This is a genomic window from Pseudomonas sp. NFACC16-2, assembly GCF_900119205.1.
Taxonomy (GTDB): Bacteria; Pseudomonadota; Gammaproteobacteria; order Pseudomonadales; family Pseudomonadaceae; genus Aquipseudomonas; species Aquipseudomonas fluorescens_Q.
This window is the reverse complement of sequence record NZ_FPIX01000049.1, coordinates 1-40,525: the sequence shown is the minus strand read 5'-3', so window position 1 is coordinate 40,525 and position 40,525 is coordinate 1. Positions and strand designations below refer to the sequence as shown.

General features: G+C 61.1%; 37 protein-coding genes and 1 pseudogene. 27 read left to right on the top strand and 11 right to left on the bottom strand.

Annotated elements, in window-relative coordinates; translation table 11 throughout:
- Both BT116_RS26485 and BT116_RS26480 read right to left on the bottom strand, forming a co-directional pair.
- Positions 1-266: transposase domain-containing protein (locus tag BT116_RS26485; RefSeq protein ID WP_175497170.1), on the bottom strand; the 266-nt coding region annotated here is incomplete at its 3' end.
- A gap of 121 nt (positions 267-387) precedes the next feature.
- Positions 388-990: a peroxiredoxin gene (locus BT116_RS26480; RefSeq protein ID WP_025215179.1), complete on the bottom strand. Its 603-nt coding sequence runs from the start codon at positions 988-990 to the stop codon at positions 388-390.
- A gap of 314 nt (positions 991-1,304) precedes the next feature.
- Between BT116_RS26480 and BT116_RS26475 the strand changes: the two genes are divergently transcribed.
- Complete coding sequence (locus tag BT116_RS26475) at positions 1,305-1,523, top strand: bacterioferritin-associated ferredoxin (protein WP_003178704.1); 219 nt, start codon at positions 1,305-1,307, stop codon at positions 1,521-1,523.
- Positions 1,524-1,721: 198 nt separating this feature from the next.
- Entirely contained in the window at positions 1,722-2,195 is a 474-nt protein-coding gene (gene bfr, locus BT116_RS26470; protein WP_003178701.1) for a bacterioferritin, read from the top strand.
- A 158-nt stretch (positions 2,196-2,353) separates the two neighbouring features.
- Here the strand turns inward: bfr and grxD are convergent, their stop codons facing one another.
- From grxD to BT116_RS26455, 3 genes are all read right to left on the bottom strand, one after another.
- A complete protein-coding gene (grxD, locus tag BT116_RS26465) occupies positions 2,354-2,695 on the bottom strand; it encodes a Grx4 family monothiol glutaredoxin (RefSeq protein WP_072348421.1) in 342 nt (113 codons plus the stop codon).
- A gap of 89 nt (positions 2,696-2,784) precedes the next feature.
- Complete coding sequence (locus BT116_RS26460; RefSeq protein WP_072348415.1) at positions 2,785-4,893, bottom strand: molybdopterin oxidoreductase family protein; 2,109 nt, start codon at positions 4,891-4,893, stop codon at positions 2,785-2,787.
- Between the two features lie 131 nt (positions 4,894-5,024).
- Positions 5,025-5,312: a hypothetical protein gene (locus tag BT116_RS26455; RefSeq protein ID WP_072348410.1), complete on the bottom strand. Its 288-nt coding sequence runs from the start codon at positions 5,310-5,312 to the stop codon at positions 5,025-5,027.
- 402 nt (positions 5,313-5,714) lie between these two features.
- Here BT116_RS26455 and argF point away from each other — a divergent pair, with 402 nt between their 5' ends.
- A complete protein-coding gene (gene argF, locus BT116_RS26450) occupies positions 5,715-6,635 on the top strand; it encodes an ornithine carbamoyltransferase (RefSeq protein ID WP_072348408.1) in 921 nt (306 codons plus the stop codon).
- Entirely contained in the window at positions 6,632-7,741 is a 1,110-nt protein-coding gene (locus tag BT116_RS26445; RefSeq protein ID WP_072348406.1) for an ABC transporter ATP-binding protein, read from the top strand. The genes argF and BT116_RS26445 overlap by 4 nt, the downstream gene beginning before the upstream one ends.
- A 180-nt stretch (positions 7,742-7,921) precedes the next feature.
- Here the strand turns inward: BT116_RS26445 and BT116_RS26440 are convergent, their stop codons facing one another.
- Together BT116_RS26440 and ybaK are read right to left on the bottom strand one after the other, a co-directional pair.
- A complete protein-coding gene (locus BT116_RS26440) occupies positions 7,922-8,704 on the bottom strand; it encodes a PhzF family phenazine biosynthesis protein (RefSeq protein WP_072348404.1) in 783 nt (260 codons plus the stop codon).
- 174 nt (positions 8,705-8,878) lie between these two features.
- On the bottom strand, positions 8,879-9,349 hold the full coding sequence (gene ybaK, locus BT116_RS26435; RefSeq protein WP_072348402.1) for a Cys-tRNA(Pro) deacylase: 471 nt from the start codon (positions 9,347-9,349) through the stop codon (positions 8,879-8,881).
- Between the two features lie 323 nt (positions 9,350-9,672).
- On the opposite strand from ybaK, the gene BT116_RS26430 reads away from it, so the two are divergent.
- The 11 genes from BT116_RS26430 to BT116_RS26380 all read left to right on the top strand — a co-directional run bounded on the left by BT116_RS26430 (position 9,673) and on the right by BT116_RS26380 (position 22,226).
- Positions 9,673-10,524: an MIP/aquaporin family protein gene (locus BT116_RS26430; protein ID WP_072348400.1), complete on the top strand. Its 852-nt coding sequence runs from the start codon at positions 9,673-9,675 to the stop codon at positions 10,522-10,524.
- A 93-nt stretch (positions 10,525-10,617) separates the two neighbouring features.
- Positions 10,618-12,123 (top strand): glycerol kinase GlpK, encoded by a 1,506-nt coding sequence (gene glpK / locus BT116_RS26425; RefSeq protein ID WP_072348398.1) that lies wholly within the window; start codon positions 10,618-10,620, stop codon positions 12,121-12,123.
- A gap of 85 nt (positions 12,124-12,208) precedes the next feature.
- On the top strand, positions 12,209-12,964 hold the full coding sequence (locus tag BT116_RS26420) for a DeoR/GlpR family transcriptional regulator (RefSeq protein ID WP_003204973.1): 756 nt from the start codon (positions 12,209-12,211) through the stop codon (positions 12,962-12,964).
- Positions 12,965-13,191: 227 nt separating this feature from the next.
- Complete coding sequence (gene glpD, locus BT116_RS26415; protein ID WP_072348396.1) at positions 13,192-14,730, top strand: glycerol-3-phosphate dehydrogenase; 1,539 nt, start codon at positions 13,192-13,194, stop codon at positions 14,728-14,730.
- Positions 14,731-15,176: 446 nt separating this feature from the next.
- Entirely contained in the window at positions 15,177-16,091 is a 915-nt protein-coding gene (locus BT116_RS26410) for a glutamate/aspartate ABC transporter substrate-binding protein (RefSeq protein ID WP_072348395.1), read from the top strand.
- Positions 16,092-16,281: 190 nt separating this feature from the next.
- Entirely contained in the window at positions 16,282-17,028 is a 747-nt protein-coding gene (locus tag BT116_RS26405) for an amino acid ABC transporter permease (protein ID WP_072348393.1), read from the top strand.
- Entirely contained in the window at positions 17,028-17,699 is a 672-nt protein-coding gene (locus BT116_RS26400; RefSeq protein WP_072348390.1) for an amino acid ABC transporter permease, read from the top strand. The genes BT116_RS26405 and BT116_RS26400 overlap by 1 nt, the downstream gene beginning before the upstream one ends.
- A complete protein-coding gene (locus tag BT116_RS26395) occupies positions 17,696-18,430 on the top strand; it encodes an amino acid ABC transporter ATP-binding protein (protein WP_003204983.1) in 735 nt (244 codons plus the stop codon). The genes BT116_RS26400 and BT116_RS26395 overlap by 4 nt, the downstream gene beginning before the upstream one ends.
- Before the next feature lie 212 nt (positions 18,431-18,642).
- Positions 18,643-20,547: a two-component sensor histidine kinase AauS gene (locus tag BT116_RS26390; protein ID WP_072348388.1), complete on the top strand. Its 1,905-nt coding sequence runs from the start codon at positions 18,643-18,645 to the stop codon at positions 20,545-20,547.
- Complete coding sequence (locus tag BT116_RS26385; RefSeq protein ID WP_072348386.1) at positions 20,544-21,872, top strand: two-component response regulator AauR; 1,329 nt, start codon at positions 20,544-20,546, stop codon at positions 21,870-21,872. Before BT116_RS26390 ends, BT116_RS26385 begins: the two co-directional genes overlap by 4 nt.
- A gap of 24 nt (positions 21,873-21,896) precedes the next feature.
- Positions 21,897-22,226, top strand: coding sequence for a GlpM family protein (locus BT116_RS26380; RefSeq protein ID WP_170845998.1), 330 nt, complete (start codon positions 21,897-21,899; stop codon positions 22,224-22,226).
- Between the two features lie 19 nt (positions 22,227-22,245).
- Here BT116_RS26380 and BT116_RS26375 read toward each other — a convergent pair whose 3' ends face one another.
- The gene (locus BT116_RS26375; protein WP_072348382.1) at positions 22,246-22,860 is read right to left on the bottom strand and encodes an NAD(P)-dependent oxidoreductase; all 615 of its coding nucleotides are present in this window, start codon (positions 22,858-22,860) and stop codon (positions 22,246-22,248) included.
- Between the two features lie 201 nt (positions 22,861-23,061).
- The gene (locus BT116_RS26370; RefSeq protein ID WP_072348381.1) at positions 23,062-23,940 is read right to left on the bottom strand and encodes an MBL fold metallo-hydrolase; all 879 of its coding nucleotides are present in this window, start codon (positions 23,938-23,940) and stop codon (positions 23,062-23,064) included.
- A 111-nt stretch (positions 23,941-24,051) separates the two neighbouring features.
- Between BT116_RS26370 and BT116_RS26365 the strand changes: the two genes are divergently transcribed.
- The 8 genes from BT116_RS26365 to BT116_RS26330 all read left to right on the top strand — a co-directional run bounded on the left by BT116_RS26365 (position 24,052) and on the right by BT116_RS26330 (position 34,154).
- Positions 24,052-24,957, top strand: coding sequence for a LysR family transcriptional regulator (locus BT116_RS26365; protein ID WP_072348380.1), 906 nt, complete (start codon positions 24,052-24,054; stop codon positions 24,955-24,957).
- Between the two features lie 137 nt (positions 24,958-25,094).
- Complete coding sequence (locus tag BT116_RS26360; RefSeq protein WP_063324630.1) at positions 25,095-26,603, top strand: sigma-54-dependent transcriptional regulator; 1,509 nt, start codon at positions 25,095-25,097, stop codon at positions 26,601-26,603.
- A gap of 423 nt (positions 26,604-27,026) precedes the next feature.
- Entirely contained in the window at positions 27,027-27,410 is a 384-nt protein-coding gene (gene gcvH, locus BT116_RS26355; protein WP_072348378.1) for a glycine cleavage system protein GcvH, read from the top strand.
- Positions 27,411-27,420: 10 nt separating this feature from the next.
- Positions 27,421-30,282, top strand: coding sequence for an aminomethyl-transferring glycine dehydrogenase (gene gcvP / locus BT116_RS26350; RefSeq protein ID WP_072348376.1), 2,862 nt, complete (start codon positions 27,421-27,423; stop codon positions 30,280-30,282).
- A 139-nt stretch (positions 30,283-30,421) separates the two neighbouring features.
- Positions 30,422-31,798, top strand: coding sequence for an L-serine ammonia-lyase (locus BT116_RS26345; RefSeq protein ID WP_072348375.1), 1,377 nt, complete (start codon positions 30,422-30,424; stop codon positions 31,796-31,798).
- Between the two features lie 39 nt (positions 31,799-31,837).
- On the top strand, positions 31,838-32,962 hold the full coding sequence (gene gcvT / locus BT116_RS26340) for a glycine cleavage system aminomethyltransferase GcvT (protein WP_072348374.1): 1,125 nt from the start codon (positions 31,838-31,840) through the stop codon (positions 32,960-32,962).
- A gap of 394 nt (positions 32,963-33,356) precedes the next feature.
- Complete coding sequence (locus BT116_RS26335) at positions 33,357-33,572, top strand: cold-shock protein (RefSeq protein ID WP_072348373.1); 216 nt, start codon at positions 33,357-33,359, stop codon at positions 33,570-33,572.
- Positions 33,573-33,665: 93 nt separating this feature from the next.
- Entirely contained in the window at positions 33,666-34,154 is a 489-nt protein-coding gene (locus BT116_RS26330) for an RDD family protein (protein WP_072348372.1), read from the top strand.
- Between the two features lie 237 nt (positions 34,155-34,391).
- Here BT116_RS26330 and nadA read toward each other — a convergent pair whose 3' ends face one another.
- Complete coding sequence (gene nadA, locus BT116_RS26325) at positions 34,392-35,450, bottom strand: quinolinate synthase NadA (RefSeq protein ID WP_072348371.1); 1,059 nt, start codon at positions 35,448-35,450, stop codon at positions 34,392-34,394.
- 487 nt (positions 35,451-35,937) lie between these two features.
- Here nadA and BT116_RS26320 point away from each other — a divergent pair, with 487 nt between their 5' ends.
- The 4 genes from BT116_RS26320 to copD are packed head-to-tail and all read left to right on the top strand — an operon-like array spanning position 35,938 to position 40,075.
- Positions 35,938-37,788 (top strand): copper resistance system multicopper oxidase, encoded by a 1,851-nt coding sequence (locus BT116_RS26320; protein ID WP_072348370.1) that lies wholly within the window; start codon positions 35,938-35,940, stop codon positions 37,786-37,788.
- A 10-nt stretch (positions 37,789-37,798) separates the two neighbouring features.
- The gene (locus BT116_RS26315) at positions 37,799-38,719 is read left to right on the top strand and encodes a copper resistance protein B (RefSeq protein ID WP_072348369.1); all 921 of its coding nucleotides are present in this window, start codon (positions 37,799-37,801) and stop codon (positions 38,717-38,719) included.
- 53 nt (positions 38,720-38,772) lie between these two features.
- A complete protein-coding gene (gene copC / locus BT116_RS26310) occupies positions 38,773-39,159 on the top strand; it encodes a copper homeostasis periplasmic binding protein CopC (RefSeq protein WP_063324621.1) in 387 nt (128 codons plus the stop codon).
- Between the two features lie 4 nt (positions 39,160-39,163).
- On the top strand, positions 39,164-40,075 hold the full coding sequence (gene copD / locus BT116_RS26305; RefSeq protein WP_072348367.1) for a copper homeostasis membrane protein CopD: 912 nt from the start codon (positions 39,164-39,166) through the stop codon (positions 40,073-40,075).
- Between the two features lie 155 nt (positions 40,076-40,230).
- Here copD and BT116_RS26300 read toward each other — a convergent pair.
- Positions 40,231-40,525 (bottom strand): annotated as a pseudogene (locus BT116_RS26300) (IS110 family transposase); the annotation flags it as partial.

Sequence of the window (40,525 nt, the reverse complement as noted above, 5' to 3'; positions counted from 1 at the left end):
GGGGCCACCAACGGGCGCTGGCCCGGCAACATGATGTTCATGCGACTGACCACATCCCAAGCAGACATGCGCCGGAAGAACGCCATGGAAATCACGCACCAGAGCATCATTTCCAGCGGCAAACGACGCTTGCGCAGCGTCGCCACACCGGCTTGTTCAAGCGCCTGTTCGACCAAAGAAGGATCGAGCAAGGCATCTAATCCCTCGATGGCGTTGGGGGTAGAGGCGATGTTGTGGGTCAGTTCCAGTGCCCGAGCGAGACGCATAAAAAAATCCGATGCCAGTACAGGCATCGGATTTTGATTTCTTGCGGCCAAAGGTCAAGCGAGAAGGCTTAACTGACTGGCATTAGCCTGTCGAGGGCCGGTTTTTTTACGCCTTGCGCGCTTACAGCTTGCCGCCGTGCTCGGTCAGGTAAGCGGCCACGCCTTCAGGCGATGCGTCCATGCCCTTGTCGCCTTTTTTCCAGTTGGCCGGGCAGACTTCGCCGTGCTCTTCGTGGAATTGCAGCGCGTCGACCAGACGGATCAGTTCTTCCATGTTACGGCCCAGTGGCAGGTCGTTGATGATCTGCGAACGGACAACGCCTTTGTCGTCGATCAGGAACGCGCCACGGAAAGCCACGCCGCCTTCGGACTCAACGTCATAGGCCTTGGCGATTTCGTGCTTCATGTCGGCAGCCATGGTGTATTTCACCTGACCGATACCGCCATTGTTGATCGGGGTGTTGCGCCAGGCGTTGTGGGTGAAGTGCGAGTCGATCGAAACAGCGACCACTTCGACGTTGCGCGCCTTGAAATCATCCATGCGGTGATCCAGTGCGATCAGCTCGGACGGGCAGACGAAGGTGAAGTCCAGTGGATAGAAGAACACCAGGCCGTATTTGCCTTTGATGGCCGAGGACAGGGTGAAGCTGTCGACGATTTCGCCGTTGCCGAGGACGGCTGGAACGGTGAAGTCTGGGGCTTGTTTGCCTACGAGTACGCTCATTGGATATCTCCTGATGTAATAGCGTGAAAACAAGGTCCGGGCCAGCCTGCCACCCTCAGGCGACAGCCCTGTGACACGAACCCGCTTGCAAGGGCCGACCATCATACACCGCGCATTTGGACTGTCTTCAACGGTTTTTCGGCGACATCGAAAAAATCGCCGTCCGGTTCCATGCCGCATCAGCCGTCCTGGATAAACCGTTCGTCAGCCTGGCAGCGCTCTGGCGCAAGACCTTGAGAAACCACTTTGACAATCATTCTCGTTAACATTAAGATCCGTCCCAATTGAGTCACAACCAGCGACGGTTCTCACTTATGTATGTATGCCTCTGCACTGGCGTCACCGACGGGCAAATCCGCGAAGCGATCTACGAAGGTTGCTGCAGCTATCGCGAAGTCCGCCAGGCCACCGGCGTAGCCAGCCAATGCGGCAAATGTGCCTGCCTGGCCAAAGAAGTGGTTCGTGAAACCCTCGCCAAAGTGCAAACGGCCCAAGCCTCGATTCCCTATCCGGTAGAATTTACTGCCGCTTGAAACCAGCTTTTTGAAGAACCGGACTCAATGTCCGGTTTTTTTATGCCTGTAAATCAAGCGCTTAGCCTCCAGACGCGGAACACAAACATTCTTATTCCGATTAATTTTCATTTATTATTCAATAACTTAGGTTTGACACTCGTAAATACGCGGCTCAAACTCTGCCTTATACACAGCTATTACAGGGCAGGCCTCATCATGAAAGGCGACATTACAGTCATCCAGCATCTCAACAAGATCCTTGCCAATGAGCTGGTCGCGATCAACCAATACTTCCTGCATGCGCGCATGTACGAAGATTGGGGCCTGAACAAGCTGGGCAAGCACGAGTACCACGAATCCATCGACGAGATGAAGCACGCGGACAAGCTGATCAAGCGCATCCTGTTCCTCGAAGGCCTGCCGAACGTCCAGGACCTGGGCAAGCTGCACATCGGCGAACATACCCGCGAGATGCTCGAGTGCGACCTGCGGATCGAGCGCACCGGCCACGCCGACCTGAAAGCCGCTATCGCCCATTGCGAAAGCGTTGGCGACTTCGGTAGCCGCGAACTGCTGGAAGACATTCTCGAATCCGAGGAAGAGCACATCGACTGGCTGGAAACCCAATTGGGCCTGATCGACAAAGTCGGTCTTGAGAACTATCTGCAATCGCAGATGGGTGAAGAGTAAGCTTTCCCGAAAGCCAGCCACTAAAAAGCCCCGCCTTCTTTCGAGAGGCGGGGCTTTTTATTGCCCGAATTCCAGGCCATACCGAAAACCACTGTGGGAGCTCGCTCCCACATGGTTTAGCGTTCACCACAACTGTGTGGTGAACACACGTCCACGAATCAGGCTTCGGTCTTGTTCGCCGCCGCTTTTTCTACCGCTGCCTTGATCGTGGCCTGCAGAGAGCCGTCGGCGGCCATCTCGGTCATGATGTCGCTACCGCCGATCAGTTCACCACCCACCCACAGCTGCGGGAAGGTTGGCCAGTTGGCGTACTTGGGCAGGTTGGCGCGGATTTCCGGGTTCTGCAGGATGTCCACGTAGGCAAACTTCTCGCCACACGCCATCACAGTCTGAGCAGCCTTGGCCGAGAAACCGCACTGTGGCGCGTTCGGCGAGCCTTTCATGTAAAGCAGGATGGTGTTGTTGGCAATCTGGTCTTTAATCGTTTCGATGATATCCATGGAGCACCTCGGCTTAAAACTTTTGCGACTTAAGTTGTCGACACGGTGACGCATTGTAACGGAAAGCCGAACCTGCTCCAGAGACAATTTTACGCAGCTGCCACCTTCACCGGTACGCCGTTAAGTGCCGCGTTGCCGGACAACTCATCGAGCTGACAATCATCGGTCAGGTCGTTGGCGCTGGAGCCCGGTTGTCCGCTGGCAATGGTCATCTGTACGCCCGGCCGGGCATGCCCCCAGCCGTGGGGCAGGCTGACCACGCCTTTCATCATGTCCAGGCTGCTCAGCACCTCGACTTCGATGACGCCCACCCGCGAACTGACGGTCACCCGTTGCCCGTCGACAAGGCCGCGACTGGCGAGGTCATCCGGGTGCATCAACAATTGATGGCGCGGCTTGCCCTTCACCAGTCGATGAAAATTATGCATCCAGGAGTTATTGCTGCGCACATGGCGGCGACCAATCATCAGCAATTCGTCTGGTTTTGGCGCCTGCAACCCAGCGAAGCGCTCGAGATCGACAAGTATCACGGCTGGCGCAGCCTGCACACGTTGGTTTTCGGTTTTCAGGCGCGCAGCCAGGTTGGGCTTGAGCGCACCGAGGTCGATGCCATGGGGATGATCGAACAGGGTCGCCAGGGACAGCTTATGCGGCGAGGCATCGCCATACGCTCCGCTGCGCAGGCCGAAATCGATCATCTGCGCCGGCGGCATGGTCGGCTTGAGTTCCTTGCCGGTTCGGGCGGCAAAAGCCTTGGCCAGGCCGACGAAGATTTCCCAATCGTGCAGCGCACCCTCGGGCTTGGGCAGGATCGCCCGGTTGAAACGGGTCACATTGCGCACCGCGAACAGGTTGAACGTGGTGTCGTAATGATCGTTTTCCAGGGCCGAGGTCGAGGGCAGGATCAGGTCGGCGTAACGCGTGGTTTCGTTGATGTACAGGTCGACACTGACCATGAACTCCAGCCCGTCCAGGGCCTGCTCCAACTGTCGCCCGTTGGGTGTGGACAGCACCGGGTTGCCGGCCACGGTGACCAGCGCCCGAATCTGGCCTTCGCCCTCGGTGAGCATCTCCTCGGCCAGGGCCGACACCGGCAGCTCCCCTGCGTACTCGGGACGCCCGGACACCCGGCTCTGCCAACGGTTGAAATGCCCGCCCGAGGTGGTAGCGACCAGGTCCACCGCCGGCTCGGTGCACAGCGCCCCGCCCACTCGATCAAGATTGCCGGTGACCAGATTTATCACCTGGATCAGCCAATGGCACAGCGTGCCAAACGCCTGGGTCGAGACCCCCATCCGTCCGTAGCACACCGCTGACGGCGCGGCGGCGAAGTCCCGGGCTAATTGCCGGATCTGCGCTGCCGGCACCGCACAGAGCGGGCTCATGGCTTCAGCCGTGAACGTGGCAACGGCCTCGCGCACCTCGTCCAGGCCGTCCACCGGCAGGTGGCTGTCACGGGTCAGGCCTTCGCTGAACAATGTATTGAGCAAACCGAACAGCAGCGCAGCATCACTGCCGGGACGTACAAAGACATGCTGGTTGGCAATGGCCGCTGTTTCGCTGCGACGCGGATCGACCACCACCACCTTGCCGCCACGGGCCTGGATCGCCTTGAGGCGCTTCTCCACGTCCGGCACGGTCATGATGCTGCCGTTGGAAGCCAGCGGGTTGCCGCCCAGGATCAGCATGAAGTCGGTGTGGTCGATGTCCGGAATCGGCAGCAGCAGGCCGTGGCCATACATCAAGTAGCTGGTCAGGTGATGGGGCAGTTGGTCCACCGAAGTCGCCGAGAAACGGCTGCGGGTTTTCAACAGGCCCAGGAAATAGTTGCTGTGGGTCATCAGCCCATAGTTATGCACGCTGGGGTTGCCCTGGTAGACCGCCACCGCGTTCTGGCCGTGGCGCGCCTGGATATCCGCCAGACGCTCGGCCACCAACGCGAAGGCGTCGTCCCAGGCAATGGGTTGCCATTCATTGCCAACGCGCTGCATGGGCTGGCGCAGCCGGTCCGGGTCGTTCTGGATATCTTGCAGGGCCACCGCCTTGGGGCAGATGTGACCGCGGCTGAAGGTGTCCAGCGCATCGCCCTTGATCGAGGTGATTGCCAGGCCCTGGCCGTCGGTTTCGGTGGTTTCGAGGGTCAAGCCGCAGATGGCTTCACACAGGTGGCACGCACGGTGGTGGAGAGTCTTGGTCATGGCCAGTCTCTGTTTTATTCGTGGCGGGCGCTTTCGGCCGCGGGAACAAAACTATGGCGCGTGATTCCCGGCAGCGCCAGCGACGTTCGTCCTGTGAATTGCCGGGCATCAGGCCCACCGATGAGCGCGCGTCAAGGCTGATCGGAAGGCGGTGCCAGCATCTGGATTTCTTCGACGGTTTCCACCTGCTCCTGGGCAATGGGCACCCCCGTGAGCTCGCCAATCAGCCGCCAATGCTCGTCGAGGCCGCTGCTGATAGTGGCCATGCGGTCGATCATCCGACGGCCCGCTGCCTTGGTCACCTCGTCATCGCTGCGCAGCAATTCGAATGACATGGAAGTCACCGAAGCCGTCAGGTGCGTCAGCGAGCGTGCAGTCAGCCCCAGCAATTCCATCAATTGTTGCTCTTTCGAATCCATTTCGGGCTCCTGTGTCGCTGAGGTTCATTTATAACCCAGGCCTTTGCATTAGGAAATGTTTCACAGCCACCCGCAGACAGGCGAAAGACTGGGATGCCACGCGCAAAACGACGTTCATCCAGGGCACGCCCGCCGCGCTCGATTGCCAATCCAAGCAACGCCAGTGTACAAATGGGTCGCTGCTGTCAGGAAACCGGCCACAAATACGCCATCGCCTTCGCACGATGGCCTCGCTGAAATCCCCAAAAACCGTAGCCCTATTGGTAAGACGCGACATTTAATTATAAGATCGCGCCTTCCCCTATTTCGTCGCCCCGTGCGGCTTTTGCCGCAGGTCTCGCCCGTTTTTTGAATAAACAAGGCTTTGAGCATCTGCGGTCAGTTACAAAAAGGTAGTCAATCATGAGCGCAAGGCACTTTCTCTCCCTGATGGATTTCACGCCCGATGAGTTGCTCGGCGTAATCCGTCGAGGCGTGGAGCTCAAGGACCTGCGTAACCGCGGCGTACTGTTCGAGCCCTTGAAAAACCGCGTGCTGGGGATGATCTTCGAGAAGTCATCGACCCGCACCCGCATCTCTTTCGAAGCCGGCATGATCCAGCTGGGCGGCCAGGCGATCTTCCTGTCGCCCCGCGACACCCAACTGGGCCGTGGCGAACCGGTCAGCGATTGCGCCATCGTCATGTCGAGCATGCTGGACGCGGTGATGATCCGTACCTTTGCCCACAGCACCCTGACCGAGTTCGCAGCCCATTCCCGCGTCCCCGTCATCAACGGCCTGTCCGATGACCTGCACCCCTGCCAGTTGCTGGCCGACATGCAGACCTTCCTCGAGCATCGCGGCTCGATCCAGGGCAAGACCGTGGCGTGGATCGGCGACGGCAACAACATGTGCAACAGCTATATAGAAGCGGCGCTGCAATTCGACTTCCAGCTGCGTATTGCCTGCCCTGAAGGTTATGACCCCAATGCCGAACTGCTCGCCAAGGCCGGGGACCGGGTGACCATCGTGCGTGATCCGAAACAGGCCGTGGCCGGCGCGCACCTGGTGAGCACCGACGTCTGGACCTCCATGGGCCAGGAAGAAGAAACCGCCAAGCGCCTCGAGCTGTTCGCGCCGCTGCAGGTCAACCGGGCCTTGCTCGACCTGGCGGATGCCGACGTGCTGTTCATGCACTGCCTGCCGGCCCACCGTGGCGAGGAGATCAGCTTCGATTTGCTGGACGATCCGCGCTCGGTGGCCTGGGACCAGGCAGAAAATCGACTTCACGCGCAAAAGGCACTGCTCGAGTTCCTTGTCGAGCCGGCGTATCACCACGCATGAGCCATTCGCTGCTGCTGAATTTGCATGACCTGGCCTGCGGTTACCAAAACCAGCGGGTCGTGCAGAACCTCAACCTGCACCTCAATGCCGGCGATATCGGTTGCCTGCTCGGTTCGTCCGGGTGCGGCAAGACCACCACATTGCGTGCCATAGCCGGCTTCGAACCTGTGCACGAGGGTGAAATCCAACTGGCCGGGGAAACCATTTCCCGCGCCGGTTTCACCCTCGCCCCGGAAAAACGCCGTATCGGCATGGTGTTCCAAGACTATGCCCTGTTCCCCCACCTGAGCGTGGCCGAGAACATCGCCTTTGGCATTCGCAAGCATCCGGACAAGGATCGCGTCGTCGAAGAGCTGCTGGAACTGGTCAACCTGAAGAACCTGGGCAAACGCTTTCCCCATGAACTCTCCGGCGGCCAGCAACAACGCGTGGCCCTGGCCCGCGCACTGGCACCAGAACCGCAATTGCTGTTGCTCGATGAGCCGTTCTCCAACCTCGATGGCGAATTGCGACGCAAGCTCAGCCATGAAGTGCGGGATATCCTCAAGGCCCGCGGCACCAGCGCGATCCTGGTCACACACGATCAGGAAGAAGCCTTCGCCGTGAGTGACCATGTTGGGGTATTCAAGGAAGGTCGATTGGAACAGTGGGACACGCCCTACAACCTGTATCACGAACCGCTGACGCCATTCGTCGCCAGTTTCATTGGCCAGGGCTACTTCATTCGCGGCCGGCTGGACAGCCCGGAATCGGTGCAAACCGAGTTGGGCACCCTGCGCGGTAACCGAGCCTACACCTGGCCCATCGGTGGTGCGGTGGATGTGTTGCTGCGCCCGGACGATATCGTCTACGCACCGGACAGCTCGCTCACCGCCAGCATAGTCGGCAAGACGTTCCTGGGCGCCTCGACCTTGTATCGCCTGCAACTGCCGACGGGCGCGCAACTGGAGTCGATCTTCCCAAGCCACGCCGACCATCAGGTCGGTGACCGGGTCGGCATCCGGGTAGCGGCAGAACACCTGGTGCTGTTCCAGGCCTCGGGCAGCACGGCGGCGCATATACCGCCGGTGGAAAGCGGCGTGCGGCGTTACAGCACCGCCAGCTAGCGCCGGATACCCGCTTCTGTGGCGAGGGGATTTATCCCCGCTGGGCTGCGAAGCGGCCCTAAAAGCTGGCACCTCAGTGGGTCAGACAGATTGAGGTGACTGTTTTGGGGGCCGCTTCGCAGCCCAACGGGGATAAATCCCCTCGCCACAGAAGGTGTAAACAGCGCACAGGGACTGGTGTCAACCCAGCATCAACGTCCCACTGGCCACCAACGTCGCATTCCCGCCGATCTTCACCCGCTCACCCTCCAACCGGCAGAACAACGCCCCGCCCCGGGCCGAGCATTGATAAGCCGTCAGCCCGTGTTTACCCAGGCGTTTGGACCAGTAGGGAATCAGGCTGCAGTGGGTCGAGCCGGTGACCGGGTCTTCGTTGATGCCGATCGCCGGGGCAAAATAGCGCGAAACAAAATCATGCTTGCTCCCCGGCGCGGTCACGATAGCGCCTGGCCAAGGCAGTTTCGCCAGGGCCGCCATGTCCGGCTTGCAATCGAGCACCGCCTGCTCCGACTCCAGCACCACGAACAGTTCGTTGGAGCTCAGCACGTCCACCGCTTCGACACCCAAGGCACTCTGGACTGCCAGGGATGCCCCCAGCTCGGCGGGCACAATGGCCGGAAAATCCAGCCACAGCCGATCACCTTCGCGCGTGACGCTCAACGCACCGGACTTGCAGATGAAATCCAGTCGTTCGACCGTTTCGTGGTAGACCTCGAACAGTACATAAGCGCTGGCCAACGTGGCGTGCCCGCACAGCGGGACTTCGGTGGTGGGCGTGAACCAGCGGATATGCCAATGCTGGCCTTCACGCACCAGAAACGCGGTTTCAGCCAGGTTATGTTCAGCGGCGATCTTCTGCATCAAGTCATCGGCAAGCCAGCCGTCGAGGCGATAGACCATCGCCGGGTTACCGCCGAACGGCCGGTCACTGAACGCATCGACCTGATGAAACGCAAGCTGCATGGCACTTCTCCTTTTTTTGATGCGCCAGCATGCGGCGCAGCGGCACAGCTTATCCAGTGACAGATCAGTAGAATTTTCACCCTACAGCGTGGGATGAAAGCCCTGACTCCAAGCTTAGCCTTTCATACCCTTGTGGCGAGGGCGCTGGCTCCCGCTCGGCTGCGCAGCCGTTATTCAAGCGCGCCCAATGTCAGCAAACGTCGCCCCGGTGTGCTCCTTCAATACCGAAGGCGCCAACTCGACTTCCAAGCCGCGCCTTCCCGCACTGACAAACATGCTGGCGAGCAGCTGTGCGGAACTGTCGATAAAGGTGCGCAGGCGCTTCTTCTGTCCCAGCGGGCTGATCCCACCCAGTAAATAACCGGTCGAACGCTGCGCAGCGGCGGGATCGGCCATCTCGACCTTTTTCACCCCGGCGGCATGGGCCAGACCTTTCAAATCCAGGCTTCCGGCCACGGGCACCACCGCCACCAACAGTTCACCCTTTTCGCTGGCCGCCAACAACGTCTTGAACACCTGCGCCGGATCCAGGCCGAGCTTTTCCACCGCTTCCAAACCGTAGGACGCGGCCTTGGGATCGTGTTCGTAACTGTGGATGCGATGTTCGGCGCGCACTTTCTTAAGCAGATCCAACGCGGGTGTCATGACTGCTCCTGACAAGGAAATGAAAAAAAGAGTGGCCGGATTCTAAGCCATCGCCAGCGAAAAGGCTTGGGAGGGTGTCGTGAGTTCCGGTGATCCGCCGCCAGCGCAAGAGTCATTCACGTCACGAATAGTTGAAATGTGACCGACGGTTCACTTTCGACCTTTGACACCAGCGTTTCTTGTCTATATTTTTTCGAAACTGAAAGTCATATCGCAGGTCTCAAGCAGCAACTCGAGATCAGGATGGGGATCCTGCCTCGTTGGAGATCGCGCAATCGAGCTTTATCGAAGGCGCAGCAAAACAACAAAAAACCGAGGTTTGAATGACAACTGCTTTACAACAGCCGTCCCTGCCCAGCCAATGCCTGGCTGAATTCCTGGGCACTGCGCTACTGATTTTTTTTGGCACCGGTTGCGTCGCGGCCCTCAAGGTTGCGGGTGCCAGCTTCGGATTGTGGGAAATCAGCCTCATCTGGGGTGTCGGCGTCAGCATGGCGATCTATCTGAGCGCGGGCATTTCCGGCGCCCACCTCAACCCCGCCGTCAGCATTGCCCTGTGCATTTTCACCGGCTTCGAAAAGCGCAAACTGCCTTTCTATATGCTGTCCCAAGTGACCGGTGCTTTCTGCGGCGCATTTCTGGTCTACACGCTGTACAGCAACCTATTCTTCGATTTCGAACAGTCTCGGCACATGATGAGAGGCACCGAAGCCAGCCTCGAACTGGCCTCGGTGTTTTCCACCTACCCCCACGCCGCGCTGTCCACCGGCCAAGCCTTCCTCGTGGAGATGATCATCACGGCCATCCTGATGGGGGTGATCATGTCCCTGACCGATGACAACAATGGTTTGCCTCGCGGTCCGCTGGCGCCACTGCTGATCGGCCTGCTGATTGCGGTGATCGGCAGCTCCATGGGGCCGCTGACAGGCTTTGCGATGAACCCGGCGCGGGACTTCGGTCCTAAACTGATGACTTTCTTCGCCGGCTGGGGTGAAATTTCCCTCACGGGCGGGCGCGATATCCCGTACTTCCTGGTTCCGATTTTTGCCCCGATTGTGGGTGCATGCCTGGGTGCTGCGGCTTATCGCGGCTTGATTGCCCGCCACCTGCCCAGCGCCATAACTGCTACAAAGGATGCAGAACCGGCCATTGACGGCAAGCCCAGAACATCCTGAAACAGTCGGCGCAGGCTCCTGCCATTCCAGCCTGCGCCGTGGCTTCATCCCTTATCTAGTCTCCCTTTTATAGAAAGACCCGAGGCAATCGACATGACCGATATACAGAACAAGAACTACATCATTGCCCTCGACCAGGGTACGACCAGCTCGCGCGCAATCATCTTCGACCGTGACGCCAACGTGGTCTGCACCGCCCAGCGCGAATTCGCCCAGCATTACCCACAGGCCGGCTGGGTCGAACACGACCCGATGGAAATCTTCGCCACCCAGAGCGCGGTCATGGTCGAAGCCCTCGCCCAGGCCGGCCTGCACCATGACCAGGTGGCTGCCATCGGCATCACCAACCAGCGTGAAACCACCGTGGTCTGGGACAAGACCACCGGCCGGCCGATCTACAACGCCATCGTCTGGCAATGCCGCCGCAGTACCGAAATCTGCCAGCAGCTCAAGCGCGATGGCCACGAGCAATACATCAGCCAAACCACCGGTCTGGTCACCGACCCGTACTTTTCCGGCACCAAGCTCAAGTGGATCCTGGACAACGTCGAAGGCAGCCGCGAGCGTGCGCGCAACGGTGAACTGCTGTTCGGCACCGTCGACAGCTGGCTGATCTGGAAATTCACCGGCGGCAAGGTCCACGTCACCGACTACACCAACGCCTCGCGTACCATGCTCTTCAACATTCACTCGCTGGAATGGGACGCGAAGATGCTCGACATCCTCGACATCCCCCGCGAAATGCTCCCGGAAGTGAAATCGTCCTCGCAGATCTATGGCCGCACCAAGAGCGGCATCGCCATCGGCGGCATCGCCGGCGACCAGCAGGCGGCGCTTTTCGGCCAGATGTGCGTGGAGCCGGGCCAGGCGAAAAACACCTACGGCACCGGCTGTTTCCTGCTGATGAACACCGGCAGCAAGGCCGTCAAATCCAATCACGGCATGCTCACCACCATCGCCTGCGGCCCACGCGGCGAAGTCGCCTACGCCCTGGAAGGTGCGGTCTTCAATGGCGGCTCCACGGTCCAGTGGCTGCGCGACGAGCTGAAAATCATCAACGATGCGCTGGATACCGAATACTTTGCCAACAAGGTCAAGGACAGCAACGGCGTGTACCTGGTGCCCGCCTTCACCGGCCTGGGCGCACCGTATTGGGACCCCTATGCCCGTGGCGCGCTGTTTGGCCTGACCCGCGGCGTACGCGTCGACCACATCATTCGTGCAGCACTGGAGTCGATTGCCTACCAGACCCGCGACGTACTCGACGCCATGCAGCAGGATTCGGGTGAACGCCTCAAAGCCCTGCGCGTAGACGGTGGCGCGGTGGCGAACAACTTCCTGATGCAGTTCCAGGCCGACATCCTGGGTACCCAGGTCGAGCGCCCGAAAATGCGTGAAACCACCGCCCTGGGGGCTGCGTATTTGGCCGGCCTGGCATGCGGCTTCTGGGGCAGCCTGGAAGAACTGCGCGGCAAAGCGGTGATCGAGCGCGAATTCGAACCGCAACTGGACGAACAGGCGAAGGAAAAACTGTACGCTGGCTGGCAGAAGGCGGTCAGTCGCACCCGTGACTGGGAACCCCATGAAGACGCTGAATAAAGCCTGATAAGGTTCTGAAACTGGTCGGGAGTGGATTCCTGCGGCATCATGGGCAAATTTTGTACGGCAGCCCAAAGGAAGCCCCATGAATCTGCCTCCCCGCCAGCAGCAAATCCTCGAACTGGTCCGCGAACGCGGCTATGTCAGCATCGAGGAAATGGCGCAGCTATTCGTCGTCACCCCACAAACCATTCGCCGCGATATCAACCAACTGGCGGAAGTGAACCTGCTGCGTCGCTACCACGGCGGCGCCGCCTACGATTCAAGCGTGGAAAACACCGCCTACGCCATGCGCGCCGATCAGATGCGCGACGAGAAGCAACGCATCGCCGAAGCCATCGCCGCCCAGATCCCCGATCACGCCTCGCTGTTCATCAACATCGGCACCACCACCGAATCCATTGCCCGGGCGCTGCTCAATCACAACCATCTGAAGGTCATCACCAATAACCTGCACGTGGCTTCGATCCTCAGCGCCAAGGACGACTTCGAAGTCCTGATCGCTGGTGGCAACGTACGGCGTGACGGCGGCGTGGTGGGTCAGGCCAGCGTCGACTTCATCAACCAGTTCAAGGTCGACTTCGCCCTGGTGGGCATCAGCGGGATCGATGAAGACGGCAGCCTGCTGGACTTCGACTACCAGGAAGTGCGGGTTTCCCAAGCCATCATCGCCAACGCCCGGCAAGTGCTGCTGGCGGCGGACTCCAGCAAATTCGGGCGCAACGCCATGGTCCGCCTGGGCCCCATCAGCCTGATCGACTGCCTGGTGACTGACCAGCAACCCGTGCCGGCCCTAGCGCAGTTGCTGAGCCAGCACAAGATTCGCCTGGAAGTGGTCTGACGCCCTTCCGGTCCTCCTCTGTGGCGAGGGGATTTATCCCCTCGCCACAGATGCCTTCCTATCTGCCTCAAGCTGTCTTCGTGTTCGAAAATTTTCCTTTCAGCTTCCTTTGATCAGTATTTTCAATCGAAGTTAGCTGGCTGTTGCTGTCTTTATGGGCTAGTATTTTCGCAAATGAACATTTATGTTCGAATTCAAATATTACGAAAAGCGCCCGAGGCCAGCCGATGCCCACTTCTACCTTGCCTACGCCCCCTCTCGCCGAGATTTACGACATCGCCGTCATTGGTGGCGGGATCAACGGCGTGGGGATTGCCGCGGACGCTGCCGGTCGCGGTCTTTCGGTGTTCCTTTGCGAAAAGGACGACCTGGCCAGCCACACATCGTCGGCCAGCAGCAAGCTGATCCACGGCGGCCTGCGTTACCTCGAACATTACGAATTCCGCCTGGTGCGCGAAGCGCTGGCCGAGCGCGAAGTGCTACTGACCAAGGCCCCGCACATCGTCAAGCAAATGCGCTTCGTATTGCCTCACCGCCCGCATCTGCGCCCGGCCTGGATGATTCGCGCCGGCCTGTTCCTCTACGATCACCTGGGCAAGCGTGAACAGCTCGCCGGCTCCAAAAGCCTGAAGTTCGGTGCCGACAGCGCATTGAAAAGCGAGATCACCAAAGGTTTCGAATATTCCGACTGCTGGGTCGACGATGCGCGGCTGGTGGTACTCAACGCCATGGCCGCCCGGGAAAAAGGCGCGCACATCCACACCCACACGCGCTGCGTGAATGCTCGCCGCAGCAAAGGCCTGTGGCACCTGCACCTGGAACGTGCCGACGGCAGCCTGTTTTCGATCCGCGCCAAGGCCCTGGTCAACGCCGCCGGCCCGTGGGTCGCCAAGTTCATTCGCGATGACCTGAAGCTGGAATCGCCCTATGGCATCCGCCTGATCCAGGGCAGCCACCTGATCGTGCCGAAACTCTACGAAGGCGAACATGCGCACATTCTGCAAAACGAAGACCAGCGCATCGTGTTCACCATTCCGTACCTTAACCAGTTCACCCTGATCGGCACGACTGACCGCGAATACACCGGTGACCCGGCCAAAGTGGCGATCACCGAAGGTGAAACCGATTACCTGTTGAAGGTGGTCAACGCCCACTTCAAGAAGCAGATCAGCCGCGACGATATCCTGCACAGCTATTCCGGTGTGCGTCCGCTGTGCAACGACGAATCCGACAACCCATCGGCCGTGACCCGCGACTACACCCTGGCGCTGTCGGGTGGCGGTGAAGAAGCCCCCTTGCTGTCGGTGTTCGGCGGCAAGCTGACCACCTACCGCAAATTGGCTGAATCGGCGATGGCGCAACTGGCCCCGTATTTCACGCAAATGCGTCCGGGCTGGACCGCCGTAGAAGCCCTCCCCGGCGGCGAAAACATGACCACCCCGCAGGCGCTGTGCTCGGCGATCCGCGACAAGTTCGACTGGCTGCCAACCGACATCGCACGCCGCTGGGCCACCACCTACGGCAGCCGCACCTGGCGCATGCTCGAAGGCGTGCACAACCTGGGCGACTTGGGTGAGCACATCGGCGCCGGTCTCTATACGCGCGAAGTCGACTACCTGTGCAGCGACGAGTGGGCCGTCGATGCCCAGGACATCCTGTGGCGCCGCAGCAAGCTGGGCTTGTTCACCACCCCGGTCGAGCAGGAGAAACTGCAGCAGTACCTGGACAAGGTCGAGCACAACCGGCGCAAGATCGAAGCGGCCTGACGGATATCCCGCGAAACCCAAAGCCCCTGGATCCAGCGATTCAGGGGCTTTTTGCTATCTGGCGTGCACCTCCCGCCCCCCTGTGGGAGCGAGCTTGCTCGCGATGAGGCCAGCACATTCAACCCTGTATGGGACTGACACACCGCTATCGCCAAACTCGCTCCCACAATGGATCGAGACGAGCTCAAGCCATTCGGTTTTCCGAACACGACCCGCCAGTCAGTTCGGCTAACCGGATAAAGCAGCCAGCACAAACCTGAAACAAAACATTAATTACCATGTAAAACAACAAGTTAAACAGACCACCCTGGCCTGGCACGAGTCATGCTCTACACTTCTGGAGACGAATGCCTGTACGCCAACACAACAGGAGCTGCCAGGCACTTCGAAGTACTCAGGGCCGACAAACCGGCCGAAATAAAAAAAACAATGTCGAGGAAACATCGATGCGTATCGTTCCCCATCTCCTGGGCGCAGCCATGGCTGCCGCTCTGATCAGCACTCCGGTTTTCGCAGCCGAACTGACCGGCACACTGAAAAAGATCAAAGAGTCCGGCGTTATCACGCTTGGCCATCGCGACGCTTCCATTCCGTTTTCCTACATCGCGGATGCTTCCGGCAAACCCGTTGGCTACTCCCACGATATCCAGATGAAAGTCGTCGAAGCGCTGAAAAAAGACCTGGACCTGCCCAATCTGCAGGTCAAATACAACCTGGTCACCTCGCAAACCCGTATCCCGCTGGTGCAGAACGGCACCGTGGACCTGGAATGCGGTTCCACCACCAACAACGTCGAGCGTCAGCAGCAGGTTGACTTCTCCGTTGGCATTTTCGAGATCGGCACCAAGCTGCTCTCCAAGAAAGATTCCAAGTACAAGGATTTCGACGACCTCAAGGGCAAGAACGTCGTGACCACCGCCGGCACCACGTCCGAGCGCATTCTCAAAGCGATGAACGCCGACAAGCAGATGGGCATGAACGTCATCTCCGCCAAGGACCATGGCGAATCCTTCCAGATGCTGGAATCGGGTCGTGCCGTCGCGTTCATGATGGACGACGCCCTGCTGGCTGGCGAAGCCGCCAAGGCCAAGAAAGCCGATGACTGGGCCGTGACCGGCACCCCACAGTCCTACGAAATCTATGGCTGCATGATGCGCAAGGGCGACGAGCCGTTCAAAAAGGCCGTCGATGACGCCATCAAGGCCACCTACGCTTCGGGCGAGATCAACAAGATCTACGAAAAATGGTTCATGCAACCTATCCCGCCAAAAGGCCTGAACCTGAACTTCCCGATGAGCGACGAACTCAAGGCACTGATCGCCAAGCCGACCGATAAAGCGGCTGACGACAAGAAATCCTGATTTCTGACTAACCTTATCCCCTGAAAGGGCCCGGCCCTTTCAGGGGATGGTCACTCCCTGCTGGCAAATCTGGAAACACTCGAACCGGTGGCTGTCGAGCCGATCGCGTGTGCCTGGCCTTCAAGTCGGGCGGGAACGGAATTTCCCCAGGCGGGCATTTGTACATCGAACGATCTGAGGGGAGACCCTAATGAATTACAACTGGGACTGGGGCGTGTTCTTCAAGTCCACCGGCGTGGGCAGCGAGACCTATCTCGACTGGTACGTGTCCGGCTTGGGCTGGACCATCGCCATCGCCGTCGTAGCCTGGATCATCGCCCTGCTGCTGGGCTCGATTCTGGGTGTGATGCGCACCGTGCCGAACCGGCTGGTGTCGGGCATCGCCACCTGCTACGTGGAACTCTTTCGTAACGTGCCACTGCTGGTTCAGCTGTTCATCTGGTACTTCCTGGTGCCCGATCTACTGCCGCCCGACCTGCAGGAATGGTACAAACAGGACCTGAACCCGACCACCTCGGCCTACCTGAGCGTCGTCGTGTGCCTGGGCCTGTTCACCGCCGCCCGTGTTTGCGAACAGGTGCGTACCGGTATCCAGGCGCTGCCGCGCGGCCAGGAATCCGCCGCCCGTGCCATGGGCTTCAAGCTGCCGCAGATCTACTGGAACGTGCTGCTGCCCCAGGCCTACCGGATCATCATTCCGCCGCTTACCTCGGAATTCCTCAACGTCTTCAAGAACTCCTCCGTGGCCTCGCTGATCGGCCTGATGGAGTTGCTCGCGCAGACCAAGCAGACCGCCGAGTTCTCCGCCAACCTGTTCGAAGCCTTTACCCTGGCCACGTTGATCTATTTCACCCTGAACATGAGCCTGATGCTGCTCATGCGCATGGTCGAGAAGAAAGTCGCGGTGCCCGGCCTGATCTCCGTGGGGGGTAAATAATGGAATTCGACTTCACTGGCATCATCCCGGCCATTCCCGGTTTGTGGAACGGCATGGTGATGACCCTCAAGCTGATGGCCTTGGGCGTGATCGGCGGGATCATCCTCGGCACGATCCTGGCGCTGATGCGCCTGTCCCATAACAAGCTGATCTCCAATATCGCTGGCGCCTACGTCAACTATTTCCGCTCGATCCCGCTGCTGCTGGTGATCACCTGGTTCTACCTGGCGGTGCCGTTCGTGCTGCGCTGGATCACCGGCGAAGATACGCCGATCGGGGCATTCGGTTCCTGCATCGTGGCGTTCATGATGTTCGAAGCGGCGTACTTCTGCGAAATCGTCCGGGCTGGCGTGCAGTCGATTCCCAAGGGCCAGATGGGGGCCGCCCAGGCACTGGGGATGAATTACGGCCAGACCATGCGCCTGATCATCCTGCCCCAGGCGTTTCGCAAGATGACCCCGCTGCTGTTGCAACAAAGCATCATCCTGTTTCAGGACACCTCGTTGGTCTACACGGTCGGCCTGGTGGACTTCCTCAATGCTTCGCGGGCCAGTGGCGACATCATCGGCCGCTCCAATGAGTTCCTGATCATCGCAGGTCTCGTGTACTTCACCGTCAGCTTTGCCGCCTCGCAGCTGGTCAAGCGTCTGCAAAAAAGGTTCGCCGTATGATCTCTATCAAGAACATCAACAAGTGGTATGGGGACTTCCAGGTACTGACCAATTGCAGCACCGAGGTCAGCAAGGGTGAGGTGGTGGTGGTGTGCGGGCCGTCCGGTTCCGGCAAATCCACGCTGATCAAATGCGTGAACGCCCTGGAACCGTTCCAGAAAGGCGACATCGTGGTCGATGGCACGTCCATCGCCGACCCGAAGACCAACCTGCCGAAACTGCGCTCGCGGGTGGGCATGGTGTTCCAGCATTTCGAACTGTTCCCGCACCTGACCATCACCGAAAACCTGACCATCGCGCAGATCAAGGTGCTGGGCCGCAGCAAGGAAGAGGCCACCAAGAAAGGCCTGCAACTGCTTGAGCGGGTCGGTCTCTCGGCCCACGCCCACAAGCACCCGGGCCAGCTCTCCGGCGGCCAGCAGCAGCGCGTGGCGATTGCCCGTGCCCTGGCGATGGACCCGGTGGTGATGCTGTTCGACGAGCCGACCTCGGCTCTCGACCCGGAAATGGTCAACGAAGTGCTCGACGTGATGGTGCAACTGGCCCACGAAGGCATGACCATGATGTGCGTGACCCACGAAATGGGCTTCGCCCGCAAAGTGGCGAACCGGGTGATCTTCATGGACCAGGGCCAGATCATCGAAGACTGCAAGAAAGAAGAGTTCTTCGGCGACATCAGCGCCCGCTCCGAACGCGCGCAGCATTTCCTCGAGAAAATCCTGCAGCACTAAGCGCCACGTCCTTTGGAGCGGCTCCTGTGGCGAGGAAGCTTGCTCCCGCTGGGTCGCGCAGCGACCCCAAAACCGGCGAATGCGGTGTACCTGGCATACTGCATGAGCCGATTATGCGACTGCTTCGCAGCCGAGCGGGAGCAAGCTCCCTCGCCACCGGACCGGGTTCGAAGGGCGGCCGCCGCCACACTGGTTGACCCAAGGCTTCTGTGATGAAATGCGACCCCACCCTCTATCGCGCCGCGCCGCCATCACTCGCCGTGAAACCCCGCCTGATCCGCCATCTGTTCCTGCCGCCACTGGTCATTGCCCTGATGATCGGCCTGGGTTACCTCGGCTTCTGGATCAGCGAGCACTATGGCGTACGTGGCCTCGCCGAAAATGGCGAGCGCCAGTTGGAACTGCACGCCCGTGCGGTCGAGAGCGAGATCAGCAAGTACACCTACCTGCCCAGCCTGCTGGAGCTTGAGTCAAGTGTCTCGCAACTGCTCGACGACCCGACACCCGAGCACCGCAAGGTCGTCAATGAATACCTCGAAGGCCTGAACCGTCGCAGCCGCAGCCGGGCCATCTACGTGATGGATACTACCGGCCGGGTGATGGCCACCAGCAACTGGCGCGATGTCGACAGTTACCTGGGCGAAGACCTGTCCTTCCGTGCCTACTTCCAGAATGCCGTGCGCGGCCAGCCGGGGCGCTTCTACGGCATCGGCAGCACCAACGGCGAACCCGGCTACTACCTGGCCCACGGCTTGGAACAACAAGGCAAGATCATCGGGGTCGCCGTGGTCAAGGTACGCCTCGAAGCCCTTGAGGAACGCTGGCAACGTGCGCGGCTGGAGGCGTTCGTCAGTGATGAGAACGGCATCATTATCCTGTCCAGCGACCCGGCGCGACGGCTCAAGTCGGTTCGCCCCCTGAGCGACGACACCAAGGAACGCCTGGCCCGCAGCCTGCAATATTATTGGTTCCCGCTCAATGAACTGGTGCCCCTGGCCCGGGAACGCCTGGCCGAAGGCATGGAGAAGCTGACCTTCCCGGCCAACACCGAACTGGTGTCCGATGAGCGCGCCATCAGCTACTTGTCGCAGACCCGGCCCTTGAGCGATACACCGTGGAATTTCACCCTGCTGACCCCACTTGAAGACCTGCGTCGCCAGGCGATCAACCAAGGCATCCTGGTGGCGGTGGCCTTCGCCCTGGTGGCATTCCTGTTGATCGCCTGGAACGAACGGCGCAAGGTCATCGCCACCCGTCTCGCGGCCCGGGAAGCCTTGCAGCAAGCCAACAACCAGCTCGAGCGTCGGATTACCGAACGCACCACCGACCTGCGCGCCAGCAACGAACGACTCAAGGGCCAGATCCGCGAGCGGCGACAGGCCGAAGAGACCTTGCGCCGGGCCCAGGACGAATTGGTCCAGGCCGGAAAACTGGCGGCCATCGGCCAGATGTCCACCAGCATCGCCCACGAACTCAACCAGCCGCTGGCGGCACTGCGCACCTTGTCCGGCAACACCGTGCGCTTCCTGGAACGCGGCCAGCTGGATATCGCCAGCGCCAACCTCAAGACCATCAACGATTTGATCGACCGCATGGGCCGGATCACCGCCAGCCTGCGCTCCTTTGCCCGGCGTGGGGACGACCAGGGCCAGGCCAGCCTCGGCAACGGAGTCGAGGCCGCGCTGCAACTGCTGGGCGCTCGTCTTGAAAGCTTGAACATCCAGATTCATTCCCGCTTCGACGACGTCCAGGTGCAAATTGACCAGACGCGCCTGGAGCAGATCCTGGTGAACCTGATCGGCAACGCCCTGGACGCCATGCAGACCCAACCCGAGCCGCGGTTGTGGCTCGAAGGCCAGGCCGAAGATGGCAAATATCGTCTGCGCGTGCGGGATAACGGCCACGGCATCGATCCAGAAACCCGCAAGCATCTGTTCGAACCCTTCTTCACCACCAAACCCGGCGAACAAGGCCTGGGCCTGGGCCTGACGCTTTCCGCCAGCCTGGCCGCTGCCACGGGTGGATACCTGGGCGTCGAACACCCGGTCGAGGGCAGTGGAACCACGTTTGTCCTCAGTTTACCGTTGGTAAGCCTTTTACCTGCCGAGCCGCTATGAACAACGACCTGAGCGTACTGATCGTCGAAGACGACCCCCATGTCCTGCTGGGCTGCCAGCAGGCGCTGACCCTGGAAGACATTCCCTGCATCGGCGTGGGCAGCGCCGAAGAGGCCCTGGAGCGCGTCGACGATAACTTTGCCGGCATCGTCATCAGCGACATTCGCCTGCCGGGCATCGATGGCCTGGAACTGCTGACCCGCCTCAAGGCGCGGGACCGCAGCTTGCCGGTGGTGCTGATCACTGGCCACGGCGACATTTCCATGGCCGTCGGCGCCATGCAAAAAGGTGCCTATGACTTCATGGAGAAACCCTTCTCCCCTGAACGCCTGGTGGATGTCGCCCGCCGTGCCCTGGAGCAGCGCAGCCTCGCCCGGGAAGTGTCATCGCTGCGTCGGCAATTGGCCGAACGCGATTCCCTGGAAGGCCGGATCATCGGCCGCTCGCCCGCCATGCAGCACCTGCGCGCGCTGATCGCCAACGTCGCCGACACCTCGGCCAACGTGCTGATCGAAGGTGAAACCGGTACTGGCAAGGAATTGGTCGCCCGTTGCCTGCATGACTTCAGCCGACGCCACGACAAGCAGTTCGTCGCACTGAACTGCGGCGGCCTGCCAGAGAACCTGTTCGAAAGCGAGATTTTCGGCCACGAGGCCAATGCCTTTACCGGTGCTGGCAAACGCCGGATCGGCAAGATCGAGCACGCCGATGGCGGCACGTTGTTTCTCGACGAAGTGGAAAGCATGCCCCTGCCCTTGCAGATCAAGTTGCTGCGTGTGTTGCAGGAACGCACCCTAGAGCGCCTGGGTTCGAACCAGAGCGTGGCCGTGGATTGCCGGGTGATCGCCGCCACCAAGTCCGACCTGGACGAAATGGGCCGGACCGGGCAGTTCCGCAGCGACTTGTATTACCGCCTCAACGTGGTGACCCTGGAACTGCCGCCGCTACGCGAGCGGCGCGAGGACATCCTGCAACTGTTCAAGCACTTTCTCCAGCAGTCGTCCCTGCGCTTCGACCGCACGGTGCCGGAGCTGGACAACCAGACCCTGTCGAACCTGATGAGCCACGACTGGCCAGGCAACGTACGCGAACTGCGCAACGTCGCCGAGCGTTACGCCCTGGGCCTGCCGGCGTTCAAGCGCTCCGGTGCCAGCGGCGGCAACCAGGGCCTGGCTTTCGCCGAAGCAGTCGAAGCCTTCGAGCGCAACCTGCTGGTGGACGCCCTGCAACGCAGCGGTGGCAACCTGACCCAGGCCAGCCAGGAGCTGGGCATGGCCAAGACCACGCTGTTCGACAAAGTCAAAAAATATGGCCTGAGCCATTAACCGAAGGGTGAACGTGTGGACCTGATTTTCAAGGCGGCGCTGGGTGCAGCCGTGGTGGTCATCCTGGCGATGCTGGCCAAGACCAGGAATTACTACATCGCCGGGCTGGTGCCGCTGTTCCCCACCTTCGCCCTGATCGCCCACTACATCGTTGGCAAAGGCCGCTCGGTGGACGATCTGAAGACCACCATCGTGTTTGGCATGTGGTCGATCATTCCGTACTTCGTCTATCTCGCAACGCTGTACGTCATGGTCGACCGCCTGCGCCTCGAAGCCTCATTGGCCGTGGCAGCCGTCGCCTGGCTGATGGCAGCGACGGTGCTGGTCACCGTCTGGGTGCGGGTTAACGGCTGATCCCTGTAAAACCTACGGCTCAATAACCGACGGTAAACCGCATCCGCGAAAACTGCGGCGCTTCCACTTCATCGATCATCGCAATGGCGTAGTCGGCGAAGCTGATCCAGCTACGCCCGTCGGCGTCGAACAGCAGGTGATCTTTGCCGACACGGAACTGGCCCGTGCGCTCGGTTTCCACGAACTCCGCCGAAGGCGAGAGGAACGTCCAGTCCAGGTCCTGTTCCTTGCGCAGCACATCCAGGAACAATGCACCGGCGCTGGCTTCGGCCAGGTATTCCTCCGGGAAGCCATCACTGTCGATCACACGGCTGTTATCCGGCAGCAGCAACGAACCGGCCCCGCCGACCACCAGCAAACGCTTGACCCCAGTGGCTTTCACCGGCGCGATGACCTTGTCGGCCGGCACGGTGGCAAAGTGCGCGGCACTGATCACCACGTCATGCCCGTCGATGGCGGCGATCAGCGCCTCGCTGTCCAATACGTCCACCTGCTTGCTGACCACCCCGGCCCTTTCGCCGATTTTCGCGGTGTTGCGGGCAATGGCCGTCACGCTGTGACCGCGGCGCAGGGCCTCTTCCAACAGTTGGCTACCCGCGCGCCCGGTGGCGCCGATGATTGCGATCTTGCTCATGGTGTTCTCCAGTGATTAGCGATGTTGAAATACATACTCTTGTGGCGAGGGGATTTATCCCCGCTGGACTGCGAAGCAGTCCCCTAAATGCATCACATGCCACAGGCCTGATGTAACTTGGTCAGCCTTCTTAGGACCGCTTCGCGGCCCAGCGGGGATAAATCCCCTCGCCACAACGGTGCTCCGATCACAGATCGGGATTCACCACTTCATCTCGCCCTTCGCCACCTTGGCACTGAGCTCCAGGGAGCTGTCTTCACCCAGGTCCGGATAGCGTAGTTTCATGGCGCGGATCAGCGCGGCGGAATCCTTGGCCTTGGCGGTTTCTTCGTCGAAAGCCTTGATGTAGCCGGCGGTGAAGCGCACCGAGGCCAGGGAACGGGCGCTGTCCCCCAGGTAGTGACCTGGAATCACCGTACCCGGTTGCAGTTTTTCAATGTTGGCGAGGGTCGCCAGCCAATCCTTGTGAGACTGCGGCGTCTGGGTGTCAGCCATCCACACATGAATGTTCCCGGCCACCACCACACCGCCTACCACGGCCTTGATTGACGGAATCCACACGAAACTGCGGTCCGGCTGTGGGCCATCAAGGCCGACGATCTGCAAGCGCTGGCCTTCCAGGGTCAGGTTGTCGCCCTTGAGCACCTGGGGCACGATGGCTTTGGCCGGGGCATCGGTCTTCAGGATCGGCCCCCAATATTTCAGCTTGCCGTCCATGGTCTGCTTGATGTGCTCGACGGTCGGCGCCGACGCCAGCACCTTGGCCTCAGGGAACGCGGCGGTGAGGGTTTCCAGACCAAAATAGTAGTCTGGATCGCCATGGCTGACGTAGATCGTGGTCAGTTGTTTGCCGCTGGCGCGGATCTTTTCCACGACCTGCACGGCTTGGGACTTGCCGAACTGGGCGTCTACCAGGATCGCCTCCCTCTCGCCGCTGACCAATACCGAGGTCACCGGAAAAATCGCTGCCGCCCCTGGGTTGTAGACGTCCAGCGTCAGGTCCGCAGCCCAGGTGTGTGCGGCGAACGCCAGCGAGGCGGTCGCCAGCAACAGGCGCTTGAGTGGGGTGAATGCGGTCATGGGTGCTCCATTGTCCAAAAGCCCGAAGGGAATGAGACGAAGCTTAGTGACCTGATTCATTTCAAAAAATGCGATGATCCAACATAGTTTGTTTCTGAAATCGGGCAGATCATGGATCGTCTACAAGCAATGCGGGTGTTCGTCACGGTGGTGGACCTGGGCAGTCAGTCGGCGGCGGCCGAGCATCTGGACCTGTCGCGCCCAGTGGTGTCGCGGTATCTGGCGGAGCTGGAGGACTGGGTCGGTGCCCGGCTGATGCACCGCACCACCCGCAAGCTGAGCCTGACGGCCGCAGGCTCCGAGATCCTGCCGCGGTGCCGGCAGATGCTGGAGCTGTCCGGCGACATGCAAGCCGCCGTCAGCACCCCGGACGATGCGCCACGGGGCATGTTGCGCATCAGTGCCAGTACGTCGTTCGGCCAGGCCCAACTGGCGAGCGCCATGGCCGAATACGTCAAGCGCTACCCAGGGGTGAGCGTCGACCTGCAGATGCTCGACCGCACCGTGAACCTGGTGGATGAGCGCATCGACCTGGCGATCCGCATGAGCAACGACCTGGACCCAAACCTGATTGCCCGTCGCCTCACGGTCTGCCGCTCGGTGATCTGCGCCTCGCCCCAGTATCTGCGCGAGCACTCGACACCGCTGCGAGTGGAAGACCTGAGCCGACACAACTGCCTGACCCACTCCTACGTCGGCAAGAGCCTATGGAATTTCGAGCAGGACGGCGAGCAGGTCTCGGTTCCGGTGCAAGGTAATATCAGCGCCAACGAAGCCAGCACATTGCTTCAGGCAACGATAGCCGGTGCCGGCGTGGCCATGCTGCCCAGCTACCAGGCCGGCGCTCATATCAAGAATGGCGAACTGATCCGCTTGCTGCCCCACGCCGAACCCCTCCGAATGAACATGTACGCGGTGTACGCCTCACGCAAACACATGCCATCGGCACTGCGCAGCCTGCTGGATTTCCTGGTACAGAAATTTCCCGAGGTACCGGAGTGGGATGTGGGGTTGTAGAAAATACTCGCCTCACCACTGTCCCCTTGTGGGAACAAGCTCGCTCCCACAAGGGGCTCGCTGCTGCACCAGGATTTCACCAATAGCCCGCCCCAAGGCATACTTGCGGCCCTCCGAGTTCCAGAACCCATCGCCCCATGCGTATCCACGTCAGTTTCATCGACCGCGTCGGCATCACCCAGGAAGTCCTGGCCTTGCTCGGTGGGCGCAATCTCAACCTGGATGCGGTGGAGATGGTGCCGCCCAACGTCTACATCGACGCCCCGACCCTCAGCCCGCAAGTGCTCGACGAGTTGCGCGAGGCGTTGTTCAGCGTGCGCGGCGTGCAGGCGGTCACCGTGGTGGACATCCTGCCGGGCCAGCGGCGGCACTTACAGCTCGATGCCTTGCTCGCGGCCATGACCGACCCGGTGCTGGCCCTGGACAGTGCCGGCAAGGTGCTGCTGGCCAACCCGGCGCTGATTGCTCTGTACGGGCGTGAACCGGCCGGGGAAAGCGTGGCCGAGCTGTTCGGTGACGAGGCATTGCTGGACGCCTTGCTGGAGAACGGTTTTCGCTTGCCGCTGCGGGAAATCACCCTCAACGGCCAGACCTTGCTGCTGGACGCCACGCCCATCACCGATGCCGGCGCGCTGCTGACGCTGTATCAGCCGAACCGCATCGGCGAGCGCCTGTCGGCATTGCATCACGATCACGCCGAAGGCTTCGACGCGCTGCTGGGCGAATCCCCGGCGATCCGCACCCTCAAGGCCCGGGCCCAGCGGGTCGCGGCGCTGGACGCACCACTGCTGATCCAGGGTGAAACCGGCACCGGCAAGGAACTGGTGGCCCGGGCTTGCCATGCCATCAGCGCCCGTCATGGCGCACCGTTCCTGGCCCTGAACTGCGCGGCATTGCCGGAGAACCTGGCGGAAAGCGAACTGTTCGGCTATGCCCCCGGCGCCTTCACCGGCGCGCAACGAGGCGGCAAGCCAGGGCTGATGGAGCTGGCGAACCAGGGCACGGTATTCCTCGATGAAATCGGCGAGATGTCGCCGTACCTGCAAGCCAAGCTGCTGCGCTTCTTGAACGATGGCAGCTTCCGCCGGGTGGGCGGCGACCGGGAAATCAAGGTCAACGTGCGGATCCTCAGCGCCACCCACCGCAACCTGGAGAAAATGGTCAGCGAGGGCTCATTCCGCGAAGACCTGTTCTATCGCCTGAACGTGCTCAATGTCGAAGTCCCGCCGCTGCGGGAGCGCGGCCAGGATATCCTGCTGCTGGCGCGTTATTTCATGCAGCAGGCCTGCGCGCAGATCCAGCGCCCGGTCTGCCGCCTGGCCCCTGGCACGTACCCGGCCCTGCTGGGCAACCGCTGGCCGGGCAACGTGCGGCAATTGCAGAACGTGATCTTCCGCGCCGCCGCCATTTGCGAAAGCAGCCTGGTGGACATCGGCGACCTGGACATCGCCGGCACCTCCGTCGCACGCCAGGGCGATGTGGAAGTCGAAAGCCTGGAACAGGCCGTGGAAAACTTCGAGAAGCACCTGCTCGAAAGCCTCTACGTCAACTACCCCTCCACTCGCCAGCTCGCCAGTCGCCTGCAGACTTCCCATACCGCGATTGCCCATCGGTTGCGCAAGTACGGGATTTCCGGAAAGCCATAAACCCGCCGCAGTCCCCCTTGTGTGGAGCTTGCTCGCGATGACCGGTAGCCCAGTCAGCCATAGGTTGACTGACACACCGCTGTCGCGAGCAAGCGCCCACAGGGGCCTGAGTTGCGGTCGAAATCATGTCAAAAACGACCTCCATCTGTACTGAAAGCGCTACAGTGGAACGATATCGCTACACCCATCGGTAAGCAGCGCTGCGCAAGGCTTTGATCCCACAACGATTTTATCCAGCCTCTCAGCTGTAGCGATTTCGCTACAGCGAAGTCGATCCAAGTTTCGACAAAACCAATCAAACCATTGATATGTAAGCACTTATTAACATTGGCCGCATTCTTGCTATGGGTATTAGCATTCGGCCGGGCCAAGCCCCGCGCCTTTCTTCGCGTCCACCAGACGAATCTGGCCCCAGGAGTTTCCATGAGCGAGTTGCGTTTCACTGAAGATCACGAATGGCTGCGCACCGAAGCCGACGGCAGCGTTACTGTCGGTATTACCGCGTTTGCCCAGAACGCCTTGGGCGATGTGGTCTATGTTCAGTTACCGGAACTGCAAAGCTACGACAAGGGTGCCGAAGCCTCCACCGTGGAATCGGTGAAAGCAGCCAGCGGTGTCTACATGCCACTGGACGGTGAAGTGCTCGAAGTGAACCCGGCCCTGGAAAGCAATCCGGAATTGGTCAACGAAGATCCCCTGGGCGAAGGCTGGTTTTTCCGCTTCAAGCCCGCCGACGCCGCCCAAGTTGACCAACTGCTGGATCAGGACGCCTACGACCGCCTGATCAAAGCCAACGCCGAAGCCTGAGGAGCGCCACATGACTGTTAATCTCGGCACTGCCAACGAATTCATCGCCCGCCACATCGGCCCGCGTGCCAGCGACGAGCAAGCCATGCTCGAGCGCCTGGGCTACGACTCCCTGGAAGCGTTGAGCGCCAGTGTCATCCCGGAAAGCATCAAGGGCACCAGCGTGCTGGACATGGGCGACGGCCAGAGCGAAGCCGATGCGCTGGCCTCGATCAAAGCCATTGCCGCCAAGAACCAGCTGTTCAAGACTTACATCGGCCAGGGCTACTACAACTGCCATACGCCGGCGCCGATCCTGCGCAACCTGCTGGAAAACCCGGCCTGGTACACCGCCTACACGCCGTACCAGCCTGAAATTTCCCAGGGCCGTCTCGAAGCGCTGCTGAACTTCCAGACCTTGATCAGCGACCTTACCGGCCTGCCGATCGCCAACGCGTCCTTGCTCGACGAAGCCACCGCCGCCGCCGAAGCCATGACCTTCTGCAAGCGCCTGAGCAAGAACAAGGGCAGCAACGCGTTCTTCGCCTCCGTGCACAGCCACCCGCAAACCCTCGACGTGCTGCGCACCCGTGCCGAGCCCCTGGGCATCGACGTGGTGGTCGGCGATGAGCGCGAACTGAGCGACGTCAGCGGCTTCTTCGGCGCGCTGCTGCAATACCCGGCCAGCAACGGTGACCTGTTCGACTACCGCGAACTGACCGAACGCTTCCACACGGCCAACGCCCTGGTAGCGGTGGCCGCGGATCTGCTGGCCCTGACCCTGTTGACCCCACCCGGTGAATTCGGCGCCGACGTGGCCATCGGCAGCGCCCAGCGCTTCGGTGTGCCGCTGGGCTTCGGTGGCCCGCACGCGGCGTATTTCTCCACCAAGGACGCCTTCAAGCGCGACATGCCGGGCCGCCTGGTCGGCGTTTCCGTGGACCGTTTCGGCAAACCGGCCCTGCGCCTGGCGATGCAGACCCGCGAGCAACACATCCGCCGCGAGAAAGCCACGAGCAACATCTGCACCGCCCAGGTGCTGCTGGCCAACATCGCCAGCATGTACGCCGTGTACCACGGCCCCAAGGGCCTGGTGCAAATTGCCAATCGCATCCATCACCTGACCGCGATCCTTGCCAAGGGCCTGGGCGCGCTAGGGCTGAGCGTCGAGCAAGAGAGCTTCTTCGACACCCTGACCTTGCGCACCGGCGCGCAAACCGCTGCCCTGCACGACAAGGCCCGCGCACAGCGCATCAATCTGCGTGTGGTGGATGCGCAACGCCTGGGCCTGTCCCTGGACGAGACCACCAGCCAGGCTGACGTCGAAGCCCTGCTCCGTTTGATAGGTAACCTGATGGCCGACGGCAAGGCCGTGCCGGACTTCGCGGCACTGGCCGCCAGCGTGCAAAGCCATATCCCGGCCGAGCTGGTGCGCCAATCGGCGATCCTCAGCCACCCAGTGTTCAACCGCTACCACTCCGAAACCGAGCTGATGCGCTACCTGCGCAAGCTCGCCGACAAGGACCTGGCCCTGGATCGCACCATGATCCCGCTGGGTTCCTGCACCATGAAACTCAACGCCGCCAGCGAAATGATCCCGGTGACCTGGGCCGAGTTCGGCGCCCTGCACCCATTCGCCCCGGCCGAGCAAAGCGCCGGTTACCAGCAACTGACTGACGAGCTGGAAGCCATGCTCTGCGCCGCCACCGGCTATGACGCGGTGTCGCTGCAACCCAACGCCGGTTCCCAGGGCGAATACGCCGGCCTGCTGGCGATCCGCGCCTATCACCAGAGCCGTGGCGAAGACCGTCGCGATATCTGCCTGATCCCGTCCTCGGCCCACGGCACCAACCCGGCCACCGCCAACATGGCCGGCATGCGTGTGGTCGTGACCGCCTGTGATGCCCGCGGCAACGTCGACATCGAAGACCTGCGGGCCAAGGCCATCGAGCACCGCGAACACCTCGCGGCGCTGATGATCACCTACCCGTCCACCCACGGCGTGTTCGAAGAAGGCATCCGCGAAATCTGCGGCATCATTCATGACAACGGCGGCCAGGTGTACATCGACGGCGCCAACATGAACGCCATGGTCGGCCTCTGCGCCCCAGGCAAGTTCGGCGGCGACGTGTCCCACCTGAACCTGCACAAGACCTTCTGCATCCCCCACGGCGGTGGTGGCCCGGGCGTCGGCCCGATTGGCGTCAAATCCCACCTGGCACCGTTCCTGCCCGGCCATGCCAACATGGAACGCAAGGAAGGCGCGGTGTGCGCGGCGCCGTTCGGCAGCGCGAGCATCCTGCCGATCACCTGGATGTACATCCGCATGATGGGCGGCGCCGGCCTCAAGCGCGCCTCGCAACTGGCGATCCTCAACGCCAACTACATCGCCCGTCGCCTGGAAGAGCATTACCCGGTGCTCTACTCCGGCAGCAACGGCCTGGTGGCCCACGAATGCATCCTCGACCTGCGCCCGCTCAAGGACAGCAGCGGCATCAGCGTCGATGACGTGGCCAAGCGCCTGATCGATTTCGGTTTCCATGCGCCGACCATGTCGTTCCCGGTGGCCGGCACGCTGATGATCGAACCGACCGAAAGCGAGTCCAAGGAAGAGCTGGACCGTTTCTGCGACGCCATGATCTGCATCCGCGAAGAAATTCGCGCGGTGGAAAACGGCAGCCTGGACAAAGACGACAACCCACTGAAAAACGCCCCGCACACCGCGGCGGAAATCGTCGGCGAGTGGACCCACCCCTACAGCCGCGAACAGGCGGTGTACCCGGTGGCGTCGTTGATCGATGGCAAGTACTGGCCGCCGGTGGGCCGGGTCGACAACGTGTTCGGCGACCGCAACCTGGTCTGCGCCTGCCCGTCGATCGAAAGCTACGCTTGACCTGTGGAGGGGGCGGGTTTGCCCGCCCTCTCAACAACACCGCATATCCCCTTGTGGGAGCGAGCAAGCCCGCTCCCACATTGGATCTACGCCAAACTCATATTCGTCGATCCTCATAAAAAGAAACCGGAGAAACACCATGTCGTTAAGCGTGTTCGACCTGTTCAAGATCGGCATCGGCCCTTCCAGCTCCCATACGGTCGGCCCGATGCGTGCCGCTGCCCGTTTCGCCGAGGGGCTGCGTCGCGATGACTTGCTCAATTGCACCACCAGCGTCAAGGTCGAGCTCTACGGCTCGCTCGGCGCCACCGGCAAGGGCCACGGCAGCGACAAGGCCGTGCTGCTGGGCCTGGAAGGCGAACATCCCGACACCGTGGACACCGAAACCGTCGACGCCCGCCTGCAAGCGATCCGCAGCAGCGGTCGCCTGAACCTGCTCGGCGAACACTCCATCGAATTCAATGAAAAGCTGCACTTGGCGATGATCCGCAAGCCGTTGGCCTTTCACCCCAACGGCATGATCTTTCGCGCCTTCGATGCCGCAGGGCTGCAAGTGCGCAGCCGCGAGTACTACTCGGTGGGTGGCGGTTTTGTCGTCGACGAAGGCGCGGCCGGCGCCGACCGCATCGTCGAAGATGCCACGCCCCTGACCTTCCCGTTCAAGAGCGCCAAGGACCTGTTGGGCCACTGCACCACCTACGGCTTGTCCATCAGCCAGGTGATGCTGACCAACGAAAGCGCCTGGCGCCCCGAAGCCGAGACCCGTGCCGGCCTGCTGAAAATCTGGCAGGTGATGCAGGATTGCGTGGCGGCGGGCTGTCGCAACGAAGGGATTCTGCCAGGCGGGCTGAAGGTCAAGCGCCGGGCCGCGGCGTTGCACCGCCAGCTGTGCAAGAACCCGGAGGCCGCACTGCGCGACCCGCTGTCGGTGCTCGACTGGGTCAACCTGTACGCCTTGGCGGTCAACGAAGAAAACGCCTATGGCGGGCGCGTCGTCACCGCGCCTACCAACGGGGCGGCGGGGATCATTCCGGCGGTGCTGCATTACTACATGCGCTTTATCCCCGGCGCCAGCGAAGATGGCGTGGTGCGGTTCCTGCTGACCGCCGCCGCCATCGGCATCCTGTACAAGGAAAACGCCTCCATCTCCGGCGCCGAAGTCGGTTGCCAGGGGGAAGTGGGCGTGGCCTGTTCCATGGCCGCCGGCGCCCTGTGCGAAGTGCTCGGCGGCAGCGTGCAGCAAGTGGAAAACGCCGCCGAGATCGGCATGGAACACAACCTCGGCCTGACCTGCGACCCGATCGGCGGCCTGGTGCAGGTACCGTGCATCGAACGCAACGCCATGGGCTCGGTGAAGGCCATCAACGCGGTGCGCATGGCCATGCGCGGCGACGGGCATCACTTCGTTTCCCTCGACAAAGTCATCCGCACCATGCGCCAGACCGGCGCCGACATGAAAAGCAAATACAAGGAGACCGCCCGCGGCGGTCTGGCGGTCAACATTATCGAATGCTGATGCGCTTGCCTCACTTCCACCTTTTTTCCAGGAGCTGATATGTCCACCGAACAACTGCTGAAGACCCCGCTGCACGCGCTGCACCTCGAACTCGGCGCCCGCATGGTGCCGTTCGCCGGCTACGACATGCCGGTGCAGTACCCTCTGGGGGTGATGAAGGAACACCAGCACACCCGCGACCAGGCCGGGCTGTTCGATGTGTCCCACATGGGCCAGATCCGCCTGACCGGCGCAGGCGCCGCCAAGGCCCTGGAAACCCTGGTGCCGGTGGACATCATCGACCTACCAGTGGGCATGCAGCGCTACGCCATGTTCACCAATGAGAACGGCGGCATCCTCGACGACCTGATGGTCGCCAACCTGGGCAACGACGAACTGTTCCTGGTGGTCAACGCGGCCTGCAAGGACCAGGACCTGGCCCACCTGCGAGCCCATATTGGCGCGCAGTGCAGCATCGAGCCACTGTTCGAAGCCCGCGCCCTGCTCGCCCTGCAAGGCCCGGCCGCCGTCACCGTGCTCGCACGCCTGGCGCCAGACGTGGCGAAGATGACCTTCATGCAGTTCCAGCGAGTCACGCTGTTGGGCATGGACTGCTTTGTCAGCCGTTCGGGCTACACCGGTGAAGACGGTTTCGAAATCTCGGTACCCGCCGCCGATGCGGAAAAACTGGCCCGCGCCCTGCTGGCCGAGCCGGAAGTCGCGGCCATCGGCCTCGGCGCTCGTGACTCGCTGCGCCTGGAAGCCGGCCTGTGCCTCTACGGCCACGACATGAACACCGAGACCACGCCGATCGAGGCCAGCCTGTTGTGGGCGATATCCAAAGTACGTCGTGCCGACGGCGCCCGCGCTGGCGGTTTCCCCGGCGCTGAAACCGTGTTCGCCCAACAACAGGGCGGCGTCAAGCGCAAACGCGTCGGCCTGCTGCCCCAGGAACGCACACCGGTGCGCGAGGGCGCGGAGATCGTCAACGAAGCGGGCGAGATTATCGGGACGGTGTGCAGCGGCGGTTTCGGCCCGACCCTGGGCGGTCCGTTGGCGATGGGTTACCTGGACAGCGCCTATATCGCACTGGATACGCCAGTTTGGGCCATCGTGCGTGGGAAAAAGGTGCCTTTACTTGTAAGCAAAATGCCATTCGTCCCACAACGCTACTACCGCGGTTGATTGACTGTTTCTATAAGTAACGCGATTGCGTTATACGTGCACTAATGTGTAACGCAACCGCCATAAAAAGGTGCATGTCCTTAGACATTCAATGGCGCTTATAACAGTCGTTAACAATTGAACTAGCCTATCGAATAAGCCCCGCCCGGCGATGTATGTAAATGCCTGCAAGCTGAGCAAATACGGGCTTCCCCGGGGGGTTGTTTTTTCATTCGTAGTTGGCGTAGAGTTTGGTCACTGTGTTTGCATGGGTCGCTTGGAATCGTGACCTGGGCAGTAGCTTATGAAGTCCGCTACATCCCGTTCGACGTCTCTTACTTTCCTGCAACCCAGCCCCAGTACTCTTTCATGCGAAAGAGGCTGTCATTAATTTAGCGTCAAAGGAAATAAGAAAATGTCCCAACGTCAGAGCGGTACCGTCAAGTGGTTCAACGACGAGAAAGGTTTTGGTTTTATCACGCCTGAAAGCGGTCCGGATCTGTTCGTGCATTTCCGCGCCATCCAGGGCAACGGCTTCAAGAGCCTGAAAGAAGGCGAGAAAGTCACCTTCGTTGCTGTGCAAGGTCAGAAAGGCATGCAGGCTGACGAAGTACAAAAAGCCGACGCTTGAGGCTTTTGCACACTAAAAAGCCCTTGATTGATATCAGGGGCTTTTTTATGGGCGCAAATCCGTAAAATGGCTTCTTTTTCATCCGAGGCCGTCATGCCCAAACACCTGCTCACTCCCCAGGGCAACTTCCCTCCCGCCGGCCTGGGCCGTCGCCTGGCGGCGATGTTCTATGACTTTTTGCTGTGCACGGCGCTGCTGATCGTCACCAGCGGCGCCTACAAGATGATCCAGATGGCGATCATCGGTGAAGAAAAAATGCGTGCCCTGACCGAAGCTGGCGCACTGGACGGCGACCCGTTGCTGTCCACCGTGCTGCTGTTCGTGCTGTTCGGCTTCTTCGCCAAGTTCTGGACCCACAATGGCCAGACCCTGGGCATGCAGGTGTGGTGCATCCGCGTACAGAACGCCGATGGCACGGCCATCAGCCTGTGGCAGGCGCTGTTGCGGTTCGTGGTATCGATTGCGTCATTGCTGCTGGTGGGGCTGGGCTTTATCTGGGCGCTGTTCGACAAGCGCAAGCGCAGCTGGCATGACATCTACTCGGATACGCAGCTGGTGCGGATTCCCAAGAAGACCAAGTAAAAAACCCCACATCAGCGGATTGAAATACATTGTGGCGAGGGGATTTAGCGAAACGTCGCACCGCCCCGCTGGGTCGCGAAGCGGCCCTAAAACCTGACACAGTGCAATGTCAGGAAAAACAGAGGGGGCTGCTTCGCAGCCCAACGGGGATAAATCCCCTCATCACAGATAAATCCCCTCGCCACAGATAAATCCCTTCACCACAAAACCTCGCTAGCCTCGAAATCTTCTTCAGCTTCAGGCATTCCCCGCCAACTTCATCCGCGCCGCCTGGGTGAAGTCCAGCATGCGCTTGAGCGGACGAATCGCCTGGGGGATCAGCGCCGGGTCGACGAAGATCTCGTTGGCACCCTCCTGCAAGCTCTTGAGGGTGCGCTCCAGAGTATTCATTGCCATCCACGGGCAATGTGCGCAACTGCGGCACGCCGCGCCGTTGCCGGCGGTCGGGGCTTCGATGAAGACCTTGTCCGGGCACAACTGCTGCATCTTGTAGAAAATACCCCGGTCGGTGGCGACGATCAGCGTCTTGTTCGGCAGGGTCTGGGCCGCAGCGATCAATTGGCTGGTGGAGCCCACGGCATCCGCCAGTTCGATCACCGACGTCGGCGACTCCGGGTGCACCAAGATCGCGGCGTCCGGGTACAGCGCCTTCATGTCCTCCAACTGCTTGGACTTGAACTCTTCGTGGACGATACAGGCACCGTCCCAGAGCAGCATGTCAGCGCTGGTCTTGCGCTGGATGTAAGTGCCCAGGTGCTTGTCCGGGCCCCAGATGATCGTCTCGCCGTTGTCCATCAGGCTCTCGACGATTTCCAGCGCGCAACTGGACGTCACCACCCAGTCGGCCCGGGCCTTCACTGCCGCCGAGGTGTTGGCATACACCACCACGGTGCGCTCCGGATGCTGATCGCAGAACGCCGAGAACTCCTCCACCGGACAGCCCAGGTCCAGGGAGCAGGTGGCTTCCAGGGTGGGCATCAGCACACGTTTTTCGGGGTTGAGGATCTTGGCGGTCTCGCCCATGAACTTGACCCCCGCCACCACCACTGTCTTGGCCGGGTGGGCATTGCCGAAGCGGGCCATTTCCAGGGAGTCGGACACGCAACCACCGGTCTCTTCGGCCAGGGCCTGGATGATCGGGTCGCAGTAGAAGTGCGCGACCAGCACCGCGTCCTGAGCCTTGAGCTCGGCGGCGATGGCGGCGCGGTACCAGGCCTCTTGTTCGGCGCTCAGCGGCTTGGGCTGCTTGGCGTCGAGGTGGGCCTGGACCAGAAGGCGTTCGGAAATTTGCGTCATGTTCGCAAGACCTGCAAGCGCGTTTAGCGCGAAAGTCGAGTATACACCCGGCTCCGGACCACTCGGGTACCGCCGGGAAAGTGGGTATCAATCAGGCACGGGACTGCATGAAGCCGGCAAGGCTACAGAATATCCCACCGATGCAAAAGATCATTCTGACCTGTGCCCGGCCAACCTGTCACAGGCAACTGAGTCGAACACAAACCTTGTGGCGAGGGGATTTATCCCCGCTGGGCTGCGAAGCGGCCCTAAACCCTGACACCGTGGTGTATCAGGCATGTTGCATTCACCTTCTTTGGGGCGCAGCCCAGCGGGGATAAATCCCCTCGCCACAGGTTTTGTGTTTGCCAAGGAGGTTGACTTCTGCCTCCGGCAAGCTGACCGAAATGTAATCACCTGCCCAGCCGGCTTATGTCATCTTCTGTTCACACCGGCACCGGGCAACGCCCCAGTGCTCGCTGCGAATCGACTGACGGACTTCCATCGCATGCAAACAAAAACTTCCCGGCGCACCTTCGTCAAAGGCTTGGGCGCCGCCGGTATCCTGAGTGGCCTGGGCTTATGGCGCGCGCCTGTCTGGGCGGTCACCAGCCCTGGCCAGCCCAACGTCCTGAGCGGCACCGAGTTCGATCTGTTCATCGGCGAAAGCCCGGTCAACTTCACCGGCAACCCACGTACTGCCCAGACCATCAACGGCGGCATTCCCGGCCCACTGCTGCGCTGGCGTGAAGGCGACACCGTCACCCTGCGGGTGCGCAATCGCTTGAAGGAGACAACCTCCATCCACTGGCACGGCATCCTGCTGCCAGCCAACATGGACGGCGTTCCGGGGTTGAGTTTCAAGGGCATCGAACCCGACGGCATGTACGTGTATCAGTTCAAGGTCCGGCAAAACGGCACCTACTGGTACCACAGCCATTCTGGCTTCCAGGAACAATCCGGGGTCTACGGCCCGCTGGTGATCGACGCCAGGGAACCGGAGCCCTTCCAGTACGAACGGGACTATGTGGTGATGCTCACCGACTGGACCGATGAAGACCCCGGCAACATCCTTCGCAAGCTCAAGAAACAGTCGGACTACTACAACTACAACAAACGCACCGTCGGCGACTTCATTGACGATGTGGGCAAGAACGGCTGGGCCAGCACTGTGGCCGATCGCAAGATGTGGGCCGAGATGAAGATGAATCCTACTGACCTGGCCGATGTCAGTGGCGCCACCTACACCTACCTCATGAACGGCCAGGCGCCGGACATGAACTGGACCGGCCTGTTCAAGCCTGGCGAACGTCTTCGCCTGCGCTTTATCAACGGCTCGGCCATGAGCTATTTCGACGTGCGCATTCCCGGCTTGAAGATGACGGTGGTGGCGTCCGACGGCCAATACGTCAAACCGGTGAGTGTCGATGAGTTTCGGATCGCCGTGGCCGAAACCTATGACGTCATCGTCGAACCGACCCAGGAGGCCTACACCCTGTTCGCCCAGTCCATGGACCGCACCGGCTATGCCCGCGGCACCCTCGCGGCCAGGGCCGGGTTGTCGGCACCGGTGCCGCCCCTGGACCCGCGGCCACTGGTGACCATGGACGACATGGGCATGGGTGGCATGGACCACGGCAGCATGGGCGACATGGGGCAAATGAGCGGTATGGACCACGGCTCGATGCAAGGCATGGCCGGCATGGACCACGGCTCGATGCAGGGCATGGCCGGGATGGACGACAGCCAGATGCAAGGCATGGATCATAGCCAGATGCAGGGGATGGGCGACATGGCCGGTATGGATCACGGTGCCATGCAAGGCATGGACGGCATGCTGTCGCACCCCGACACCGAGAAAGACAACCCCCTGGTCGACATGCAGGCCATGAGCGTCAAGCCCAAGCTCGACGACCCAGGCATGGGGCTGCGCGACAACGGCCGCAAAGTGCTGACCTACTCAGACCTGCGCAGCACCTTCCCCGACCCCGACGGCCGCGAGCCGGGCCGTACGATCGAGCTGCACCTGACCGGGCATATGGAGAAATTCGTCTGGTCGTTCAACGGCGTGAAATTTTCCGACGCCGCGCCGCTGCTGCTCAAGTACGGCGAGCGACTGCGCATCGTGCTGATCAACGACACCATGATGACCCACCCCATCCACCTGCACGGCATGTGGAGCGATCTGGAGGACGAGAACGGCCAGTTCATGGTGCGCAAGCACACCATCGACGTGCCACCGGGCGCCAAGCGCAGCTACCGCGTCACCGCCGATGCCCTCGGGCGCTGGGCGTACCACTGTCATCTGCTGTTTCACATGGAGATGGGGATGTTCCGTGAAGTTCGGGTGCAGGAATGAGGAGCCGACCATGACCACTGTTTTTCAATACCCCATGGCACTCATTGCCAGCCTCACCCTCGGCGCCACCACCTCGGCCTGGGCGGCGGGCAACGACATGCAAGGCATGGATCACAGCCAGATGCCCGGGATGGACCATAGCCAGATGCAAGGTATGGATTCAATGCAGGGCATGGACTCGATGCAGGGCATGGAGCCCATGCAATCAGCGCCGACCACCAGCCGCACGCCGATCCCGGAACTGACAGCCGCTGATCGCGCCGCCGTCTACGAGGACCATGGCGGACACGCGGTGCATGACAGCGCAATCAATTCGTTTTTCCTCATCGACCAGTTGGAGTGGCAAGACGCCGATGACGGCAGCGCCCTGAGCTGGGATGCCTCCGGCTGGATCGGTGGCGACATCGACCGTTTATGGCTGCGCTCCGAAGGTGAACGCCTCAACGGCAAGACCGAAGAGGCGGAGCTTCAGGCCCTGTGGGGCCACGCCATCAGTCCTTGGTGGGACGTGGTGGCCGGCGTGCGCCAGGACTTCAAGCCGGGCGATGCGCAAACCTGGGCCGCCTTCGGCGTGCAAGGCATGGCGCTGTACAACTTCGAAGCCCAAGCCACCGCGTTCATCGGCGAAGGTGGCCAGAGCGCGGCGCGGCTGGAAGGCGACTACGACATCTTGCTGACCAATCGGTTGATCCTGCAGCCCACCGCCGAGGTCAACTTCTATGGCAAGAACGACCCCGCCCGCAGTGTCGGCTCAGGGTTGTCGGACACCGAGCTCGGCGTACGGCTGCGTTATGAAATACGCCGCGAATTCGCGCCATACGTTGGCGTCACCTGGAACCGGACCTACGGCAACACCGCCGACTACGCCCGCGCAGAAGGTGAAGATCGCAGCGAAGCCCGCCTGGTATTGGGGCTGCGCATGTGGTTCTGACCCGCTGAGCTGTTTCACCCAAAATTAAAAAACCACGTTGTAGGAGTCCTTGCATGTCATTGCTCAAAAACGCTGTTGCTGTTGTCGCCCTGTCCACTGGCCTGTTGATCAGCGGCTTGGCCCAGGCCCATCCGAAGCTGCTCTCTTCTACCCCCGCCGAGGGCGCCGAGGGTGCGGCACCGGCAAAGATCGAGCTGCACTTTTCCGAAAACCTGATGACCAAGTTTTCCGGTGCCAAGCTGATGATGACCGAGATGCCCGGCATGGCGGCGCATTCGCCCATGCCCATGCCAGCCAAGGTCTCCGGCAGCGATGACCCGAAAACCATGGTCATTGTCCCGAATGGCCCCCTCAGCGCCGGCACCTATCAGGTCCAGTGGCGCGCGGTGTCGTCCGACACTCACCCGATCACCGGTAACGTCACGTTCAAGGTGAAGTGAGTTGATGAGCGACTCGATCAACATCGCCCTGCGTTTTGCCCTGTATTTGGATCTGATGTTGCTGTTCGGCCTGGCCGCGTTCGGGCTCTATAGCCTGCGAGGCCAGGAACGGGTGTCGGGCGCGCAGTTGCCTTTCACACCGCTGCTAGTGACCACGGCGGTGCTGGGCGGACTGCTGTCCTTCGCCGCCATGGCGTGCATGGCCTGGGCCATGAGCGGTGTTTCAGACTGGGTCGAACTGTGGCCGCACATTGAAATGATGGTGTTGGAGACCGACGTCGGCTCGAGTTGGACACTGCGGATAGCGGCGCTGGTGTTGGCCGGTGTCGCCGTGACGCTCAATAAGCGTTGGCCGACTGCCAGCTTGTGGCTGGTCATGCTGGGCGGCGGCGTGGCGCTGGCGACGCTGGCCTGGGCCGGGCATGGCGCCATGGACGAAGGTGAGCGCCGCAACTGGCACTTCATCACCGACTTCCTGCACCTGTGGGCAGCGGGCGGCTGGGTCGGCGCCTTGGCCGCGTTTGCCCTGCTGCTTCGCCAGGCCGAACCACAGTTGGCGGTACTGGCCCGGACACTGATCGGGTTTGAAACCGCCGGGGCAGTGATCGTGGTGGTCATCAGCGTGACGGGGGTGGTGAACTATCTGTTTATCGTCGGCCCAAGCGTCGAAGGGTTGCTGGACAGCACCTACGGTCAGTTGCTGGCGCTCAAGCTCAGCTTGTTCGCCGCCATGCTGGTGTTCGCCGCGTTGAACCGCTTTCACCTGAGCCCATTGCTGGAGCAGGCCCGACAGACCGGCGAGCACGGCGTTGCGGTGAATGCCCTCCGGCGCAGCATGGCGCTGGAGTTCTGTGTGGCGGTGCTCATTCTGGGATGGGTGGCGTGGCTGGGGACGCTGAGCCCGACGATGGAATAGGAGGCTGTGAACGCCTATTGTGGCGAGGGAGCTTGCTCCCGCTGGGGCGCGTAGCGGCCCCTTGCGGTGTGTCAGGCAAAACCAGGGGGCTGCTTCAACCCAGCGGGAGCAAGCTCTCATCAAACAAAATACAACCCTCTGTTTTTAAAAAGCTTTTAAGCTGCATCGACCACCCTCATACCCAACTTAGTAGCCTTGCGTTGCAAGGCTCTAATTTGGCGATTACGACTTTGGGCCTCAAACTCCTCTATGCCTTTTTCCACATAAGGCTGTCCTTTGGTCAGCATGGCGTAGATCAACCGGGCCAGTTGATGGGCGGTAGCTTTGATCGCGCATGAGGTATCCATGCGGGCCAGTCTGGCGCGGTGACTGGCGCCAATAAAGCTCTTGTCGTTACGGGCACTGGAAGCAGCCTGCTTCAGGGCCTGCGCGGCTCGGTTAAACACTTTC

Coding starts and splice junctions, on each gene's coding strand:
- BT116_RS26480 (WP_025215179.1), bottom strand. CDS start 990: ATGAGCGTACTCGTAGGCAAACAAGCCCCAGACTTCACCGTTCCAGCC.
- BT116_RS26475 (WP_003178704.1), top strand. CDS start 1,305: ATGTATGTATGCCTCTGCACTGGCGTCACCGACGGGCAAATCCGCGAA.
- bfr (WP_003178701.1), top strand. CDS start 1,722: ATGAAAGGCGACATTACAGTCATCCAGCATCTCAACAAGATCCTTGCC.
- grxD (WP_072348421.1), bottom strand. CDS start 2,695: ATGGATATCATCGAAACGATTAAAGACCAGATTGCCAACAACACCATC.
- BT116_RS26460 (WP_072348415.1), bottom strand. CDS start 4,893: ATGACCAAGACTCTCCACCACCGTGCGTGCCACCTGTGTGAAGCCATC.
- BT116_RS26455 (WP_072348410.1), bottom strand. CDS start 5,312: ATGGATTCGAAAGAGCAACAATTGATGGAATTGCTGGGGCTGACTGCA.
- argF (WP_072348408.1), top strand. CDS start 5,715: ATGAGCGCAAGGCACTTTCTCTCCCTGATGGATTTCACGCCCGATGAG.
- BT116_RS26445 (WP_072348406.1), top strand. CDS start 6,632: ATGAGCCATTCGCTGCTGCTGAATTTGCATGACCTGGCCTGCGGTTAC.
- BT116_RS26440 (WP_072348404.1), bottom strand. CDS start 8,704: ATGCAGCTTGCGTTTCATCAGGTCGATGCGTTCAGTGACCGGCCGTTC.
- ybaK (WP_072348402.1), bottom strand. CDS start 9,349: ATGACACCCGCGTTGGATCTGCTTAAGAAAGTGCGCGCCGAACATCGC.
- BT116_RS26430 (WP_072348400.1), top strand. CDS start 9,673: ATGACAACTGCTTTACAACAGCCGTCCCTGCCCAGCCAATGCCTGGCT.
- glpK (WP_072348398.1), top strand. CDS start 10,618: ATGACCGATATACAGAACAAGAACTACATCATTGCCCTCGACCAGGGT.
- BT116_RS26420 (WP_003204973.1), top strand. CDS start 12,209: ATGAATCTGCCTCCCCGCCAGCAGCAAATCCTCGAACTGGTCCGCGAA.
- glpD (WP_072348396.1), top strand. CDS start 13,192: ATGCCCACTTCTACCTTGCCTACGCCCCCTCTCGCCGAGATTTACGAC.
- BT116_RS26410 (WP_072348395.1), top strand. CDS start 15,177: ATGCGTATCGTTCCCCATCTCCTGGGCGCAGCCATGGCTGCCGCTCTG.
- BT116_RS26405 (WP_072348393.1), top strand. CDS start 16,282: ATGAATTACAACTGGGACTGGGGCGTGTTCTTCAAGTCCACCGGCGTG.
- BT116_RS26400 (WP_072348390.1), top strand. CDS start 17,028: ATGGAATTCGACTTCACTGGCATCATCCCGGCCATTCCCGGTTTGTGG.
- BT116_RS26395 (WP_003204983.1), top strand. CDS start 17,696: ATGATCTCTATCAAGAACATCAACAAGTGGTATGGGGACTTCCAGGTA.
- BT116_RS26390 (WP_072348388.1), top strand. CDS start 18,643: ATGAAATGCGACCCCACCCTCTATCGCGCCGCGCCGCCATCACTCGCC.
- BT116_RS26385 (WP_072348386.1), top strand. CDS start 20,544: ATGAACAACGACCTGAGCGTACTGATCGTCGAAGACGACCCCCATGTC.
- BT116_RS26375 (WP_072348382.1), bottom strand. CDS start 22,860: ATGAGCAAGATCGCAATCATCGGCGCCACCGGGCGCGCGGGTAGCCAA.
- BT116_RS26370 (WP_072348381.1), bottom strand. CDS start 23,940: ATGACCGCATTCACCCCACTCAAGCGCCTGTTGCTGGCGACCGCCTCG.
- BT116_RS26365 (WP_072348380.1), top strand. CDS start 24,052: ATGGATCGTCTACAAGCAATGCGGGTGTTCGTCACGGTGGTGGACCTG.
- BT116_RS26360 (WP_063324630.1), top strand. CDS start 25,095: ATGCGTATCCACGTCAGTTTCATCGACCGCGTCGGCATCACCCAGGAA.
- gcvH (WP_072348378.1), top strand. CDS start 27,027: ATGAGCGAGTTGCGTTTCACTGAAGATCACGAATGGCTGCGCACCGAA.
- gcvP (WP_072348376.1), top strand. CDS start 27,421: ATGACTGTTAATCTCGGCACTGCCAACGAATTCATCGCCCGCCACATC.
- BT116_RS26345 (WP_072348375.1), top strand. CDS start 30,422: ATGTCGTTAAGCGTGTTCGACCTGTTCAAGATCGGCATCGGCCCTTCC.
- gcvT (WP_072348374.1), top strand. CDS start 31,838: ATGTCCACCGAACAACTGCTGAAGACCCCGCTGCACGCGCTGCACCTC.
- BT116_RS26335 (WP_072348373.1), top strand. CDS start 33,357: ATGTCCCAACGTCAGAGCGGTACCGTCAAGTGGTTCAACGACGAGAAA.
- BT116_RS26330 (WP_072348372.1), top strand. CDS start 33,666: ATGCCCAAACACCTGCTCACTCCCCAGGGCAACTTCCCTCCCGCCGGC.
- nadA (WP_072348371.1), bottom strand. CDS start 35,450: ATGACGCAAATTTCCGAACGCCTTCTGGTCCAGGCCCACCTCGACGCC.
- BT116_RS26320 (WP_072348370.1), top strand. CDS start 35,938: ATGCAAACAAAAACTTCCCGGCGCACCTTCGTCAAAGGCTTGGGCGCC.
- BT116_RS26315 (WP_072348369.1), top strand. CDS start 37,799: ATGACCACTGTTTTTCAATACCCCATGGCACTCATTGCCAGCCTCACC.
- copC (WP_063324621.1), top strand. CDS start 38,773: ATGTCATTGCTCAAAAACGCTGTTGCTGTTGTCGCCCTGTCCACTGGC.
- copD (WP_072348367.1), top strand. CDS start 39,164: ATGAGCGACTCGATCAACATCGCCCTGCGTTTTGCCCTGTATTTGGAT.